The following is a 53,979-nucleotide window of genomic DNA, read 5'->3' as shown; positions in this document are numbered from 1 at the left end:
CGTCGCCGGAACCGGGTCCGAGATACTGACGGCGACGGCGTCCGGGCCGTGCGTCTCGACGGCGAGCGAGACGAACCGTCGCCCGCCGTCGACGTCGGCCACCGTCTTGGTCACTGAAACGTCGTCTAGCTGTGTGTGTGCCGAGTCGTGTTCCACCGTGAATCCTCCGGTCCACCACTCCCCAGTAGTGTACTATCCAGATATACGCCGATTGCCTACATATAGATGCCGACAGTTACGGCCCGTCGGAGACGCGCACCCAGACGTGCACCTGTCTGACCGGTGACTGGGCGTCGGAGCGGTACAGGCGGTAGGTCAGTCGAAGGGCGTCCCCCGCCGTCGTCGGCCGAATCGTGTGTCTGGTGACCGCCGACTCGCCGGCGGCGACCGACACCGGGAACCGAACCAGTTCCTCGGAGTCGGTGACGGTGACGGTGTCGTTCTCGACCGTAACGCGTTCGAGTCGACCGACGACGGTGCCGTCGAACCCGTCGGGGCCGCGGGCACCGACGCCGACACCGACGGTCGTCGGGTCGCCGACGGTGAGTTCGGTCGGGTGGTCGCCAGCCCTGAGTTCGCCGGCGTCGTTCTCACCGAGGAGGTAGAACTCGGTGACGCCCGCGGCGTCGGTAGCCTCCTGTGCGACGACGCCGACAGCACCGACCCCGGCGACGAGGACGAGGACGGTCAGCGCGATGCCGAGAGTACCCTCGTCGGTGACGACAGCGACGGTCCGGTCGCGGACGCTCCCGAAGTCGGTCCCCGCCCGCACGTCGGCCGGCACGCGCCTGCGGCGACTCCACGCCACGGCCGTCGCCAGAAGCGTCAAAAGACACAGACCGCCGACGACGGCCGTCCGTTGAAACCCCCAGATAGTGAAGTCGAGGACACCGCCGACGACGGCGACGGCGACGACGCTCCCGCCGACGCTCAGGCCGAGGCGGGCCAGCCACGAGGTCCGCGTCGTCGCCCCCGGTGCCGCCTCGCCGGCCCGCGGGAACACCGCCGAAACGAGGGCGTAGCCGGGTACGAGCACGACGAAGGGGATCCCGACGACGATGGCGAGTGGCGTCCACGCACCGGCGGGGGAGAACGCGACGACGGCCGCGAATACCACGCTCGCGACGACGAGTAGCAGGTCGGCCGGGACGCTGTGGTCCGACCCCGAACGAGACATACCGGTGTATCCGCGTGACGGGACTAAAAGGGCGCGGGCTTCGGTACGGTCGTCCTACTGGCCCGCTCTCGGGCCGCTCCGGTCACCGTCCGCTCGCTGCTTCGCTCCGAGACACCACTCCGTTCGGGCTCTCGCTATGCACTCGCGTTCGACCCGCCCGCAGCGCTCGCCTCGACGGGATCGCGGTCGGCCTCGGCTTCGAGGAGTTCGCGGTAGCGGTCCCGAATAGTGACCGTGCTGACGTCGGTGGCGTCGCTGATGGTCTCCTGCGTGAGTTCCTCGTTGACGAGCAGGCCCGCCGCGTAGATGGCTGCGGCCGCGAGTCCGACGGGGCTCTTACCGCTGTGGACGTTCGCGGCTTTGCCGTTCTCGATGAGGTCGTGGGCCCGCATCGCCAGTTCGTCGCTGGCGTCGAGTTCGGAGACGAACTTCGAGAGGTAGTCGGCCGGGTCCGGCGGGCCGATCTCCAGCGAGAGTTCGCGGTTGATGTAGCGGTAGGCGCGGGTGAACTCCTGTTCGTCGACACGGCTGACGACCACCATGTCGTCGATGGTCTGCGGGAGGTTCGTCTGCCGGACGGCGGCGTACAGCGACGCCGTGGCAACGCCCTCGATGGAGCGGCCCGGAAGCAGGCCTTCATCGAGCGCCCGACGGTAGACGACGCCGGCCGTCTCGCGGGCGCTCTTGGGGACGCCAAGTGCGCTCCCCATCCGGTCTATCTCGCCCAGCGCCTGCTTGAGGTTGCGCTCGCTGTGGTCCCGGGTTCGGAACCGTTCGTTCCACGTCCGAAGCCGCTGCATCTTCTCGCGCTGACTGGACGACAGCGAGTTCCCGTTGGCGTCCTTGTTCTGCCAGCCGATGTTCGTCGAGAGGCCCTCGTCGTGCATCAGTTTCGTCGTCGGCGCGCCGACGCGGGACTTCTCGTCGCGCTCGGCGGAGTCGAACGCGCGCCACTCGGGGCCGCGGTCGATGGCGTTCTCGTCGACGACCAGCCCACAGTCCGCACAGACGGTCTCGCCGCGAGACGCGTCGTGGGTGAGATGGCCGCCGCAGTCGGGACAGACGTGGTCCTCACCCGCCGTTGTCTCCTCGTCGGCGGTGCTTTCCCGTTCCTCGGCGTCGTGTGTGCTGAGTGTGGTCATGATAGGTGAAGGGCGAGCGGTGACGCCACCACCCGCGTGCGTACCACAGTAGAAACGTGCTACCAGTATCAGCACTAGTTCGGCGTATGCCAAAGGCTGTTGGTAGTCGTTCACACACCCGAGCGGCCGACCCGCAGACGGGTCCCCTCCGCGACCGATTCGTCGGCGTCGACCGGTCCCATCGACCGCGTGACGAACGAGCGGACGATCCACGCCTCGGCCCGCTGGAGGCGGTACTGCAGGGTCGACCGGGAGACGTCGAGTTTCTCGGCGAGGTCGGTCAGCGAGACGTCCCTCGGGGTGCGGTAGTAGCCGTATTCGACCGCCGCTTCGACGGCGGCCTGCTGTTCCGGCGGGAGTTCGGCCAGCGTCACCGACTCGTCGGTCCAGTAGGACGGCTCGCCCAACTGCCGGAACTCGACGGTCAGACCGGGGCGAAGTTCCGTCTCCAGCGCGCCGAACAGGTCGTCGACGCCCTCGTCGCTACACAGCAGCAGGCGCCACTCACAGCGGCTGCCGCGGCGTTCCGTCTCACAGAGGACGCCGTTGCCGACGTGTTCGATAGCCAGTCGCGGGATAGAGTGACAGTCGCCGGCCTCCGAGCGATAGCTGTAGACGGTGCGGCGCCCCTTCTCCGAGGCGATGACCTTGTAGTGCCACTCGGTATCACAGTCCCGGGTGCCGATGCACTCCGTGCACTGGACGGGGCCGTCGAAGACCTCGTCGAGTCTGTCGAGCGCCGCCTCCGTGCCGGCGACCCGTTCCAGCCGCCACATCCCGTCGTTCGTGACGTTACAGGCGATCGTCCGGGAGTGGGTCTCCGGGTAGTCGATGAACACGTCCATCAGGGGGTCGACCCCGCGTTCGTAGTCGATGGTGAAGATGAACTCGCGCATTGGCGCTCCTACTCCGCGGAGCGGCTTATATCCACGGACGATTTCGGCGTGTGCCGAACGGGCAGTCATACCGATGGATCCCGTCCGATAGCGTATGTCGTGCGAACCATCGAAACCGCCCCGACGGGAGCGCGAATCGACGGCGAGTGACGCGTCCCGGGGCCGGTTGCCGGCCCACAATTGGCGCCCCACCGTCGTCCACGGCGCCATCCTGTGGGCGCTCCTTCTCGGGGCGGCGCTGGTCGTTCCCGCAGGGCATCCGTTAGCACTCGGCGTCGCCGTCGCCGGCGTGTTCGTCCTCCCTACCCTGCCCGTCGCGCTGTGCTGTGACTACCGACAGGCCAGACGCGCCGGAACCTGCGACCCCGGCGTCGAGGCCTACCTCCGTAACCTCGCATACGACGTCCGGACGACGCTCACCCGCGGCGACTCGCTGGGGAGCGAGCGCCGGGCGTTCGACTCGTGCTGACCGAGGCTCAGAGCCAGTCGGTGTCCGGGTCGATGTAGTCCGGCGGCGTCTCGCCGGCCAGTGCCGCCCGGACGTTGGCGGCGACGGTGGCGTTCAGTTCCTCGCGGGCCTCCTCGGAGTACCACGCCGCGTGCGGCGTGACGATACAGTTGTCCAGTCCGGTCAGTGGGTGGTCGGGTTCCGGCGGTTCCTGACAGAGGACGTCCAGTCCGGCGGCCGCGATGGCCTCGTTCCGAAGGGCGTCGAGCAGGGCTTCCTCGTCGATCAGGCCGCCACGGCCGGTGTTGACGAGGACGGCGTGGTCCTGCATCGCCTCGAGCGCCCCGGCGTCGACCATCCCGCGGGTGTCGTCGGTCAGCGGTGCGTGCAGGGAGACGTAGTCCGCGCGCTCGTATAGGTCGTCAAGCGTGACCTTCTCGACGCCGGCCTCGGCCATGTCAGTCTCGTCGACGTAGGGGTCGTAGGCGACCACGTCGAGGTCGAATCCACGGACCTGCTCGCGGACGCGGCGGGCGATGGGGCCGAAAGAGACCAGTCCGAGCGTCCGGCCGCGCACCCGGTGGACGGGACGGGTGCGTTCCCAACCCCAGTTGCCGTTCCGGACGTCCCGGTCGTAGGCGGCGACGGTGCGGATACAGTCGAGCAGGAGCGTCACCGTGTGGGTCGCCACCTCGTCGGTGCAGTACTCGGGGACGTTGGTGACCTGCACGCCGTTCTCGGCTGCCGCGCCCACGTCGACGTTGTCGATGCCGACCCCCGCGCGGGCGACGATTCGCAGGTCGTCGAGTTCGTCGAGAACCGCCGCCGTCACGGGCGTGTTCACGTCGACGACGAGCGCGTCGGCCCCTTCGGCCGCCGCGGCCAGTGCGGCCTCGTCGTCCGTCTCGGCGGCGACTACCTCGGCGTCCAGTTTCTCGCGGAGCAACGCGGTGTCTATCATCGGATCGTCGCTGGCGACCACTCGTGGCATATCTGGACGGACGAACGCCCCATATATAACGGGCCGGCGACGTTCCCAGCGGACAGGAATCCGACGACAGCGATGCGGCCTGTCCGGTCGACGGATCGTTCCGACAGAGACTCGCCCGCGGAGTCGCAGACGTCGGTTCGGGAGCGACTGACAGCAGCCGACGGGCGAAACGTCGCCACACGCCATCCGAGCACCATCGCAGATATCCCGGAAGCGCCTCGGCCGTCACGGGCACAGATCGAGGCGATACGTCACGAGAGGTCCGCGAATTTTTGCCCACGTATGACAACAAACTCCGGAGTTGTGGACCCATAATTCGAGTCATTCGACTTCTGTAGGCCCTCTTCCCATGATTCTGGTTCTGAAAATGTCTTTTTGTGATTGCTTGCCCCCTTTATGCGTCTATCTCGGCGCTTTCAGGACTCGAACGTGATCATGCCCTTGACGACGGCTGGCTCCATCGCCCGTTGGAAGGCGTCGTCGATGGCGTCGAGCGAGGACTCGAAGTCGATGATGCCCGCCACGTCGACGACGCCGTCGGCGAGCAAATCCACGGCCGCGTCGTAGGTGTTCTTATAACGAAACGACCCGTGGACGTCTATCTCGTTGTCGATGACTTCGAGCACGTCGAACGGAACGGTGGCCTCGTCTGCCAGTCCGACGAGGACGACGGTGCCGCCCCGCCGGACGGCGTCGAGCGTCGACCTGATGGAGGGTTCGGCCCCCGACGCTTCGACGACGACGTCCGCACCGACGCCGTCGGTGTACTCCTCGACGGCCGATTCGAGGTCCGTCTCGGTGACGTCGACGGTTACGTCCGCCCCGCGCTCGGCTGCGAGCGACAGTTTCTCGGCGACCACGTCGGTGACGATGACGTCCGTCGCGCCCGCGGCGCGTGCGGCCTCCATCACTAGTAAGCCGATGGGGCCGGCACCGGTGACCAGCACAGTATCGCCCGTCCCGACGTCCCCGCGGCGGCAGGCGTGGATACCGACCGAGAGAGGCTCACAGAGCGCTCCCTCGGCGGTGGAGACGGAATCGGGCAGTTCGTAGGCGAAGTCCGCCGGCCACGAGACGTACTCGGCGAACGCGCCGTCGTGTGGCGGTGTCGCCATGAACGTAACGTCTTCACAGAGGTGATAGTCGCCGCGCTTGCAGTGGGCACAGCGGCGACAGGGGACGCCCGGTTCGAGGGCGACCCGGTCGCCCGCTTCCAGTCCGGTGACGTTCTCGCCGACCGCGACCACTTCGCCGGCACTCTCGTGGCCGAGAACGAGTGGATCCTCGACGACGTAGTCGCCGATGCGGCCGTGTTCGTAGTAGTGGACGTCCGACCCGCAGATGCCGACGTCTCTGATGGCGACGAGGACGTCGTCGGGGCCGGGGGACGGTTCGGAACGGTCTTGGAGTTCGAACTCGGTAGGTTCGACTAACACTGCGGTTCGCATGACCGACAACACGCCGCATAGATACTAAAAGACAGGGGGTGCGCAGTCACCACTCGGCGATGCTTCCGTCCTCGTGGTGCCACACCGGATTGTACCAGTTGACTTCTGTCTGTGCCTTTTGCCGGACGTACGCCTCGTCGACTTCGATGCCGAGTCCCGGTCCGGTCGGTCGCTCGACGTAGCCGTCCTCGAACTGGAACGTCTCGGGGTCTTCGAGCAGGGCGAGACGCTGACTCGATTCCGGGTCGTGGAGTTCGAGGTCCTGTTCCTGTACGACGACGTTCTGGGACGCAAAGCCCACCTGCAGGCTGGCGGCGAATGCGACGGGGCCGAGCGGACAGTGCGGGACGACGGCCACGTCGAAGGCCTCCGCCATGGACGCCACCTTGCGCATCTCGCTGATGCCGCCGACGTGCGTGACGTCCGGTTGGATGACCGAGACGGCGTCGTCGACCAGCAGGGGCTTGAAGTCGTATCGGGAGTAGAGGCGTTCGCCAGTCGAGACGGGGACGCTCGTCCGGTCGTTGAGGGCGGCGAAGGCCTCGCCGTGTTCGGGTGTCAGCGGTTGGTCGGCGAACATCAGGTTGTACGGTTCCAGCCGACGGAGGAGTTCGAGGGCCATCGGCTTCGAGACGCGGCCGTGGAAGTCCACGCCGACGAGCGCGTCGTCCCCGACGGTGTCTCTGAGTGCCGCCACCCGTTCGACGGCGCGGTCGATGGCCGCGGTCGTCTCTAACGGGCGGAACTCTCGCGGATTGTTGAGTTTGAACGCGCGGTAGCCGCGAGCGTAGTCCTGCGCTGCGGACTTGGCGATGTCCTCGGGACCGGCCCCGCCGATCCACTGGTGGACGAGCAGCCGGTCCCGGACGTGCCCCCCTAGCAACTCGTGGACCGGAGCGCCGTAGTGGCGACCCTTGACGTCCCACAGCGCCTGATCGATGCCGGCGAGGGCGCTCATCAGCACCGGCCCACCGCGGAAGTAGCCGCTCTGGTAGAGCTTTCGCCAGTGGTACTCCGTCCGAAGCGGGTCCGTCCCGAGGAGGTACCCCTCGATGAGTTCGCCGACGGCCGCCCGCACCGTCTCCAGTCGCCCCTGAATGATCGGCTCGCCCCAGCCGATCAGCCCCTCGTCGGTCTCAAGCTTGAGCAGTAACCACCGGGGCGGAACGGCGAACAGTTCGTAATCGGTGATTTGCATACGTAGGACATGGCGAGGTGCCCACTTCAAACGACAGGTCGCCACGGCGACGGCGTTCGACCGGGCCGAGTACGTCAGTGAATGTATAGTTTTATCACCGTGGAAATCACTAGCACGACCGTTCGCATGAGTGTAGTCGACAGTTTCTCCCTCGACGGAGAGACGGCTATCGTCACCGGCGCAGCACAGGGACTCGGAAAGCAAATGGCGAGCGGCCTCGCGGAGATGGGCGCCGACGTCGCCATCGCCGACGTGAACCGCGAGAAGGCCGACGCGACGGCGGCCGAACTCGACGGCGAGACCGAGGTCGTCGCCACGGAAGTCGACGTCACAGACGAGGCGTCGGTCGAGGCGATGGTCGAGGACGTGACGGACCGACTCGGACCGATAGACGTCCTCGTCAACAACGCGGGCATCGTCGAGAACTCACCGGCCGAGGAGACGGGCATCGACTCGTGGCGGCGCGTGGTCGCCGTCAACTTAGACGGCGTCTTCCTCTGTGCCAAACACGTCGGCCGGCAGATGCTCGAACGCGGCGAGGGACGCATCGTCAACATCTCCTCGATGTCCGGGTTCGACGTCAACGTCCCCCAGAAGCAGGCCAGCTACAACACCACGAAAGCCGGGGTGCGGATGCTGACACAGTCGCTGGCCGTCGAGTGGGGTGACCGCGGCGTCCGGGTCAACGCTATCGCGCCGGGGTACATGCGCACGGACCTCGTCGACGAGGTGCTGGCCGAGAACCCGGAGATGGAGGAGACGTGGCTGGAGAACACGCCGATGGGACGGCTCGGCCGCCCGGAGGAACTCAAAGAACTCGTCGTCTACCTCGCGTCGGACGCCTCCTCGTACGTGACCGGGTCCACGGTGGTCATCGACGGCGGGTACACGTCCCGGTAACGAACCGTCCTTCTACAAAGACAGCGAGACCGCGTCGGCGTCAGTCCGCCGCGAGGTCGGCCATCCGTTCTTTCGCTCGACCCCACCCCTCGGTGTGAGTGGGGGCGTATCTCGTCGTCTGGAACGTCGACTCGACGAGTCGGCGGCCGGCCGCGAGGTCCGGCAGGGTGTCGACGGCGAGCGCTTGCGTCAGGAGGTTCCCGACCGCGGTCGCCTCGACCGGCCCGGCGACGACGGGCATGTCGGTCGCGTCCGCGAGCAACTGACAGAACAACTCGTTGCGGACGCCGCCGCCGCCGAGGTTGATGCTAGACGGGGGGTCCTCGACGACCGACGCGAGGGCGTCCAGTTCCAGCGCCGTCTTCGTCACGAGACTGTCGAGCAGACAGCGGACGACGCCGCCCTGTCCGGTCGGTACCGGCTGGTCGGTCCGCCGGCAGTACGCGCGGATCTGTTCGGGCATCGGTGCGTCGATGCCGAACGCTTCCGCGTCCGGGTCGACGAGCGCGGCCCGCGCCGCGGCCTTCCGGGCGGCCGACAGCAGGTGGTCGTAGTCGACCGGGTCGCCGGTCTCGCGCCACGCCTCGCGGCACTCTTCGAGCAGGAAGAAGCCGTTGACGTTCTTCAAGAGGCGGACGGTCCCGTCGACGCCGAGTTCGTTCGAGACGGCCTGCTCGAAGGCCGGGTCGGTGCGGACCGGGTCCTCGCGCTCGACGCCGAGGATGAACCACGACCCGGTGTTGAGGAAGGCGGCGTCCTCGGCAAGCGGGAGGCCGGCGACGGCCGCCGCCGTGTCGTGGCTCGCCGGCGTGACGAGGTCGGGCGTCGAGGGGAGTGATTCGGCCACGTCGTCGGCGACGGGCCCCAGTCGCTGGCCGGGTTCGTCGAGCGGCGGCAGGAAGTCGGTCGGCAGGGACACCTCCTCCAGCAGGTCGGTGGCCCACGCGCGCTCGCTCGGGTCGACCATCTGCGTGGTCGAAGCGACGGTCACCTCGCCACAGGGTCGGCCGCCCAGCAGTGTCGTCAGCAACTGGGGCATCATGAGCAGGCTGTCGGCCCGTTCGAGGAGGGTCGGTTCGTCGCGGGCGAGCGTGTGGAGTTGCCAGAGCGTGTTCGGCGTGTTCCAGTTGGTGATGCCGGTGGCCTCGAACACCCGGCGTCTGTCGACCGTCTCGAACAGCGACTCGCGCGAGGCCGTCGCGTCCGGGTCCCGGTAGGAGACCGGGTCCCGCAGTACCTCGCCGTCGGCGAGCAGGCCGAAGTCGAGACCCCACGTGTCGATGCCGACCGTGTCGACGTCGTCGGCCCGTTCGCCCGCGGCTTCGAGGCCGTCGACCATCCGCTCGCGGAGCGCCGAGAGGTCCCAGACGTAGCGGCCGTCCCGCTCGACCGGCCGGTTCTCGAACCGGTGGACCTCGCGAACGTCGAAGTCGGTGGGCGTCACGGTGCCGAGATACACCGTGCCGCCGCTCGCGCCGATGTCGATGGCGACGTGGTTCATCGGCGGGGAGTCACTGCCCGTAGCTGTCGAGTTTGCCCTGCAGGCGGTCGATTTCGTCGTCTGGGAGGATCTCGGGGTCGCCGATAGCGCGGGCCTGATAGTGGATGCGGGCGCAGTACTCGACCATCAGCGCCACCGTGTAGGCCTCCGCCAGCGACCCGTCGGCGGTCAGGACGCCGTGGTTCCGCAGGAGCGTCGCGTTGTAGTCCTCGCCGAGGGCCTCGACGGCCGCGTCCCCGAGGGCTTGGGTCGCGTGGGTCTCGTACTCGGCGACTGGCACCTCGGACCCGGTGAACGCCAGCAGGTAGTGCGAGGCCGGAATCGCCTCGCCGAGCGAGGCGAACGTGGTCGCATAGGGCGAGTGCGTGTGGACGACGCCGCCGACGTCGGGGCGCTGTTCGTACACTTCGAGGTGCATCGGGAGTTCCGTGGAGGGAGTGACGTCGCCCTCGACTACGGTCCCGTCCGTGCGAACGACCGGTACGTCCGACGGTTCGATATCCTCGTACGGTATCCCCGAGGGACTGATGGCGACGTGGTCCTCGTCGAGGCGGGCACTGAGGTTCCCGCCGGTACCGGTCGTCAGGTCGTCTGCGAGCAGGCTTCGGCCGTGTTCGCAGATAGCGCTACGCGTCTCGTGATACGAAAGGTTCTGTGATGACATGTGGTGGATGGTGGATCGGACAATCGGTGAGCGGTACGTCCGGAGCGGCCAGTCCGGCGTTACTTCGCGGAGCTACTGGCGGTCTGGACCCCCTCTTCGAGAGCGATTTCGGCGTCAGCGTCGAGTCTCCGCTGGTGGATGGTCTCGCCGGTGGCGGCGTCGAAGAGGTGGACGTCCTCGTCGGGAATCTCGACGTAGACCTCCGCCCCTTCGCTGATGAGGCGCTGACCGTCCGTCTCGACGATAAACGTCTTGTCGTCGTCCTGCTGGGCCGCGCGCAGGTAGACGTAGGAGATGCTCCCCATCGGTTCGACGACGTCGACGACGGCTTCGAACTCGTGGCCGCTGGTGGGTTCGTCGTGGAGCGTGATGTCCTCGGGCCGTGCGCCCAGCACGAGGTTGCTCCGGCCCTCGACCGAGGACTGCATCCGCTCGGTCAGGTCGAAGTCGAAGCCGTCGGCCCGGAGGGTGCCGCCCTCGACGTGCCCCTCGAAGAAGTTCATCGAGGGCGACCCGAGGAAGCCGGCGACGAACTGGTTGGCCGGCCGGTAGAAACACTCCAAGGGCGTGCCGACCTGCTGGAGTTCGCCGTAGTTGAGGACGACCAGTCGGTCGCCCATCGTCATCGCCTCCGTCTGGTCGTGGGTGACGTACAGCGTGGTGACGTCGAGGTCGTTCTGGAGGCGGTTGATTTCGGTCCGCATCTCCGCCCGAAGCTTCGCGTCGAGGTTGCTGAGCGGTTCGTCCATCAGGAAGACGTTCGGGTCGCGGACGATAGCGCGGCCCAGCGCCACGCGCTGTTGCTGGCCGCCGGAGAGTTCGCCGGGCGTGTTGTCAAGCAGTTCCCCGATGTCCATCATCTCGGCGGTGGACGTGACGGTCTGCTCGATGGCGTCGGCCGACATGTCCGTCGACATCTTCAGCCCGAAGGACATGTTCTCCTCGACGGTCATGTTCGGATACAGCGCGTAGTTCTGGAACACCATCGCGATGTCTCGCGCACGCGGCCCGAGTTGGTTGACGATGGCGTCGCCGATTTCGACGTCGCCCTCGCTCTGCGTTTCGAGCCCCGCGACGATTCGCATGAGCGTCGATTTCCCGCTGCCCGAGGGGCCGACGAAGACGACGAACTCGCCGTCTTCGATGTCCAGAGACACGTCGTCGACCGCGACGACCGACTCGTCTCCGTCGCCGAACCGTTTCGTTACGTCGTCTATCGTGATACTAGCCATTATGTAGCCTCCGTTGTGCGACTCCGTCTCGCCGCCGCACGGGCGTCGTTCGCGAGCAGTACGTCTCGTCGGGGGGAAGTCGTGCTCATTCCTTGATCACCACACCGAAGCTCAGTCCGGCCGCGAGATACTTGTTGACCGCGACGAGGAAGACGACGACGGGGATTATCATCGCCGTCGAGGCGGCCGCGAGCATCGACCATTCGATGGACCGGGAGCCGATGAACGAGTAGACGAACAGCGTCACCGGCACCGCTTCGAAGCTCGTCAGCACGAGTCCGAACAGCAGCTCTATCCACGCGAAGATGAAGCTGATGATGGCGACCGAGAAGATGCCGGGTTTGGCCGCCGGGAGGACGACCTTGCGGAACCCCTGAAACTGGGTCGCGCCGTCGACGCGTGCCGCTTCCTCTAGCGTCTCCGGGATGCCGTCGAAGAACGCCTTCATCACCCAGACGACAAGCGAGAGGTTGATGCTGACGTACATCAGCACCATCCCGATGCGGGTATCGAACAGGTTGAGCGCCCGGAAGATGACGAAAAACGGGATGACGACGGCGATAGGCGGGAGCATCCGCGAGGAGAGGATCCACACGAGCACGTCCCGTTGCATCGGGATGTCGTACCGCGAGAGGACGTACGCGGCGGGGACGCCGATGAGCAGGACGAGCACGACCGACGCGGCAACCATCACGACGCTGTTGGCGAACGCCGCGAGGAAGTCCGACTGCTGGGCGAGCTGGATGTAGTTGTACACCGTCGGCAGGAATATCCAGTCGGGCGGCAGCGAGTTCGCCTGTCCCGGCGGCTTCAGCGACATCGAGACGAGCCAGTACAGCGGGAACAGCACGACGAACGACCATCCCAGCAGGACGGTGTGTCGAACCACCGTGACGAGTTTCTCCCGCGTCTCCTTGTCGAGGCGCTGCGACGAGGTCGCGGACTGGGCGTCCTGGGTCGCCATCAGTCCCACACCCCCTCGAAGCCGACCTTCGCGATGATGACGTTACACAGCGCGACGACGAGGACGAGGTAGACGATGGCGATGGCGGCGGCCACGCCCAGCTGGTTGTTGATGAACATCTGCTCGTAGATGTTGATGCTCACGAGCTGGGTGGCCGTCCCCGGCCCGCCGTTCGTCAGCCCGTAGACGACGCCGAACGTCCGGAACAGGTCGATGAGCCGGATGAGGACGGCGACGAACACGACCGTCTTCATGTACGGGATGATGACGTGGACGTAGCGACGCCACAGCGGCGCGCCGTCGACCCGTGAGGCCTCGACGAGCGTGTCGGGCACCGACGAGAGGCCGGCGTAGAAGATGATGAACATGAACGGCGTCCAGTTCCACGTATCGAGGAGAATCACCGTCAGCAGCGGGACCTCCGAGAGGAAGTTCGGGGCCGCAAACGGCGTCCCCGTCTCTATCACGTACGGGATGATGCCGATTTCGCTGTTCAGCATGATTCGACCGATGGTCGCCAGCGAGACGGGCGCGACGGCCATCGGGACGATGAACAACACCCGGTAGAACGACTTCGCTCGCCCCGATTCGACGCCGGCGACGAGTGCGGCGAGGACGAACCCCAGAGCACTCTCTAGGAGCAACGCGCTGACGACGACGGTGATCGTGATGACGAACGAGTGGAACGCACCACCTCGGGTGAACGCCGTCTCGAAGTTGCTCAGCCCGACGAACTCGGCTTCGAAGACGTTGAACGTGGGTTCGGCTATCAGGCTGAGGTAGAGGTCGTAGGCGCCGGGGAAGAAGGTGATCATCACCATCACCAGCACCATCGGTGCCATGAACCAGTACGGGAGGTAGTCGTTCCACAGATCCCGGACTCTGGTGAGGGGCGTCTTGCTTGCCGTTTCTGTTTGGGTTGGTGTGCTCATGGGTCGAGGGGTGGTCTCGTGATGCTGGTGTGAGGTCGCATGTTACCCGCTGTAGATGTCCTCGGCGATTTTCGCTGCCTGCGTCATCGCCGCCTCGGCGGACTTCTGGCCGGCGATGGCGCGCTGCAGTTCCTCGGAGTAGCGCTGGCCCCATTCGGGGTACTTCCGGTCGAACGGGTCTGGCGCCGCTTCCTGCAGGGAGTCGAGCGTGACCTGTGCGAAGTTGTCACCCACGCGCGAGCGGAACTCGTCGTTCTCCCAGACGGACTGGCGCACCGAGAACGCAGCGCTGCTGTTCAGGTGCAGCCAGGTGTTGGTCGGTTCCGAGGACGCCCACAGCATGAACAGGAACGCCTGCTCGGAGTTCGAGGCGTTCTTCGACGTGGATATCTGCCAGTTGAACGCGTTCGGTGAGAACGTCCCGTCGGCCGGTTTCGGCGCCTTCGCGATGCCGATGTTCTCGGCAACCTTCGAGTCTTCGCCGGTCAGACCGGGCCAGAACAGGTTGGCGTCGGCGACGATGTGGCCCGCGCGGCCCTCCTGCATCGTGGTGAGCACGTCGGACCACGTCTGGGTCGACGCGCCTTCGGGACCGTAGTCCTGCAGCAGTTTGGTGTACCACTCCGCCGCGTCGATGACTCCCTGCGAGTCGAGACCGGAGTCGTCCGGGAAACTGTCCCACAGTTTGGCGCCGTGCTCACGGAGGAACGTGTTCAGGATGTAGATGTTCATCCCGTAGCCCTTCTGGCCGCGACCCACCGTGCCGACGACGTCGGACTCGTTTTCGTGGATCGTCTTCGCGTTCTGACGGAACTGCTCTAACGTCTCTGCGACTTCGAGGCCGTGCTTCTCGTAGAGGTCTTTGCGGTAGAACTGGGTCTGGACCTCGACGGTGATGGGGATGCCGGTCCACGTGTCGCTGTAGCCGCCACCGTGGGCCTGCCACTTCGACGCTTCGAAGAGGTCGTCCGGCTGGTACCACGCCTCGTCGTACAGACTGCTGTCCTCGAAGTACGGGTCGAGGGGCTGTATCCACCCTTCCTCGCGGAACTGGTTGACGACCTGATCCATGTAGAAGACGTCGAACTGCCCGGCACCGGTACTGACGTCGGTCTGTCGTTTGGTCCGGAACTGCTGTTCCGGGAGGATGTTCCAGACGACGTCGATGCCGGTCAGCTCCTCGAAGACCGGCACTGCGGGCTTGATTGCCGAAACCCACGGGTGCTGGACCGCACCGATGTTTATCTTCGTCCCCTCGAACTGTTTCCAGTCGATGTCGGCCCCGGTGTACTTATCGAGGGAGATGGCGAGTTCCCCGTCCGAACCGGTTCCGGTGCCGGTCGAGCCGTCACCGCTCGAACCGTCGCCACCCTCACTACCCGAGCCACCTCGCGTACAGCCAGCGAGGCCGCCGAGTAGTCCGACACCTGTCGCTTTCAGGAAGTTCCGTCTGTTGCGTTCGCTTGGCATATGTGCTTGCCTCGGACTAGCAACATAGTTCATGGATAATAAAACTATCTCCTCCCGGAAGGATAGCCACCGTCGGTCACGGGAATCGCCACACAGCGGGCGTTTCCCAGTGGCTCTCGGCCGAACCGTGGAAAGGTTTTAATAGGGCGTCCATCAACGTTCGTCCCGAGGCCGCGCGACGACGACAGTAGTCAGCCACACGTTCCGTGGCGCTCGCCCGGTCGGCCGGAGCACACGCTCACCGACGGGCGACTCGCAGACGACCGCCAACGACGGCCTGACCGGCCAGCACTCACCATGACCAGAGACAACCGCACGACAGAGCAGCACCGAACCGCCACAGCCACCGACGTCACCGCGGAGGACCACTGATGCGAGCGACCACACTCACGGGCGTCGGCGAAATCGAGGTACAGGAGCGGGAACGTCCGGAGCCGAAAGACGACGAGGTACTCGTCGAAGTCGGCGCGTGCAGCGTCTGTATGACCGACTACCACATGTACCACGGGACGTTCACCGCGCCGACCCCGCTGGTGCTCGGCCACGAGAGTTCGGGGACCGTCGCCGAAGTCGGCGCCGACGTCGACACCGTCGCAGTCGGTGACCGCGTCGCGATCAACCCGACCGTCCCCTGTAACGCCTGTTCGTACTGCAAGCGCGGGGAGACGCACCTCTGTGAGAACAACACGAGTATCGGCGGTGCCGGCGAGACGATTCTCGACGGCGCCTTCGCCGAGTACGTCCGCGTGCCGGCCATCAACGTCGAGGACATCGGCGAAATGTCCTTCGAGCGGGCCGCGCTCGCCGAACCGCTTGCCTGCTGTATCCACGGCGTCGAGCAGGTCGACCTCACGCCGGGCGACAGCGTCGCCATCGTCGGGGCCGGCCCCATCGGTCTCTTGCTCTTGCAGTCGTTCCGGAACGCCGGCGCCAGCCCCATCGTCGTCTCCGAACTCGACGATGAGCGGCGTGAACTCGCGAGCGAACTCGGTGCCGACGTCGTCGTCGACCCCGACGAAGTAGACCCCGAAGTCGCCATCCCCGAAGCGGCCGGTGGGAAAGTCGACGTCGGCGCGGAGGCCATCGGCCTCGTCCCGACGATCAAGCAGGCCAACGCGGTGACCGCCAAAGGCGGCTCGACGCTCGTCTTCGGCGTCCCCGATCAGGAGGCGACGATGGAGGTCAGTCCCTTCGACATCTTCTTCGACGAGGTCGGCTACCGCGGGTCGTTCTCGCTGACCACCGAGGACTTCGAGCGAGCGGTGACGATGCTCCGGTACGGCCGCATCGACGCCGACGCACTCATCACGGAGCGAATCGGTCTCGACGACCTCCCGACGGCGTTCGAGCGCATGGAGAACGCCGAGGGACTGAAGAAAGTCGTCGTCCCCGACACCGACGGCTGAGTGAGACGGTTTTCGCGCTAGGAAGTCGTGGTGAGAACGCTCACGAGCGACAGGCTGACAGCCTGTGGTGTCGTCGACGAGATACCAGGGGCACGGCCACTACGGCCGGGATTTCTCGACCACCGACCGCTCTGGCAGCCCGTTCTTGTCTACAGAACGCACAGATTCCGCACAGCATCGCTCGTACTAATCGATAGTGTCTGGTCTTTCGTGATGGATATATGTATGTCAATAGTTCACACCCGGCCAGCCGTTCTTCTGTAACGAACAGAGTTTTACGTGTGGCAGCAGTACACACGGACATCGTGACCGACACACCGAACTACACGATCGACGCGACGGAGACGTCGCTTGACTTACTCGAAACGCTCGTCGAATCGGCAGCCCCGATGGGGGTAACGGCGCTCGCCGACCGGCTAGACGTCTCGAAGAGCGTGGTCCACAACCACCTCTCGACGCTCCGTGCGCGCGGGTACGTCGTAAAACGCGACAGCCGGTACGAACCCTCACTGCGGCCGCTTGACATCGGCTCTCGCACCCGGGCGACGTTGCCGGTGTATCAGGCCGCACGCCACCACCTGGACAACCTCGCCGCGGCCGCCGACGAGACGACGGTCCTGTTCGTACTCGAAGCGCAGTCGGGGGTGCCGGTGTACATCGCGGAAGCCAGCGAAGGGTGGTCGCCCCAGTTCCACGAAGGCGAGCGACTCCCGCTTCACGTGAACGCGCCGGGGAAGGCGATTCTGGCCTCGCTCTCCGAGGACCGCGTCGACGACGTCTTGGACGAGACGGACCTCGTCGCTCCGACCAGCGCCACGATAACGGAACCGGACGAACTCAAGACCGCGCTGCGGGGCGTGCGCGACGACGCCGTCGCATTCTGCAGAGGAGAACAGTACGAGGGCATCGTCGGCGTCGCCACACCGGTGACGAACGACGACGCCGACACCGTCGCCGCACTCGGCGTCTGTGGCCCGGTAGACCGTCTGAGTGGCCGGTATCTGGAGGAGGACATCACGGGACAGGTCCTCAGCACTGCGAAGTCGATACAGGTCGACCTCACGGGCCAGTGACAAATATCCGACACAGAATAACGCGTGTATATGTGTTATTGCACGGGCCGCGTGACGGCGGCGTCGGGCCGTCGAGTCGCCCATCGTACCGCGACCTAGTTTCGGGATAACGGGCGTGCAGGTGGCAGTGACTCACACCCGATAGCGCGACAAATCGCATCGGTATCACAACTCCACAGCTATAGACAGCCATTATGGGATATTTGGAGGTATTCTCCACCTATTGATTCTCAATATCGCCATTATAATCTCGTTCTAGCGCTTTTTGGAGTGAGAGAGGGGAGTTATCGCCGGATTGCGGTGTATTTCGATAGGTTTGGAGAACTTTCCCACAGATATGGCATCTATCGGCCAACGTTACTCCCGAAGTTACTACTCCACCCCCACACTGTCGCAGTCAGTCGCGAGCGTCGGTATCAGAGTGATCGATAGCGACCGACGGCGACACAGTGCACGTCGCCACCTCGCGTACCGACAGCAGACCGTCGGTGTGACCGACCCACAGGCACGAGGACGGTCCGAATCGCTTAAGGGCGCTAACCGAAAACTCCGTGGTAACTCGCTGGACGACGGGCGCCAGCGGGCACCTGCGTGTGCAGGTCGGGATGTGAGTCGCCGACGCGACTTGAACCACGAAACGCCCGTGGTGAACACAATGGCACGAAGTGCATACTCGTACATCCGAGACGCGTGGCAGAGCCCCAAGGAAGGCAAACTCGCAGAACTGCAGTGGCAGCGCCAGCAGGAGTGGCGTGACGAAGGCGCCGTCGAGCGCATCGAGCGCCCGACCCGCCTCGACAAAGCCCGCTCGCAGGGCTACAAGGCCAAGCAGGGCGTCGTCGTCGCTCGCGTGTCCGTCCGGAAAGGCAGCGCGCGCAAGCGACGTCACAAAGCCGGTCGGCGCTCGAAGCGACAGGGCGTCACCCGCATCACCCGCCGAAAGGACATCCAGCGCGTCTCCGAAGAGCGCGCCGCCCGGGTGTTCCCGAACCTGCGCGTCCTCAACAGTTACTCCGTCGGGCAGGACGGCCGACAGAAGTGGCACGAGGTCATCCTCGTCGACCCCGAGCACCCGGCCATCCAGAACGACGACGACCTCTCGTGGATCTGTGAGGACGACCAGACCGACCGCGTCTTCCGCGGGCTGACCGGTGCCGGCCGCCGCAACCGCGGTCTGAGCGGCAAGGGCACCGGCTCCGAGAAGACCCGCCCGTCGCTGCGCAGCAACCGCGGCAAGGGCAAGTAACGCGGTATTTCTCTCCGTTTCCATCCTCACCAGCCACCGGTGTGACGCTACATCCAGACGCGTTGCTCCTGTGCGGCCTGTCCTGACTACGCCCAGACGCGTTGCTCCTGTGCGGCCTGTCCTAATACGCCCAGACGCGTTGCGTCCGGTCCATCACTGTCACCACCACCACGTGTGGGAGCGTGACGACGGCGATGAACACGAGGTAGAGCGCGACCCACTCGGGCACCGTCGCGGGCGGGTTCGGGACGAGGACGTACAGGCCCGCGAGCAAGCCCAGCGACGCGACGGTCAGCGGGAGGGCGTCGCGGGCGAACTGCGTGAACGCCGCCGTCGGGTCCCGCCCGCGGAGCGCCGCGACTGCGTCGTCGTCGACCAGTAGCAGGCGGGCGACGTGGCGCAGCGAGTGCCACAGGCAGAAGTAGACGCCGATGGCGAGTACCGGCGGGACGACAGCGAAGTACGCAGTGAGGCCCAGCGTCTCGGCGGCGTCGAGACGCCACGGGGCCGGATTCTCGGCGCGAGCGTAGCCGACGGCGAGCGTGCCGACCACGAGCGCCCCGTAGGCGACCGCCAGCGCCGCCCGGACGTCCGCGCGGAACGCCCACTCGATGGCGGCGACGGCGCCCGGCGCGAACAGGGCGACGAGGTCCACGGCGACCCGACGGTACCACCCCGGGAACGCGAGCAGGGGGACGAGCATCGGGAGGCCCCCGCGAACGATGACGGTGGCCGCCCGCTGGGGGACCGAACGGAGGTGGTCGGCGTCGGCGAGCGCCCGCAACGCGTAGAGGTCACCCTGCCCCCAGTGGAACCACGTGACGGCGATGAAGAGAACGAAGGCCGCCGCCGGTGTGAGGAACCAGCCGACGGCGTAGGCCCCGCCGACGAGTCCGTAGAGCGCGAACACCCGGGCGATGGCCCGCCAGTCCGGGCGCTCGCCCCGGGAGCGAGCGACGGCGAGGTGGTCGACCGCGCCGTGGGGCAGGCCGAGGACGAGGACGCTGGCGACCAACGGGACGTACTGGAGTGTCGGGGGGACCGACAGGCCGGCGAGAAACGGGACGGCGAGGGCGGCGCTAGCGACCCACGAAGGTAGGAAGACGGTCCGGCGAATCGTCTCGCGGGCCGGGGCCGCGAGGCGGTCGGTCACCCCCATCTGTCACAGAGCCACGCGAAGAGGACCAGTCCCTGTACGACGAACAGCGACGTCAGCAGGAAGAAGACGGCCTCCTCGACGGGGAGGCCGAGGAGGGGTATCGCCAGTCCGGTCGTGTACTGGTCCGACAGCGTCCACACGCCCAGTGCCAGCGCGATGCGGTCGGCGACCCAGAGGTACAGCGTCGGGACCAGCGTCCCGAGGGCGACGGTGCGCCACTCCGCGACGAGAAACGGCCACCCGAAGGCCCACTGGATAGCGAGGATGGGGACGCTCCAGACCAGCAACGATCCGAGATAGAGGCCGTCGGGACTGTCGAGTAACGCGACGCCGACGGCCGCGACCAGGCCGGCAGCCAGTAGTCCGAGCGCCCGCGTCGGCACCGGTATGGCGAGCGGTCGCGTCGTATCGACGCCGTAGCGAGCGACCCACAGGCCGACGCCGACTGGCTGGAAGACGAAGAAGAGATACTCGCCCAGCGGCGCGGCCCACAGCCGGGTCAGAACGGTTCCCGCTCCGTACCACCAGACGCCGCGGGCGACGAGGTAGTTGTCCCACGGCGTCGTGTAGACGAGCGCCAGCGCCGCCAACAGGGCCGTCCCCGAGAGGACGACCCGACGGCTGGCCAGCCGATAGCGCGCAGTGAGTGCTAGTCCGGCCAGCACGGGCAGGACCAGCACCGCGTGGAACTGCAGGTAGGTGAGACTCGGGGTCATCGGTGTGACGAGGGGGCGAGCGGGAACGGCCGGCTCATCCACGCCAGGTCGGTCGGCCGTGACTGTGGACGTCGGTCGGAACGGTGTCCGGGCCGCGCTCGGAGACGGCACTGACGGCGTAGAAGGTGGCTTCGGGGTCGCCGTTGCGCCGCCAGTGCCACCACGTCCGGGCGAGCAGCCAGAGCCGGCGGCGGCGGGTGAGTTCCGGCGTCTCCGTCAGCACGTCGTAGCCGCGGTTCCGGATGAGCCGGTGGTGTTCGGCATACAGCACCGCCGACAGCAGGACGCCGAACTGACAGTCCTCGGGGAGATAGCTGATTCCTTTGACCCCCTCGCGGTACAGTTCGTCGGTGCGGGCCAGTTCCTCCTGCATCACGGCGCGGAAGGCGTCGTCGACCTCCGCGTTCGCGAGTTGCTCCTCGGTGACGCCGTGCCGTTCGAGCGTCTCTTGCGGGAGGTACACGCGCCCGTAGTCGTGGATGTCCTCGCGGACGTCCCGGAGGAAGTTCGACAACTGGAACGCCTCCGCGAGCGCTTCGGCGTGGGGGAGTGCCACCTCTTTCTGTGGCGGGTCCATCACCATCGTCATCATGTTCCCGACGGCGACGGCCGACCCGCGCATGTACCCTCGCAGGTCCTCGAACGTCTCGTAGCGAGCCTGTGCGATGTCCATCTCCATGGCGTCGATGAAGACGTTTATCTCCTCGTCGGGGATGTCGTGTTCCTCGCGGAGGTCCTGAAACGCCGCCAGCACGGCCCCGTCGTCGGTGTCCTCGGGGTCGCGGTTGCCCAGTGCCGCCTCTCGTATCGTCTCCAACCGTTCGTGTTGGACGTTCGGTGGCGGGCCCTCCGGCTGGTCGACCACCTCGTCGGCGACGCGGAAGAAGGCGTACATCACGTAGGTCGGGTAGCGAATCCGCTCCGGGAGAACCCGGGTCGCGAGGTGGAACGTCCGGCCGGTCTGCTGTTGGATCGATTTGCTCGTTCGGATGTTGTCAGATTGCATTGAGTGCTGGCGACAGGTCGGTCATCGAATGATACGTCGGTGCCGCGACAGGCACCGACACCGGGTCCGCTGTCGAGCCGTTTCACCCGTCTGAGGCGTCGGCTCGGCCGCGACCGTTCGCGTAGGTTGCGTGATACGACCCGGGTCGGAGTGACACATCGTCTACAAACAAATAGGCGGAGAACAACTTTAAACTGTGTACCCAACTGCTTTGGACCACCCGGGACGCCGGTCGCTTCCCTCGGTTTGTCCGGCAGTCTCACCACGTCTCGAATATCTCTTCCAGTAGCTTCCGCTCGCCCGCTCGGAGGTGCTGATGGAACGTCGACGGGCAGATGTCCATCGAATCGGCCAGTTCCTCGCCGGAGACGTCCCGCGGCCAGTCGAAGAAGCCGCCGAGATACCCCTTCCTGAGGGCCGTCAACTGTCGGTTCGTCAGACGATCCTCCAGCGTGGCGAGGAACGCCTGCCGGGAGACCGGTGGCTCGTCGCGTTCGCGGACGGCCACGAGGTCCGTGCCGGGGTAGCGGTCGCGGACGTGTTCGACGACGCTTCGCGTCTCGGTGGTCGCCGGGAGCGTCACCGAAAACACGGCGTGGTCAGGCGTCACAGTGATGTCGCGGGTCTCCGCGCCGCGGTCGGCAAGCAGCGAGACGACCGGCGGGTCGCCGACCGAAAACTCGAACAGCGACGCCGACTCCGACGTCGAGACGTGCGTCACGGCGGTGACCTGTGGGTGGTCGGCGGCGGCCGCACACACCGCCGAGGGGTCCTCGGTCTCCACGAGGAAGAACATCACCGTCTCCTCGTCGTCGGCGACGCTCCCGCCGTACTCCATCCGACAGCCCAGTTCCCGGGCCAGCGCGACGAAGAAGATGTCGTCGTCGCGTATCTGCAGTTCCAGTTCCGTGACGTTGTCCGTCGTCAGTAGCTTGCTGGTCTCGGTGGCGTCGATGGCCGTCGAGATGGCCTGTCCGACCGCTCCGAGTACCGCCCGCTCGCGCGGGTCGAATACGCTGGCCTCGTCGGCGTACACCGTGAGCACGCCGTACAGCGACTCACCGGCGACGAGCGGCACGGCCGCGACGGACGCGACGTTGCCGCCGGCCAGTTCGCGGTGGTGCTCGCCGATATCGTCGGTCGCGACCTGAATCTCCTCGGTTCGGGCCGCGAGAGCGACGGGGTCGTCATCGGACAGCGAGACGGCGAGGTCGGCGTCCCGGTCCGTCGACAGCGCCGCCGGCCGGAGCGCCTCGTCGCGCAAATCGAACGCCGCTATCCACGCGAACTGGTAGGAGTCGACGGCCGCTAGCCGGTCGACTACGACCTGCTGGATGTCAGACCGCGACCCGGCGGTCATCACGTCGTTCATCACCCCCGTGACGAGGCCGTCCAGTCTGTCGACGAGGTGTTCGAGGTTCGAGCGTTCGGCGCGCAACTGCTCGCTGCGGCGTTCGGCCGCCAGTTCCGCGAGTTTCCGCTGGGTGATGTCGATGTGGGCCACGACGGCACTGCCGGCCTCGTCCTCGGGGAGCGGCGCGACCCGCATCAGGAACCACTGCTTCTCGTCCGGCGAGTGGCAGGGGTACTCCAGCGTGAACAGGTCCCGGTCGCCCGAGATAACGGACTCGATGCCGTCGACGGCTTCCGCGGCGTACTCGTCGGCGTCGACGTCGGTCGTCCCGAAGTAGTTCACCCCTTGCATCTCGCCGTCGTCGGCGCTGGCGAACTCCTGCCAGGCGCGGTTGGTAAAGAGGATGGTCCCCTCGTCGTCGAGGACAGCGATGTTGATGGGGAGCGTATCGAGCGTCGAGTGCGCGAGTGTCTGTGGTGGCTTCATTCGCAAGTGCCTCGGCTACGACGTGCCGTTACCACTCGTAGAGGTGGCTCGTGGATAAACGTGTGGCCGGAATCCCTAACTGAATGGGTATCGGTGTGCCCACACTGGGGCTTGCCCGTGCGGAAAACACTATAGTATGCCAGCCGCTACCGGTGAGTATGTTCGGGTCCCGGAGCGACCGGGAGACGGTGACCTGTATCGCCTGCGGTGACCGCCTCGCCCGGTCTGATGCCCGCGAGTACGACAAGCACGGGGACCGATGGGAGCGCCGGGACAAGGCGTTCGAGTACCTCTGTAAGGGGTGTTTCGCGGATACGTCCCACCAGCCACGGGGCGATCTCGAAGCGACGCTCGACGACGCCGGGGCCGGCGAGACCGACCGAGAGACGTTCCTCCGTCGGTACCGAGAACTCGCCGAGGAGAACAGCGTCGAACGCGAGTGAGCGACGAGACGGTCGGTTGCGAGTGCTGATTCTGACCCCGACAGTCCTAACTACACCGTGGGCGTAGCCGGGGGCATGACCACCGAAGACGCCCAGTCGGCGGCCGGCACCGCCGAGGGGCAGGGCCCCGTCGAAATCGACGAGGAGATGGCCCGCCACATGGAGAACAAGCGCGAGGAGTTGTTCGAGAAGTTCGGTATCCGCGACGAGTTCCCGCCGGAAGTGCTCGAAGAGGCGAAAGAGCGCACGCAGGACGTCCAGCAGGAGATCGCCGACGAGGTCGACGAGCGCCGTGACCTCCGCGAGATGACGACGTGGACGACCGACCCCATCGACGCCCAGGACTTCGACGACGCCATCTCGGTCGAAGAGCGAGACGACGAGTACGTGCTGTGGGTCCACATCGCCGACGTGACCCACTACGTCAACCCCGACACCGCGATGTGGGCCGAAGCCGTCGAACGAGGCAACACCGTCTACCTCCCGGGTTACACCATCCACATGCTCCCGCCCGTCCTCGCCGAGACGGTGTGTTCGCTCGTCCCCAACGAGGACCGACTGGCCCACACCGTCGAGATGCATCTGGACAAGGAGAACCTCTCCTACGAGACCATCGAGATATACAAGTCCGTCATCGAGAGCGACGCCCGCCTCACCTACACGGAGGCCGAGAACCTGCTCGACGACCCCGAGACGGCCGACGACCTGCTCGAAGACACGAGCGTCGACCTCGCAGAGAAGACCGAACTCATCTGGGAACTGGCCGACCGGATGCACGAACAGCGCAAGGAGGACGGCTCGCTCGTCCTCAACCCCGCGAGAGACCGCGCCCACACCATCATCGAGGAGTGCATGCTGAAGGCCAACAAGGCCGTCACGCACGAACTGATGTGGGACCGCGGCGTCGAGGCGATGTACCGCGTCCACCCGCAACCGAGCCCCGAGGAGTGGGACGAAGCGCTCGTCGAGATCCAAGATCTCGACGGCGTCTCCATCCCCGGGTCGACGTGGGACGACCCCCGGAAGGCCGTCAACGCTACCCTCGAACAGGCCCCCGGCCGCCAACTCGATAAGATTCAGTGGGCCGTGATGAAGGTGATGCCGCGCGCGAAGTACATGAACGACCCCTTCGGCGGTCACCACGCCCTGAACTTCGAGATTTACGGCCACTTCACCTCGCCGATCCGCCGCCTCTCGGACCTCATCAACCACTGGATCGTCTACACCAACGACGTACCCGAGGACCTCGTAGCACTGTGTGACCGCGCCAGCGACCGGCAGAAAGACGCCGAGCAGTGCGAACGCGAGTACAAGAAGTTCCTCGAAGAGATCGGTCTGGACGCGGCGGCCGTGAACAACCGCGGTCTGGAAGTCATCGAGTCCGAGGACTGAGCTACGTCGGGGGCTGTCCCTCGGTGAGGTGATCGCGACTCCAGGACTGGAGCGCGTCGATAATCGGGCCGAGGTCCGCTCCGGCCGTCGTCAGCGAGTACTCGACGCGGACCGGTTTGTCGTCGATGACGTCACGGGCGACCAGTCCCGACTCCTGCAGGTCGTCGAGCGCTTCCGAGAGCACCTTATCGGAGATGCCGTCGACGCGGGCCTTCATGTCGTTGAACCCGAGCGGGCCGTCTACGATGAGCGTGTGCAACAATACCGGATGCCACTTCCTGCCGAGAATCGCCGTGGCGCGGCGGAGTTGCCGACTGTCACTGGTCTGCCCGCAGGACGCATCCCCATCGGTCATACTGCCTCCGCGTTCAGACGGGTGGATAATATAGATACTGGCAACCGTCCGGTGGACAAAACCTATTGAACCCCAGGGTGGCAGTGAAACTATGTGCCCTCCAGCACCGGCGATAGTCGCCGACGGACTGACGAAACGCTACGGCGACGCCGTCGCGATAGCCGACCTCGACCTCACTGTCGACCCCGGGAACGTCTTCGGGTTCCTCGGGCCAAACGGCGCCGGGAAGACCTCGACTATCCGCATCCTGACGACGCTGACCGAACCGACGGCCGGAACCGCCCGCGTGGCCGGCCACCCGGTGAGCGACCGGGCGAGCGTCGTCGAACACATCGGCGTCCTCCCGGAGACGCCAGCGCTGTACGACGAACTCACCGGCCGCGAGCAACTGGAGTACGTCGCCGGCCTGCGCGGTCACGACGACTGGGACCGGGTCGAATCGCTCCTCGAACGGTTCGACCTCGCAGACGACGCGAACCGCCGGGTCGCTACGTACTCGAAGGGGATGAAGCAGAAGCTCGGTCTCGTACAGGCGTTGTTACACGAGCCAAGCGTCCTCTTTCTGGACGAACCGACCAGCGGACTGGACCCGCGCGCGGCCCGGACGGTGTGTGACACCATCAGCGAGGTGGCGGCCGCCGAGACGACCGTCTTCCTCTCGACGCACATCCTGCCGGTCGTCGAGGAACTCGCCGACACCGTCGGCGTCCTGTACGACGGCGACCTCGTGGCCGAGGGTGCGCCGAGCGAGTTGACCGACGACGTCGAGGCCGGGAGTACGCTCGAAGACGTGTTCCTCGACGTGACGAGCGAGCAAGCGACACAGCGATGATCGGCCCGAACTGGCGGCGGGCCCACCTCGTGACCCGCATCGAACTCCGGCGGACGTTGCGAAGTCTTCTCGACAGCGCTCGCGGTATCCTCGTCCTCGCCGGCGTCGGCCTCTTCGTCCCGGCGTACAGCCTCGGCATCGGTGCGATTGCGTTCTTCGGCGGCGGGGCGTTGACGGAGTTACCCACAGCGGACGTGCGAACGGCCGTCGTGGCCGTCCTTCTGGGGCTGCTTACGCTCGTGACGTTCGTCGAGGTGCAGCGGTCGGCCAAACAGATCGGCGAACCGGACGGCCTCGACGGGTTGCTGACGACACTCCCGTACACCGACGTCCTCGCCGGCGTCGTCGGTGCCGAACTCGCCCGGGCCCTCGCCGTCCTCGGGGCACCAGTGCTCGCACTCGCCGTCGGTCTGTCGGCCGGAACCGGGTTCGTCCTCGTCGGCCCGGTAGTGCTGGTGACGACGCTCCTCGTCGTCACGCTCGGATTGCTACTGGGCTACGCGGGTGGGCTGACGGTGAAACTCGTCGCCGCCCGGTCCGCGTTCGTCGCCCGTCACCGTGCCAGCATCGGGTCCGCCGCGTCGCTCCTCCTGACGGTCGGGTGGCTCGCGGTGTGGTCTGCTCAGTCCGGTCAACTGGCGATACTCCGCGCGCTCACGGACTCGCCGCTCCTGTGGCTCGCCGACGTGGTCCTCGTTGCGGTTCCCGGGACGACGGCGGACCCGCTGGCGGTCGTCGTCGGCGGTGTGGCACTGGTCGGCAGCCTCCCCGTCACCGCCGTCGGCTGTCGGTGGCTGGCCGAACGCGTCTGGTACGTCGACCCGGTCCAACCGGACCACGAGTTCGACCCGGACGAGCGGACGCTCTCGGACCGCCTGCTTGCCGGGCGCGTCCCGAGCGCCACACGGGTCGTCGCCCAGAAGTCGTGGCTCCGGGCGAGACGCGCGCCGTTCACTGTCCAGTTCGCCGTCGTCCCGGTGTTCTTGCTCCTCGTCTCGCAAGGGCAGTTCCTCCTGCGAGGACGTGGTGCGCCGACGACGCTACCACTGACCGTCGGCGTAGCCACCGCAGCGGCGTTTGGCGCGGCGTTCACGCTCAACCCCCTCGGCGGCGAGGAGGGCGTCCTGCCGCTGACGCTGACGACTGCCGTCTCCGGTCGAGCGTTCGTCGCCGGCCTCGTGCTGGCCGGCGTCCTCCCCGGTCTCGTCGTCGCGCCCCTCGTCGTCGTCGGTCTCGGTGCCGCGGTCGAGACGCCATCGCTCCCGCTGCTTGCGGCACTCGCGACCGCTCTCGTCGCGACGGTGGCCGCACCCGCTATCGCCGCTGGTTGTGGCGTCGTCTTCCCGAAGTTCGAGCCGTCGTCCGTCCACGGCCGAGACGTGACCGTCCCGAGTAGCTTCGCCTTCGGGGGCTACTTCCTCGTCTTCGGAGCGGTCGTAGCGCCGGCGAGCGCCGCCGTCCTGCTCTCCATCGGCCTGCCGTTTCCCGTCCCCGTCGAGACGCCGGCGCTCCTCGCTGGGGGGCTGGCCGCGACGGCCGTCCTCGGCGGCCTCGCCACCGTAGCGGGGTTCCTGTACGCGGCCAACCGCGTCGCCACCTACCGGCTCCCCTGAATCAACAGATAGGCTTTGGGTCCAGTCCCATCCCCTCCAACGTCTCGGCGTAGTCCGCGTACGCGGCCTCGATAGCTCCAACCGCGGCGTCACGGGCCACGTCGCGCCCCTCGTCGTCGAGCGTCGATAGTGCGTCACGCGCGGGGTCGAGGTCGCTCGCGTCGGCCCGCAGGTCGCGGAACGTGTCGGCCCCGGCCTCGTCGGCCTCGTTGACGAAGAAGTTCACCACCTGCAGGTAGAACCGGTCGGCTATCAGCGGGACGGCGACGAGCCCCGCTCCGACGCGAGCGTCCGTCGACGCCACCGTCTGGAGATGGTCGGCGAGTGCGTCGGGGTCGCCGGGGTCGGCGTCGATACGGTCGGCGCGGTCACGGGCGGCCCCGGCGGCAGTCGCGAACGCCTCACTGGCGGCCCCGGCATCGTCGGCCCAGCCTGAGAGTCCGTCCGCGACGCCGACTTCGCGAGTTACCGCTGCCTCGCGGACGGCCGCCGGCGTCAGGTCGGCACCGGTGGCCGCGATGAGCAGTTTGTCCGAGCCGAGTCGGTCCAGTTCAGTTCCCGCCTCCTCGCGGACGGCATCGAGTGTCTCGGCGGCGTCCATACCACCGTGGAGGGACGCTCGACGCTTAGAACCCCCGCCCGATTTATCGGCTGTCGGAACCTAGCTGATGCATGGCCGAAGAGTACCCCGACCCGCCGGCCGCGCATCCCTCGCTGTCGGCGGCCGACCTGAAACGACGCCTCGACACCGGCGAGTCGGTCCGCCTGCTCGACGTCCGCGACCGGAACGAGTTCGAGCAGTGGCACATCGACGGCCCGTCGGTCACGGCGACACAACTCCCGTTCGCGAAGTTCCTGCAGGCGAAGGTGACCGACGGCGTCGACGACCTCGTGGCCGACGTAGACGGCGACGGCCCGATTACCGTCGTCTGTGGCCGCGGCGAATCCAGCGGTTTCGTCGCCGGCCTCCTGATCGACCACGGCGTCGACGCGCGCAACCTCGCCGACGGGATGCGCGGGTGGGCACGCCTCTACGAGAGCCACGAGGTCCCTTGCGACGCGGCGACCGTCGTGCAGTACCAGCGTCCGTCGTCCGGCTGTCTCTCCTACCTCGTGGTCAGTGACGGCGAGGCGGCCGTCGTAGACCCGCTTCGGGCGTTCGCCGACCGCTACGCCGACGACGCGGCCGACCACAATTCGACACTCCGGTACGCCCTCGATACGCACGTCCACGCCGACCACGTCAGCGGCCTGCGACGACTCGTCGACGACCACGGCGTCGAACCGGTGCTGCCCGCCCGCGCGGCCGACCGCGGCGTCACCTTCGACGTGACCGAACTCGGCGACGACGAGACGCTCGCTGTGGGGTCGACGACGCTCGACCCGATTCCGCTCCCCGGCCACACCACCGGCATGACCGGGTTCCGTGTCGGCGGCGTCCTCCTCGCCGGTGACAGCCTCTTCCTCGAGAGCGTCGCTCGGCCTGATCTAGAGGAGGGCGACGCCGGCGCCCCGGACCTCGCCCGCTCACTCCACGAGACGCTGACCGAGCGCCTCGCACCGCTTCCTGACGAGACCCTCGTCGCGCCGGGCCACTACTCCGAATCGGTAGACCGTGCCGACGACGGCACCTACACCGCGCCGCTCGGGACGCTCCGCGAGCGACTCTCCGCGTTCGATATGGACCGGGAGACGTTCGTCGAGCGCATCTGTGCGGACGTTCCCCCACGACCCGCCAACGTCGAACGCATCATCGCCGTCAACCTCGGCACCGACGACGCCGACGACGACACCGCCTTCGAACTCGAACTCGGCCCGAACAACTGCGCCGCGGCGCCGATGGACGCCGCCTAGAACGGGAGCCGGCGCCGAAGTTGTTCGAACAGCGACGGCTCGTCGTCTGTCGCGTCCGGGCCGACGACGTCCTCGTCAGGGAGGATGACGGTCCGCTCGCCGTCGTCGTCGACCTCGATGAGGTCGTCCTCTTTCAGCGCCGCCAGTGCGCCCTCTATCTGGTCGATGTTCACGTCCGCCTGGGAGCGAATCTCGAACACAGTCATCCCCTCGTTGTGGCGGTCCGCGAGCGCGTCGAGTACCGCAACCTCCGTCTCGTCCCGGTCGCGATACTCCGGCTTCGCTCTCATACTGGCCTCTATACCCGCCCGGCTCTTGGCTTTGTCCCTCGTTCTGATGCTGTGGCTCCGAAATGCGTTCGATCGATACTCGACCCCGCTATCGGAAACACGGGAATCATAGCTGCTACGGATGGCAGGTCCGCGGAAACCGTCGTACCAATCGCGGCCGTCGTCGCCGACGCTCGGACACGGCGGTCAACCTTTATCAGCCATTCGTGAGTTTTACGGTATCCTTCTAGACATATAAAGGACAATCGAAGTCGCACGCCTCGGCCGCTATCGAACGCAGAGAGAGATTCACAACGAGAACAGCCGATGCTCGAAAACAAAGCCGTCCACAAAACAACAGCAACGCGAAGAAAAGAAATCGAGAGAACAGTACCGGCAGACAGGACGTGTCTACCGAATCTTGAACTCCTCGCTCTTGTCCCGGTTGCCTATCTCGCCCGTAGAGGTAGCGTTGTCTGCCCCTTCGACGTACTTGAAGTGTGCTGGGCCGTAGTGTCGCGTTCTCCAGATATTGGCGTAGTATCGGTCGAAGTTCTGAGTCTCACGGTACGTCTGCGCCTGTTCCGACGTGAGGTAGGAGATACGGTACAGTTCCCCATCTGGCGTCACCGTTCGGAAGTAGATTCGCTCGGGTGCCCAGCTAGGATTGACTACACCGTCCGCATTCTGGTAACTTTTATCTACACCAGTGTACCCGTATAGCATAACCCCATCCAATTCAGCCATCTTCTCAAAAGTCCGGTTTTCTGGCTCGATGACGTACGTCACGGCGATATATTCTTCGTCGGCGTTCACCGAGTAGCCGGTGATGTTCGTCCAAGTGTGTTCGTTGAATACGGTGGTGTAGTCATAGGCAAATTCACCGAGTTGTTCGGTACGGTTCCACGACGACATATTCCCAGCGAACAGTACATCTCGCTGTTCGGGTGGGATGAACTGCTCGACGGTGAGGTAGTACGTGAACGCGGTGTTTGGCTCGCTTGACGTGGCGATGATGGTGTACTGCCCCGTCTCGGGGAGCGTCACCATCGTCAGGTCGGCGGCATCGCCCATCCCGCCATCATCGTCGAGGTCGATGACCGTCCCGTTCGGGCCGCGTAGCTTCACCAGCGGGTCGCCAGTAGGCGACCGCATCGAGATGTTGACTACCGTGCCGGCTTCCGCGGCAAACTGAACCGGCTCGTAGTATTTGCCGTCGCGCTTGGGGTCGCCCCCATCGAGGTCGCTATTGATAATGTGGCCTGCGTCCTGTTCGAGCGAGATGCTACGCAGGTCCGTCCCGTTCTGGGGGACAGTCGGCGTCGGCGTCGGCGTCGGGGTCGCCGTCGACTCCGGCGTGCTGGTTGTCCCATCGGGGCCAGTGTCGGTTTCGCCGACGCCGAGGCCGTTACAGCCCGCCGTAATCAGGAGAGCCGCAACTAAAACCGTAAGCAGAGCATTTCGAGACGTAGAGAGTGTGATTCGTAGCATTTCTGTAGTCCTCTGTCTTGTTGTAACTAATGTTTCTGCTTTAGAGTATATAAATATGGAGAAAAATCAAGCCATCAGAAGCTCGCCGAGAGAGTCAGAAAGGCGACCGTCCAAACGAGGGGGTGACAAAAACGGCCAGACGGAAATTGATTGTGGGCTGAGTGGTTACGCACCGATGCAGACGCCGCCGATTTTGACCGTACTGCAACCGCCGCCACCGCCGGAGTCGTCATTGCTGGACCCACCGGAGTCGTCGTTGCTGGACCCACCGGAGTCGTCAGAGCCGCCAGAGTCGCCGCCACCGCCACTCGACCCGTAGTGGTCGCTGGGCGACCCGCCGCTGAAGCTACCGGAGCTACTGGAGCTACCGGAGTCGTCTATCGGTTCGTGGCCAGACCCGCCCCCGGTGCCGCCAGCGAACAGGCCGCTACCCGTGCCACCACTACCAAAGTCGCTGGAGTCGTCGTTGCCGCCTATCGACCCGTAGTGGTCGCTGGGCGACCCTCCATTGAAGGTACTATCGGAGTCGTCGTTACCGCCACTCGATCCGGTGTCGTCGTTGCCGCCTATCGACCCGTAGTAGGGGTCACCAGACGAGCCGGATGTGACGCTTCCAGCCCCGCTAGACCCACCGGAGTTACTGGACCCGCCGGAGTTACTGGACCCGTCGGAACTGCCGTCCTGAGGGTCCATCTCCAAATCTCGGAGGGCCTTCTCCGTATGGACTTTCTGCTCCAGCGCCTTGTAGTCGTAGCCTCCTGTCACATCATTTACCTTGAACTCGTCCACATCCACGTAGTCTGAAGCGGTGACTCTATCGCCATCAACCCGCATCTGGATACCGTCGTCGCCGTTGCCCTCAACGATTGTTTGTTCGCCGGTCATAGGATTGGTAAGGACAACATCATTCAGGCAATCGTTGTTCCAGAAGTGACAGTCATCAGACGACGAGCCACCATCGGAGAGCGTCCCGCCGACGGACCCGTCTGTGACCACCACGACGCGCTTAGTAGCGGTCCCGCGCCGACCGACCGCGTCGTAGACGACGGCGCGAACCGATCGCGTACCAGCGTCGCCGAACGCGTGCGTGGTACTCACGCTCGCGTTCTCGCCGGAGAGGGACGTTCGGTCGGTGACGTTCCCGTCGACGACCCACGCGAGGGTCGAGAGGGTCCTGTCGGTGCCCTCGGCGTCGGCAGTGAACGTGACAGCGTCGTCACGTGTGACTGTCCCCGGTCCGGTGAGAGACACCGACGGTCCCGACGACGGTGAGACAGCGACGTGAAGGGTATCGGACCGCGTCGCGCCGTCGTCGTCGGTCACGGTCACGGTGACGTTGTACTGGCCGACCGCAGTCGGACGGAAGTGGGTCTGCCGACACGCTCGGCAGTCGGGCGAAGTAGTAGCGCCCGACGGCGTCTCGATTGACCACTCGACACGTGCGATAGTGCCGTCGGGGTCGCGTGTGCCGTTGGCATCGAGATACACCGTCGCATTGGCTGGAACGGTCTGGTCGAGACCGGCGTCGGCGAGCGGCGGCGCGTTTCCTGTGGCGGCCGCGGTGCCCGAGAGGAGCGTCGCTGTGAGGAGGGCGGCCACGACCAGACTGAGCAGGCGCATCGCTCGACGTTGGGCTCGCCAAATGGTATAAAATTACTTATCTATACTATACAAATAATGAAGGCATTGCCCGAAACGTATCACTGGGAGTTCGTCGCGAGCCTGACGGGTAGGGTTTAAGTAGGACACGGCGGCAAGAACTGACAATGGGTCTCAAATGTTCCGTCCTCGGGCACACGTACGGTGAGGCCACCGTCGAGCGCGAGCGCGAAGAACAAGGGAGCGAAGTCGTCATCACCATCCAGGAACGGGAGACCTGCGAACGGTGTGGGAAGACGCGCATCGTCTCCGAGAACAAAGAGGTAACAGCCATCGAGACGCCGTCGGACATCGCTGGCGACATGGTCGACGACGAAGACGAGACGTCGACGGCGGATGCCGACGGTGTCGAGGAAGGGACAGTCGGGGTACCGGACGACGGAGCGACCGACGGGACGGCAGACGAATCGACGGACGAGGTGGACGGCGGACCGGCCAACGAGCCGGCAGAGCCGATGAACGTGGGCGATTCGGCCACCGACATCGTCGACTCCGACGCCGACGACGCGGAGATTCTGGACGACAGCGACGAAGAGGCGGACCGAGGCGGCGACAGTGAACTGGAGAATCCGACGACGGACGTCCACGTCCCCGACGCAGAGGCCGAGGACCCAGTCACCGACGCCGGGGCGGAGGATCCCGAAACGGACGACGCCCTCATCATCGACGGCGAGGACGAGGAATCTCGGTCCGACGACCGCGAACCCGGCCAGTGGCCCGACGAACCGGGCGACGACGGCGACGACTGGACGCCGGAGACGGTACTGGGTGGGGACGACGACACTCACGACTCGGCAGCCGTCGAGTCGGCCGATAGCACCGCTGTGACCGTCCCCGAGGGACAGTTCCAGTGTCCCGAGTGTGGGTTCACCACGGACGTAGAGGCGAGTTCTCTGCGCGCGGGCGACTTCTGTCCGGAGTGCCACAAGGGGTCGCTGGTCACCGACACCGAGTGAACGCAAAGAGTAAGACGGCGCCTCGCAAAACGACGGCCATGCGAGAGTACAAGATGCGACGGGGCGAGCATCTCGAAGACCGCGTCCCGGACATGGAAGCGTTCGTCGAGGAGTACTTCGGTCCGGTCACGGACACCGAAGAACACAACGGCAGTGACCTCCTCGTCGTCGACGACCCCGACAACCCCGTGTTCGAACGGGTCGTCGCCGGCACCGTCGACTACGGGAGCAAGAAGGACAAACTGGCCCTGCACATCGACGAGAAGCCAGCCGAGCAGGTCATCTCCGAGGGCCACGTCGACGCCGCCGAGGACGCCGTCTCGGTCAAGAACGATTTCCTCGAAGAGGCGACGGGTCGAGACGCAAAGGCCCGCCGTGACTCCCTGAAGCGGTCCGTCGAGGACGACGCCGACGCGCCGGACAACGTCTGAGCGAGCAGTGCTGTTTTTCCGGAAACATCAGATCGCCGTCACCCCTAAATACTCTCGTGTCATATGTTCACATACGCCCCACCGGAGGCGCACAAAATATCCGGGCCGCGGCACCGCCGCGTGGTCCGGCACGAAGCCGGGCACCCTGTCATAGTTTGTCCGCCCCGCCGGAGGCGGACCCAATCCGGCATGCCGGGCACGTCCGTCTCGTCTTCAGTCGACCAGTCCGTAGCCACGCTTGACCAGTTCGATGTCGACGAAGATGACGGCGACGGTGAGGCCCGTCAGCACGAACAGGGAGCGGTTCGGCGGGACGGCCACTGCCTCGGGGATGACGCCGTAGCGGACGCCGTTGACCATGTACACCATCGGGTTCAGCAGCGTGACCTGTCGCCAGATGCCCGAGAGCGCAGAGAGGGGGTAGAACACCGCGCCGAAGAACACCAGCGGGCGGATGATGAACTGGTTCATCACCGTCAGGTAGTCGAAGTCACGCGCCCAGAGGCCGCCGATGACGCCGAACGCGGCGAACAGCGTCGGGATGACGAGCGTGAACGCCGCGAGGTAGAACGGGTTCGCGACGGTCACCGGCGTGAAGACGAGGCCGACGCCCCAGATGATGGCGCCGACGACGATACCGCGGAGCGATGAGGCGGCGACGTAGGCAAGCACCATCTCGGTGTGAGACAACGGCGAGGTCAGCACTTCGTGGATGTACTCGTTCCAGCGGCCGTGGAAGATGGAGAACGACGCGTTCTCGAAGGCGTTGGAGATCATCCCCAGCACCACCAGTCCGGGCAGGATGAAGAGAATGTAGCCGGCGCCGCCGAAGGCGTTCGGGTCGTTGCCGCTGATTCGCTCGCCGAGGACGACGCCGAAGACGGTGAAGTACAGTACGTTCGTAATCATCGGCGGGAGGAACGTGTTGCGCGGGCGTCGAACGTAGCGAAGAATCTCGCGGTGCAGAAGCGTCCAGAGGCCGACGAGTCGCGCACGCAGTCCCGTCGGTGCACCGTCGCGGGCGTCGTCGGTCGCCGGGCCCGCACCGTTCGTCCCCACGTCGGTGTCGTGGCTCATGCGGACACCTCCGCGTACTCGCGGTCGTCGCGCGTCAGGTCGACGAACACCTCTTCGAGCGAGGCTCGCCGGATGTCGAGCGACGTGACGTGGTACCCCTGCCGTTCGAGTACTCGAACCAGTTCGGGCGCAGTCTGGCTCCCACCCGCCGCCGTGACGCTGAGGCCGTCGTCAGTCACCGCAACGTCGGTGACGCCGTCGACGGCGAGTCTCGGTGCGGACCGTGGTGGGTCGGCCAGACCGAGGTCGATGGTGTCGGTGCCTCTCGACATCAGCTCGTCGGGCGAGGCCACCTCTACCTTGCTCCCCGAGTCCACGATAGCGACCCGGTCACAGAGGCGTTCGGCCTCCTCGATGTAGTGCGTCGTCAGCAGGATGGTCGTGCCGGCGTCGTTCATCCGGTTGATGATGTCCCAGAGGTCGTGGCGCAACTGGACGTCGACGCCGGCCGTGGGTTCGTCCAGAATCAGCAGGTCCGGGTTCGAGACGAGGGCGCGGGCGAGGACGAACCGCCGTTTCATCCCGCCGGAGAGCCAGTCGAATCGGGTGTCCCGCTTGTCCCAGATGCCGACGGTCTTCAGCGCCTCTTCGGCGCGTCGGTGGGCCTCTTTGCTTCCGATGCCGTGGTAGCCGGCCTTGTGTTCGAGAACTTCGATAATGGGGAAAAAGCGGTCGACGTTGAACTCCTGTGGTGCCAGTCCGATTCGGTCGCGGGCCGCTCGGTAGTCGTCCTCGACGTCGAAACCGAACACTTCGGCGTCCCCGCCGTCTTTGTGGACGAGGCCGACCAGCGTGTTGATGAACGTCGTCTTGCCCGCGCCGTTGGGCCCGAGGAGACCGAAGAACTCGCCGCGGTCGACGGTCAGGTCCAATCCGTCGAGGGCCTGTACGTCACCGTAGTTTTTTCGTAAGTTTCGGGCGCGTATCGCCGGTTCTGTCATTACTGACCCTACCCGGCGGACACCGAAAAGGACGTTGAACGCGGCGGGTCAGAAGAGAGACGGCACCTACCGACCGAGGCGTTCGCGGGCGATACCGACGCCGGCGGGGGTGATGATGAGTTGGTCGTCGTCCTTCTGGACGATGTCGCCGCCGACCTCGTTGGCGACCTGTTTGAGTTCGTCGCTGATGTGTTCCATCGTCCGGTCCTGCGTCGAGTGGCGCGTGATGTCGGCGATGACCACGTCGCCATCGTAGACGGCGTCTTTGATCTCGATGACGTCCTGCTTGTCGCTGATGCGGGCGATGCGGACCTGTCGCTCGGTCTCGGCACCCGACGCATCGAAGTCGTCCGCGTTCAGTTCGACGTAATCCTCGGTCTTCCGGGAGTTGCCCGACTCGCCGAGAATCTTGCTCATGAGTCCCATGTGCCCCACGGCGGGCGCTACCCGTTTCAACTTTTCGTCAGACGGGATTTCGTCGCGGATCTCACACCGAGAACTCGAACAGGTCGTCGCCGACGTGGTGGATAGACTCGACGACCTTGCCCGAGTCGCCGACCATGTCGTCGCCGTCGGTCTTCGCACGCCCGATAGCGAGGAACTTCCCGTGGGACTCCTCGTTGATGGCGACGAGGTCGCCCGAACTGATGTCGTCGTCGGCCTCGGTGATGCCGGGCCGCATGATGTCTGCGCCGTCCGAGACGAAGGAGATGGCGCCGGTGTCGACGGTGACGACGTGTTTCTGGGGTGGGTGAGCGTTCGCGCCCTCGACGGTGAGGAACGGTTCGCTGTCGATATACAGCACGAGGGGGTCGCCGTCGACGAGGACGACGTCCCAGTCGCTGTCCTCGAACTCGACCTTCTCGAAGGTGTCGGCGTCGAGTTCGACGCCGAGGTTGTCAGAAAGCGCCGTCGCGATGGCATCGACCTCGTCCGAGCGGAGGTGGTGCCGCGATTTGACGTTCATACGAGCGTCTGCGGGGTCACGGACGGTAAGCGTAACGAAGGATTAGTGTGACCGGGACGGCCGCGAGGGGAGCCTTTAGACCCGGCGGGCCGTAGCGGGCGTATGCGCGTCGTCACGCTACTGCCGTCCGCGACGGAGATCGTCTACGCCCTCGGCGTCGAACCGGTCGGCGTCTCACACGAGTGTGACTACCCGCCGGCGGCCCGCGAGCGACCGTCGGTCAACCGCTCCCGTGTCGACCCGGAGGCCTCCAGCAGCGAGATTAACGAACAGGTCGCAGACGCCGAGTCCGGCGACGGCGTCTACGCCATCGACCGCGAGACGCTGGCCGCCGTCGACCCCGACGTAATCGTCACGCAGGGCGTCTGTGACGTCTGTGCCGTCGACCACGTGCTGGTGGCGGAGGCGGTCGAGGACCTCGGACTCGACGCCGAGGTGCTGACGCTGGACGTCCACAGCCTCGACGACCTCTTCGGCTCCATCCACCGCGTCGGCGCGGCCATCGGTCGTGACGAGGCGGCGACCGACCTCGTGGCGACCCTCCGCCAGCGAGTCGCCGCCGTCGAGACGACGGCCGCACGAGCGAGCGAGACGCCCAGCGTGGCCGTCCTCGACTGGCTGGATCCGGTGATGGTGGCCGGCCACTGGGTTCCCGAGATGGTCGAGAAAGCGGGCGGCGTCTACGGGATGGCCGAGCGCGGTGCCCACTCCCGGCCGCGCGAGTGGGAGGAAGTGCGAGAGTACGACCCCGACGTACTGGTGGCGGCGCCGTGTGGCTTCGACGTCAATCAGACCCGGGAGAACCTCGCGGACCTGACCGAACGGCCGGGGTTCGACGAACTCACAGCCGTTCGGGAGGGTCGGGCCTACGTCGTGGACGGCCACCACTACGTCAACCGCTCGGGGCCGCGACTGGTGGACACGCTGGAGTTCCTCGCGGCGCTCTGTCACCCGGACCTGTTCGACGCGCCGCCGCGAGACGCGGTGCAGGAACTGCCGTCGCTCCGTGCCTGAGAGGGTCGCGACGGAACCAGTCTACTCCGCTGGCAGCGAACAGCGACCCTCGTAGGTTGCCTCGTCGATACTCCCGATAGCCGGGTCGTCGCCACACACCGGGCAGTCCGGGTTCGGGGCGACGGGCACCTCGTCGACGGTCATCTCGGCGGCGTCGTAGGCCAGTAGCCGCCCGTCGAGCGGTTCGCCGTAGTCCATCGCGAGTTTGACGACTTCCGTCGCCTGGATACAGCCGATGGTGCCGGGGAGGACGCCGAGGACGCCCGCCGTCGCGCAGTCGGGGACGGTGCCCGCTGGCGGTGCCTCTGGGAACAGACAGCGGTAACACGGCCCCTCGCCGTCGCCCGTGAACGTCGTCACTTGCCCCTCGAACCGGAAGATAGCGCCGTGGGAGAAGGGGATGCCCGAGAGGGTGCAGGCGTCGTTGACGAGAAAGCGCGTCTCGAAGTTGTCCGAGGCGTCGACGACGATGTCGTAGTCGGTCACGAGGTCCCTGACGTTCTCTTTCGAGAGGCGAACCTCGTGGGTGTCGACGGTCACGTCGGGGTTCAGACCGGTGACGAACTCGCGGGCGCTGTCGACTTTCGGCCGGCCGATGTCGTCGTCGCGATGAATGACCTGTCGCTGGAGGTTCGAGCGCTCGACGACGTCGTCGTCGACGACGCCCAGTCGTCCGATGCCGGCCGCCGCGAGGTACTGCAGGACCGGCGAACCGAGGCCGCCAGCACCGACGACGAGCACCGACGAGTCAAGCAGTGCCGCCTGCCCCTCCGGCCCCACGTCGTCCATGATGATGTGACGGGAGTAGCGGTCGAGTTGCTCGGGGTCTAAGTCCGGTCGCATAGTGGAGGGTTGACCCCGAGGGAGGATAAACGACGGGATGGGAACGCCGTGTAACGAGGGCGATCAGTTGTTCCGCTGGAGGTCGGCGACGAGGTCGTCCATCTTCCCGTTGATGCTGGCAATCTGGTCGGTCTGCTCCGCTGCCTCATCGGCTATGTCCGCCGTCGAGTTCGCTATCTCCTCGGCGGCGTCGGTCGCCTGATCGATCATGCTGGCGACCTCTTCGGTCGACGCCGCTTGCTCGTCAGTCGCCGTCGCCACCTCCTCGATACCGTGGTTGACCTCGCGGACGGCGTCGTCGATGTCCGAGAGAATCTCCGTCGACTCCTCGACCGTCTCGATGCCGTCGTCTATCTCCTCGTTGCTCGCTTCGAGACTCTCGACGGCGTTCTCCGTGTCGTCTTGAATCCCGTCGATCATCTCCTCGATGGTGGTCGCCTGGTCCTGGGACTCCTCGGCGAGGCTCTTGACCTCGTCGGCGACGACGGCGAACCCCTCCCCGGCCTCACCGGCACGTGCGGCCTCGATAGAGGCGTTCAGCGCCAGCATGTTCGTCTGGTCGGCGATGTCGTTGATGACTTCGACGATCTCGTCTATCTCCTGAACGCCCTGCTGGATGGTCCGGACGTCCTCGGCGACGCTGTCGGCGGCCCGCTGGATCCGTTCCATCGCCTCGTGGACGTCTTCTGCGTTGCCCTGTCCACGTTCGGCGAGTTCCGTGGCCTCACGAGTCGCCGCCGACACCTCCTCGGAGGAGGACGCGATCTCCTCGACAGAGGCCGAGAGGTTCGACACCTCGTTGGCGATTTCGGACATCCCCTCGTACTGCTCGGCCGTCCGCTCTCGGATGTCGGCCGACTCGGTCGCGATTTCGACCGAGGAGTCCTCCAGTTCGGCGATGAGTGTCTGTATCTCGCTCGCGGTGTCGTGGTCGTAACCGGCCCGTCTGTCGATGTTCTCGGCGATATCGGCGTCGATGTCGTCGTCGATGTCCCCGTCGACGCCCGTCTCCGTTGCAACTCCCGTGTCTCCGTGGCTACTGTCGCCCATCTGTGAATTGTAATTCGAATACGCACTGAAAAAGACGATACCCAATAGAATCAAAAACGAAAACGCGAGCGTTCGAGGAGCGGGGTGCTCAGCAGTCGTAGAGGTCGCGGTACTTCGCGTCGGCGTAGTCGAGGAAGTAGTCGGCGGTGAACGACTCGCCCGTCGCTTCCTGCACGAGGTCGTCCGTCTCGTAGCGGGCACCGTGGCGGTGGACGTTCTCGGTCAACCAGTCGTGAATCGGATCGAAGTCCCCCTCGCGGACGAGCGAGTCCACGTCGCCCACGTCTTCTCGGAGGTGGTGGTCCAACTGGGCAGCCAGCACCGACCCGAGCGTGTAGGTGGGGAAGTACCCCAGCGCGCCGTTGGTCCAGTGGATGTCCTGCAGACAGCCCTCGGCGTCGGTGTCCGGGCGGACCCCGAGGTACTCCTCCATCTTGTCGTTCCAGACTTCGGGGACGTCCTCGACGGCGAGGTCACCGCGGATCAGGTCGCGCTCTATCTCGAACCGGAGGACGATGTGCATGTGGTAGGTCAACTCGTCTGCCTCGACCCGGATGAGGTTGTCCTCGTACACTTCGTTGGCGGCCTCGTAGAACTCCCGCGGCGTCGCGTCGATACCCAGATGCTCGTTGGCAGTGTCGGTAAAGAGGTCCCAGAACGGCTGTGAGCGGCCGATATGGTTCTCCCAGAAGCGCGACTGGGACTCGTGGACAGAGAGGTCGCGGTTGTCGCCCAGCGGCGTCCCGTAGGCCTCTTGGGGCAGCCCGAGCGTGTAGGTGGCGTGGCCGAACTCGTGGATGGTCGAGCCGATGGCGTCCATCGGGTCGTCGGGCTTGAACCGCGTCGTCACGCGGGCGTCGAACTGCGTCCCCGTCGAGAACGGGTGCGGGGCGGTGTCGAGGCGGCCGTGGTCCCAGTCGTACCCGAGCGTGTCCAGCGCTTCCTCGACGAGGGCGTGCTGGTCGTCCTCGTCGTAAGTCCCCTCGAAGGGGTCTGCGAGCGTCACGTCGCTGTCGGCGACGTCGTCGACGAGCGGGACCAGTTCGTCGCGCAACTGGGTCAGCACGTCTTCGGCCGTGTCGATGCCGAGATACGGTTCGTACTCCTCGAAGAGGACTTCGTAGGGGTCCCGGTCGGGGTCGATTGCCTCGGCGTACTCCCGCCGGAGTTCGACCATCTCTTCGAGCGTATCGGCGTACATCTCGAAGTCGTCCTCGGCCTTGGCCTCCTCCCAGACGGGGAGGGCGTTCGAAGAGGCCTCCGAGATGCGCTCGACGAGGTCGGCGGGGACCTTCACCGCTCGCTCGTGGTCCCGGCGGACCTCGCGAACGACGGCTTCCTGTTCGGGGTCCAGATCGGCGTCCTCCAGTTCGTCCAGCCACTCCCCCAACTGGTCGTCGGTCAGCAGGTCGTGGTGGAGCGTCGAGAGGGCAGAAGACTGCTTGGCGCGGGCGGGTGTGCCGCCGCTGGGCATCATCACCTGCTGGTCCCACTGGAGGACCCCGCCGGCGTCGGAGACGTAGTGGAGGCGCTTGACGTGGTCGAGGAACTGCTCGTAGGTCGACTCTGTCTCGCTAGCTGTTGCCATATCCCCCCGTTGGGTCGGCGCTCCTAAAGGGACAGCGTAGGCGGAAATCTGTCGCCGGCTACGCCAGCCACGACTCGACGACGCTCTCGTAGATGCGCTGGCACCGCTCTAGCACGTCGACCGAGACGCTCTCGTCGGCGGTGTGGGCCTCGCCGGGTTCGGCCGCGCCGACGACGACGCAGTCCGTTCCGACGTCGGCCAGCCACCCCGCATCGGTCGCGTGGGGTTTGACGACCTGTTCGGGGGCGCCGTCCTGGGCGTCGGCGGCGGCGTCGCAGACGGCGTCGGCGAAGTCGGCGTCGCCGCAGGCCATCGGTGGCAGGTCCTGGTCCACGCGCCATGAGACGCCCTCGATGTCCTCGACGCGGTCCAGCGGCGCGCGCTCGCCCGGGACGGTCCGCTCGTCGACCGTCGCCTCGCAGCGCTCGGGAACGACGTTCCACGCCGACCCACCGTCGATTTCGGTGACGGCGACGCTTCCGGACAGTTCGTGGCCAAGCACCTCGGTCGACGGGAAGTCGAGGCCTCGTACCACGTCGACGGCGTCCGTCGCGCGGTAGATGGCGTTCTCGCCGGCGTCGGGTTCGCTGGCGTGGGCCGCAGTTCCCTCGGCGACGATGGTCGACCCGCGACGGCCTTTGTGGGCGACGGCCACGTCGGTGACCCCCGGCGCGGAGTAGCCCGTCGACCCCTCGCCGACGACGGCGTAGTCCACCCGAAAGCCGTCCTCGATGGCGGCCCGACAGCCGACGCCGCCCTGTTCCTCGCCGGCGAAGGAGGCGAAGACGAGTTCGTCCTCGGCGGGCGCGTCGGCCGCCGCGAACGCCAGCATCGCCGCCGCGACGCTCCCCTTCATGTCGGCACTGCCCCGACCGTGGATGCGGCCCTCGCGTCTTTCGACGACGTACGACCCGTCGGCGTCCACCTGTGACTCGTCCGGCGGGACGACGTCGTGGTGGCCGACGAGGGCGAGCGATTCGCCGCTCCCCGGTCCCTTCTGAGCGATAACGTTGCCGTGGTCGTCGTGTTCGACGGCGGCGTCGGTGTGGTCCCGGAGCCACGAGGCGACGAACTCGCCGGCGGCCGACTCGTCCTCGTGGCTCGGGATGGCGACCAGTTCCTCCGTGAGGTCGGCGACGTGCATACGCAGTCGTCACCCGCTAGAGGTTTGGGTCTTGCTGGAAACGGAGAACGGCGTCGCAGAATCGTCCTGCCGACAGCCACCGGTTGTCTCAGCGAAGCACCGCGTAGGCCACGCCCAACACGCCGCCGTAGACGGCGTGCCACAGCAGACTCGGCACCGCGAAGTTCGGGAACGGCGGCGCCATCGGGAACCCGACGGCGCTCAGCCAGACGGGCATCACGAGGGCGGCGAGTGCGACCCACGTGACGACGCCCCAGAGGACGCCCAGTCCGACCGTCGCGCCCGTCGACCGGCCGACCAGATCAGATTCGACGAGCGCCGCGAAGACGACGCCGAGGACGGCGCCGTGGGCGAGATGAACCGTCCACCCCGCGACACCTCCCGAGAGACCGTAGAGGCCGGGAATCGCACCTTTCAGGACCGCCGCGTTCATCACGGAGATGAGTACCGCCATCACTGTCGCACCGCCGATACCACCGGCGACACCGGCCTGCCAGTCGTCTAGCACGAGTCCGGTGTCGGTCGCAGTCTGTGTTGCCATTGCGTCTCCGGGTGCTCGCGGATATCGCAAATAGTCGACTTGAGAGCGTGCCCGACGTACACAGCCCCGGAAAGTTGACAAGGGAGACCGGCGGGCAGTCGGCCGTTTCTGTGTGGTGACGATAGGCACACGCGCGCCCCATCAGAGATATCAATTTCGGATACTGAGACCGTTCAGCTCGCGAACAGCCGCCGCTCGGCCCGTTCGTGGTCGGCGGCGAGGACGTCGACCAGCGGCGCGAAGGGCGTCATGTCGTCTATCGAGCGTCCCGCGCTGTCGTCGGCGGCCTCGGCCATCACCGGTCGCAGGTCGTCCAGAATCCGCTGGGCGTCGGTGTGGCCCAGCGAGAGGAGGCGCTGGGCCGCGCCGAGTAATCCGGTGACGAAGCCGTGACAGCACAGCAGGCAGGCCTGCCGAACGTCGATGCCGGCCAGTCCGGTAGCGACGCCGAGGACGACGGCGTAGTTGCCCGGCGCGTCGTCGGCGGCGACGCTCTCGGCGTACCGCTCCAGCAGGTCGTCGTCACGCAACTCCCGTTGGAGCGACAGCAGGCGGTCGCCGGACTGCTGGGCACTCTCGCGGAACTCCGCGGCCAGCGTCACCGCGGCGAGGCGCCGGTCGGCCGCGCAGATGGCGTCGATATCGTCCTCGCTGGCGGCGGCGTGGGCCGCACGGAGCGCCACCAGTTCGGCCGGGCCGACTTGCCGCCGGAGGTACGTTTCGAGGAGCGCTTCGAGGTCGTCGGCGTCGGTCACTCGGTCGTCGGCGACGAACTGTTCGAGTCCGTAGGAGACGGTGTAGGTGCCGACCGGGAGGAAGGAGTCGGCCAGTCGGAACGCCTCGAGAGTCGCGTCGTCGCTCATCGGTCCGCTCCGTCGATAGTCCGGACGCCGTGGTCGTGGGTGTGCGAGTGCGCGCCCTCGTCGTGGCTGTGGGAGTCGTCACCGTGGCTGTGCGAGTGGCCGTCGCTCCCGTGACTGTGGTCGGGGTCGGCGTCGTCGAACGTCGTCGGCGGCACGGACTCGAAGCGCGTCTCGACACCCTCGGGCAGGTCGTCACCGACGGCGGCCAGCATCCGCTCGCGGGTGTCCGGCACCGGGAACAGCGCCTCGCCGTCGCGCATCGCGAGGTCCCAGTGGCGGTTGCCCAGCGCGTGGCCCAGTTCCAGCGCCGCCGTCGGCGAGACGTCGCCGTCGGCGAACGAGAGCACCAGCGCCTCGATAGCGGCGAGTTCGACCACGAGGAGGGTGCCGTCGTCGGTTTCGAGGACGTCGCCGTCGGCGAGGTCACGGGCGACGACGATGCCGACGTCCTCGCCCTCGGTCGACTCGGTGCGAACCCGAGAGCGCTGTCGCTCGGTGTCCGAGAGGACCACGCGGACGGGGTCGGCGTCGGCCAGTCGGGCCGCGAGGTCGGCGTCCTCGCCGTGGCCCAGATACGTCTCCGCGACCAGCATCAGTACTTCCTCCCCGAGGGCGCGGGTGCGTCGAGCAGGTCCCGACGAGCGTCGTCCCACGCGGCGTGGAGCGTCGACTGGACCGTCTCGGCCCGGTCGGCCAGTGCGCGCACGGCGACGCCGGCCCCGTTCGGGAGTGCGGTCGCGCCGGCCCGTGCGTCCGCGTCGGTGACCGTCTCGTGCAGGGCGTCCGAGAGCGCCGCGGCGTCGCTGTCGGGCGCGACGACGAACAAGGTCCCGTAGACGGTGAACTCACCGAGGACGCCCGGTGCCGTCGGATCTCCGTCGGCGGGCGTGAGATGGGTCGCGTCCTCGAAGAGGAGGCCATCCGGTCCCTCGGCGCGGACCCGTGAGAGGTACCGCTCGAACTCGAATCGCTCGCCGCGGGCGAGGCGTCCGGGCACGACGACGTCGGCGAGGACTGCCGTCGCTCCGGCGTCGAGGTCCAGCGTCAGGTCCTGATAGTACCGCGAGTCGGCGTGCAGGATGGTCGGTTCCGGCACGTAGTCGAGGTGGCCGCCGGGACCGACCGAGAGCGTCGTGTCGGCGGCGGCGTAGTTGGCGTTCATCGACTGCACCTTCGTGGAACTCTGGGTGGAGACGTGGGCGACGGCGTCGTCCTCGACGGCGATGGTCACGTCGTGGCGGTCCCCCTGTGCGATACCCCCCGTGGGCGACTGGAGGAACACCGTCTCGGCCGCGGGATGGGGGTCGTGGCCCAGCGTCCCCGAGACGTGGAACGGCACCGTCGCGTAGTCGTGGACGAGTTTCGTCCCGTCGCTGGTCGGCGCGAAGCGGAGTTCGAGGACGCCGTCCTTGCCCGGCGCGCCGACGGCGGCCTGCGGCGGCGACTCGGCGGCGTAGGCCTCGAAAGACGGGTGTGGAGCATCGGTGTCGGTCGCGTCGTCTGCCGGGTCCTCGGCGTCTCGCTCCGCCCGTGCCTGTGGTTCGTCCTCGCCGTCTCGCTCCGCTCGCGCCTCCGGCGCGTCCGTCGCCATCAGGCGAACAACACCCCCTCGCGGACGTGTTCGAGCACCTCGTCGACGCCCTCCTCGGCCTTGCAGTTGGTGAAGACGAACGGCCCCTCCCGGACCTCGCGGGCGTCCCGTTCCATCAGGTCGAGGTCGGCGCCGACGTGGGGTGCGAGGTCGGTCTTGTTCACCACCAGCAAGTCGCAGTCGACGACGCCGGGACCGCGCTTTCGGGGGATGTCGTCGCCCTCCGCGACCGAGATGACGTACAGCGAGTAGTCCGCGAGTTCGGGGTTGAACGTCGCAGCGAGGTTGTCCCCGCCACTCTCGACGAGGACCAAGTCGAGGTCCGGGTGGTCGGCGAGGAACGCGTCTATCTGCTGGAGGTTCATCGACGGGTCCTCGCGGATGCCGGTGTGCGGGCAGGCGCCCGTCTCGACGCCAGCGACAAGGTCCTCGGGGACGACGCCGGCAAAGCGCTCGCGCAGGCGGTCGGCGTCCTCCTGTGTGAGGATGTCGTTGGCGATGACGCCCACGTCCAGTCCCTCCTCGCGGAGGCGCGGGACGAGTTCCGTGAGCAGCGAGGTCTTTCCGGACCCGACCGGGCCGCCGATACCGACCGTCGCGACGTCGCGGTGGGTCAGACTCATGATTGGTCACCCTCGCCGCCGTCCGCGGCCGTCTCCTCGCTCTCGGCCTCGGCCGTTCCCACGCTATCCGAGCGGATGGGGTCGTGGACCGTGACGAGTTTCGTCCCGTCGGGGAACACCGGTTCGACCTGAATCATGTCGATCATCTCCGGGACGCCCTCCATCACGTCCTCGCGGCCCAGCAGTTGAGAGGCGCCGGAGCGAATCTCGGCGACCGACTGGCCGTCACGGCCCCGTTCGATACACCAGTCGCTGATGTAGGCGACGGCCTCGGGGTGATTCAGCGGGACGCCGCGCTCCTTGCGGCGTCGCGCGATCTCTGCGGCGGTGAAGACGGTGAGTCGTTCCTGCTCTTTAGCTGTGAGTTTCATAGCATGTACCGCTGTGCGAGTGGCAGTTCGGAGGACGGTTCGCAGGTGACGTGTTCGCCGTCGACCTGTACCTCGAACGTCTCGGGGTCGACCTCGATGTCGTCGGGACAGTAGTCGTTGTACACCATGTCGTCCTTGCCGGGCGTGCGGGTGCCCTCCACGGGGACGACGGGGGTGTCGAGGCCGTACTCTTCGCCAACGCCGCGTTCGGCGGCGGCCGGCGAGACGAACGAGAGCGAGAGCGCGTGTTTGGCCTTGCCGACGGCCCCGGCGCGTTCTCGCTGGACGATGGGTTCACAGGTCATCAGCGACCCGTTGGCCTCGCCCATCTCCGAGTGGACGGGGAACCCACCTTTGAACGTCATCGCGGGCTTGATACCGAAGAACGCGGGGTCCCACAGCACCACGTCGGCCATCTTGCCGGGTTCGAGCGTCCCGACGTACGGTTCGATGCCGGCCGAGATGGCGGGGTTGACGGTGTACTTCGCGATATAGCGTTTGATGCGGAAGTTGTCGGCGCCGGTCCCCTCGTCCTCGGGGAGGGGGCCGCGCTGGGACTTCATCTTCGAGGCCGTCTGCCACGTCCGCGGGACGAGTTCGGCCATCCGGCCCATCGCCTGTGAGTCGGTGGTCATCATCGAGATGGCGCCCATGTCGTGGAGGACGTCCTCGGCGGCGATGGTCTCCGCGCGCACGCGGGACTCGGCGAAGGCCACGTCTTCGGGCACGTCGGGGTTCAGATGGTGACACACCATCACCATGTCCAGGTGTTCGTCGAACGTGTTGTCGGTGTACGGCATCGAGGGGTTCGTCGACGAGGGTAGCATGTTCGGTTGGCCGACCATCTCCATGATGTCGGGGGCGTGGCCCCCGCCGGCGCCCTCGATGTGGAACAGGTGCATCGTCCGGCCGTCGACGGCGTCGAAGGTGTTCTCGACGAACCCGGCCTCGTTCAGCGTGTCCGTGTGCATGCAGACCTGCACGTCCTCCTCCTCGGCGACGTCCAGACACGTGTCGATGGCCTCTGGCATCGACCCCCAGTCCTCGTGGAGTTTCAGGGTGCAGGCCCCGGCCTCGATCTGCTCGCGTAGCGGTTCCGGGTCCGAGGCGTTGCCCTTGCCGTAGAACCCGACGTTGACCGGCCACGCCTCGGCGGCTTGCAGGTGTCGTTTGACGTTCTCGGGACCGGTCGTACAGGTGGTCGCGCCGCCGCCGTAGCCGCCGCCGAGCATCGTCGTGATGCCGCCCGAGAGGGCGTGTTCGTGGAGTTGCGCGGAGTTCCAGTGGACGTGGATGTCCAGCGCCCCGGCGGTCGCAATCTTCCCCTCGCAGGGGTAGACGTCCGTCGACGGGCCGACGACCATGTCGACGCCGTCCATCGTGTCCGGGTTGCCGGCCTTCCCGATGCCCGCTATCTCGCCGTTTCTGATGCCGATGTCGGCGGCGATAATCCCGAGGACGGGGTCGATGATCGTCGCGTTGGTCAGCACCCAGTCCATGGCGCCCTCCTCCTGTGTGACGCCGGGGGCCTGTCCGAGTCCGTCCCGTAGGGTCTTCCCGCCGCCGAAGACGGCCTCGTCGCCGTGTGTGCGCAGGTCCTCCTCGACTTCGGCGAACAGTTCGGTGTCACCGAGTCGTACCTTATCGCCCTCCGTCGGACCGTACAGTTCGGCGTAGGCCTCGCGGTCGATGTCGCGGGTCATTCCTCGGCCTCCGCGTCGTCGTCTTCGGCCCCCGTGTCACGGAACCCGGCCGCGCGCAATCGCTCCAGCGCCTCGCTCAGCCTCGTCTCGCGGGTCGCGTTCGCTTCCCGCTCGCTGTCCCGAGGCTCGCTCTCCGAGCGCGCCTCGCTCACACTCCCGTTGACCATCCCGTTCATCCCGTGGGCGACGCGCTTGCCGCCGATGGCGACGAGTTCGACGGTCTGCTCGTCGCCGGGTTCGAACCGGACGGCCGTGCCCGCGGGGATGTTCAGTCGCATCCCGAAGGCCGCGCGGCGGTCGAACGCCAGCGCGGCGTTGGCCTCGAAGAAGTGGAAGTGCGACCCGACCTGAACCGGGCGGTCGCCGGTGTTACCGACGGTCACCTCGACCGTCTCGCGACCCTCGTTCAGCGTCACGGTCCCCTCGCCGGCGACGACTTCGCCGGGAACGAGGCCCTCGGTCACGACGACCCCCGTCCCGTGGTCATTTCCGACTGTTTGTCCAACATATGCGTCCTCGTTTGGACAGCCGTGATAAGCAACTTCCTCTCGGCGCAAATAGCGCCACTCAGTTCTTTACTTTCACCAGCTTGTCGTTCTCACCCGTACTCGTCTGGACGTTCGTCCACAATCAGTCGCCGAGTCGGGCCCGCGCCTCGGCAACCGTCAACGGCACGTCCTCGCGGCCGTCGAAGAGGCGAACGACCTGCGGCGGGCGGAGGTCACAATCGGTCAACAGGTCGGTGTCGGTCAGTATCTCGCGGGTCGGTCCCGTCGCGGCCACCTCGCCAGCGGCGTCGAGCAGCACCACGCGGTCTGCGACGTGCGGGACCAGTTCCGTATCGGGCGTGGACGTGACGAGGGTGACGCCGTCCGCCGAGAGGGCCGACAGCAGGGACAGTATCTCGGCGCGGTTGGCCGCGTCGACGTTGCTCACCGGTTCGTCCAGCAACAGGACGGCGGGTTCGACGGTCAGCGCACTCGCCAGTGCGGCCCGTCGCTGTTCGCCGCCGCTGAGGCGGAACGGCGGCTTCGACAGGAGGTCCCCGAGGTCTAACTGGTCGGCCACGCGCTCGACGCGCCGGTCGACCTCCACGGCCGAGAGGTCCTGCTGGCTCGGGCCGTAGGCGAGGTCCTCCCTGACGGTGGGGTTGAACAGGTAGTCCGCGGGGTTCTGCGTGAGGACGCTCAGACGGTCCCGGACCGCGTCGGCGTCGGTCGTCTCGCCGAAGTACCGGACCGTCCCGGCGTCGGGGTCGACGAGGCCGCCGAGCAACTGGAGGAGCGTGCTCTTACCGGCGCCGTTGGGCCCGAGGAGGGCGACCCGTTCGCCCGCCTCGACGGTCACGTCGACGCCGTCGACGGCGAGGGTTCCGTCCGGGTAGGCGTAGCGCAGGCCGGTCGCCTCGATAGCGGTCACGCGAACCCCACCCCGGCCACGGTGGCGAGGACGACCAGACCGAAGGCGGCGTCGGCGGCACCCAGCGAGTCACGCGACCGGGCCGGCGTCGTTCCCGTGCCACCGCGGGCGCGGGCGGCCCGCTGGACGCGCTCGCCGCGTTCGAGGCTCCGGAGGAGGAAGGTTCCGACGAAGTTGCCCGAGTCGCGCCACGTCCGTCGCAGGTTCGGGTCTGCGAGCGTGCGACCGCGACGGGCGCGGACCATCCGCTCCAGTTCCGCGAAGAACAGCAGGAGGTACCGGTAGGTGATGGCCAGCAGCGAGACGGCGACGGTCGGCGCGCGGAGACGACGGAGCGCGGCCAGCAGGTCGGCAAAGCGCGTCGTCAACAGGAGCACGGAGAGGAAGCCGACGCAGGCGGCCACGCGCACCGTGAACGTCGCGACGTAGTCGACCCCGGCGACCGACAGCGGTACCCAGTCGAGCGTCGGCCCGCCCATCAGGACCGCCTGTGGCGCGACGACGACCAGCGCGAACGTCGGCGGGCCGGTCACCCGCCCGAAGAAGGTCCGGGCCGGCACCCGGGAGAGGACGGCGAGCGCGACAGCCACGCCCGCCAGCGCGGCGACAGTCGAGAGGTCGCGCTGGACGACCGTGACCGTGACGAGGGCGAGGACGCCCAGTAGCTTGACGCTCGGCGCGACGGCTTGCAGGAACCCGCGTCGGTCGGGGACGTCCTCGGCCAGCAGGAACCACCGCGCTCGGGTCGCGATACCCGCGACGGTGCGGTCCAGCAGGTCAGTCCGCATCCGCGTCGGCCCCCAGCAGTCGGCCGAGTACAAGCGCGGCCAGCAGCGTCAGCGCCGTCCCGACGACGGCCGAGACGAACGTCCCCATCGCACTGCCGAGGCCCGGCACGGCGTAGTCCGGGAGCGGTGCGCTCACGGTGGACTCGGCGTCGTCCGTCGCACCCGTGGCCTCGGCGGCGTTCTCCAGCGGTTCGGCGTAGCCGACCTGTCCGGCCGCCCACCCGAACACCGGTGCGAGCAGCGTCAGGGCGAGCAAGAGCGCGAGCGCCTTCGGCAGCCACTCACGCATCGGCAGCCACCTCCGAGACGGCGTCCGGTCGGAGGTCCGGGCGGGCGCGGGCGAGGTAGCGGTAGACGACGGCGGTGATAGCACCCTCGACGAGGCCGAGGACGAGGTGGCCGACGCCCATGATAGCCACCGTCGTCAGCAGTTGGTACTCGAACGCCGAGGAGAGGCCCAGTTGGACGGCGGCGGTGAGCGCCCCGGCGGTGATACCCAGCCATCCGGCGGCGAAGGCCGCGCGGAACTCGCCGTAGGGGGCGAGGAGACGATAGACGGCGTAGCCGACGTACACCTCCACGATAGCCATGTTGAACACGTTCGCGCCGAGGACGACGAGGCCGCCGTCGCCGAAGACGAGCGCCTGAATCGTGACGACGGTGGCGAGACAGAGCGCGCCCAGATGTGGGCCGAGCAGGATTGCGGCGAACGCGCCGCCGACGAAGTGCGCGCTCGTCCCGCCCGGGATGGGCCAGTTGAGCATCTGTGCGGCGAAGACGCCAGCGGCCACGACGCCGAGCAGCGGCGCGCGTGCGTCGGACACCTCGCCACCGACGCGTCGGGCGGCGACAGAGAGGACCGCGACGGAGAGTACGGCACAGAACACGGCGATAGACAGGTCCACGTATCCGTCGGGGATGTGCATATCGTTGGGTCCTCAGCGCGACAAATAATACTTCTGTATCGCGCAGTATTACTGTCGGCGGCGGGGTGGCCAGCCATATTAGCCCCACCGTCGTACGCCGGAGTATGACCGACGACATCGACCGCATCAGCCTCACGCTCCCGGCGTCGATGGTCGACCGACTCGACGGCATCGTCGACGACTGGGAGTACGCCAGTCGGTCCGAGGCGATTCGGGACTCGCTACGGGACTTCTTCGCAGACTACGAGTGGGAGACCAGCGGCGGCGAGCGCCACCACGGGACCATCGTGGTCGTCCACGACCACCACGTCTCCGGTATCGCCGACGACCTCCAGACCATCCAACACGAGATGGCCGAAGCCATCACCTCCGTCCAGCACATCCACCTCTCACACGACACCTGCATGGAGACGCTCGTCGTCGAGGGGGCGGCCAGCGAGATCACGGAACTCGCCAACCGACTCCGCGCACTCAGCGGCGTCCAGCAGGTGAAAGTCGTCGTCGTCGACGAGTAGGACAGTTCGCGGCACCATTTTCCGCCTCCGCGCCCGCCATCCGGAAAGTTTGTAGATTTGCAAGATTATCGCCCCGAATCGTTCGTACATCTCGTTTTCTTCCCTGTCCTAACACATCCTTATACTCCCCACACGATATGAAGGAGAGTATAAGATTGGATGAGTAAACCTTATTTACGTACTGCTGAAGGGGAAGGACGTGAACGAAATCATGGACGAACGTCCGAGTATCAGCGAGAAACGTGTTGGTACGTACACTAAAGCCGTCATTAAGGTGAACGATTCTGCCCCATCTTCGGAGGCAAACGTATGACCGACGGCCTCACGAATCGGCGTGGCTTCCTCGCCTCGTCGGCGGCGCTGGCCGGCACCGCACTGGCCGGGTGTTCCGGCGGGTCGGCCTCGGGTGACGACACGCTCACGCTCGGTGTACTCGAAGACCGGTCGGGCAACTTCGCGCTGGTCGGCGACCCGAAACACAAGGCGTCGATGCTGGCCATCGAGGAGATAAACAACGACGGCGGCATCGACGGCAAGCAGATAGAGGTGTTCGACCCGGACCCCCAATCCGACAACCAGCGGTATCAGGAACTCACCCGCCGGGCCATCAACCAGAAAAACGTCGACGCGCTGTGGGCCGGCTACTCCTCTGCGACCCGTGAGGCCATCCGCCCCATCATCGACCGCGAGGACCAGTTGTACTTCTACACGACCCAGTACGAGGGCGGCGTCTGTGACAAGAACGTCTTCGCCGTCGGGCCGACGGCCCGCCAGCAGTTGGGGAGCGTCCTCCCGTACCTCGTCGAGGAGTACGGGCCCAAAATCTACACTATCGCCGCGGACTACAACTTCGGTCAGCTATCGGCCGACTGGGTCAAGGTACTGGCCGACGAGAACGACGCCGAGGTCATCGGCGAGGAGTTCATCCCGCTGTCGAACTCCCAGTTCGGGTCGACAATCAACCGCATCCAGTCGGCCGAACCCGACTTCGTGATGTCGATGCTCGTCGGCGCGAACCACACCTCCTTCTACGAGCAGAAGGCCTCCGCCGGCCTCGACGTCCCCATCGGCACCTCGACGGCGATGGCACAGGGGTACGAACACCGCCGGCTGGACCCGCCCGCGATGGCCAACATCTACGCCGGGGTCAACTACATGGAGGAGATTCCGACGAACCGCAACACGAGCGACGGCGGCTTCGTCGACCGCTACTACGAGAAGTTCCCGGACGCCCCCTACCTCAACGAGGAGGCGGAGAACAACTACTTCTCCATCTACATGTACAAGAAGGCCGTCGAGCAGGCCGGGACG

57 protein-coding genes (2 of these 57 only partly in view) are annotated in these 53,979 nt (G+C 66.4%); 15 read left to right on the top strand and 42 right to left on the bottom strand.

Features of this window, described 5'->3' with window-relative positions; all coding sequences use genetic code 11:
* The 4 genes from IEY28_RS17520 to IEY28_RS17505 form a co-directional block, all read right to left on the bottom strand.
* Positions 1-156 carry the beginning of a glycosyltransferase family 2 protein gene (locus tag IEY28_RS17520; RefSeq protein ID WP_189000969.1) on the bottom strand. Its footprint begins 1,626 nt before the window's first position, so only the first 156 of its 1,782 coding nucleotides appear in the window; it begins with the start codon at positions 154-156; the stop codon falls past the left edge of the window.
* 79 nt (positions 157-235) lie between these two features.
* Entirely contained in the window at positions 236-1,177 is a 942-nt protein-coding gene (locus IEY28_RS17515; RefSeq protein ID WP_189000966.1) for a DUF1616 domain-containing protein, read from the bottom strand.
* A 134-nt stretch (positions 1,178-1,311) separates the two neighbouring features.
* Positions 1,312-2,319: a transcription initiation factor IIB gene (locus tag IEY28_RS17510; protein ID WP_189000964.1), complete on the bottom strand. Its 1,008-nt coding sequence runs from the start codon at positions 2,317-2,319 to the stop codon at positions 1,312-1,314.
* Between the two features lie 110 nt (positions 2,320-2,429).
* Positions 2,430-3,215, bottom strand: a complete 786-nt coding sequence (locus IEY28_RS17505) for a helix-turn-helix domain-containing protein (RefSeq protein ID WP_189000961.1) — start codon at positions 3,213-3,215, stop codon at positions 2,430-2,432.
* Between the two features lie 94 nt (positions 3,216-3,309).
* Between IEY28_RS17505 and IEY28_RS17500 the strand changes: the two genes are divergently transcribed.
* Complete coding sequence (locus IEY28_RS17500; RefSeq protein WP_189000958.1) at positions 3,310-3,684, top strand: hypothetical protein; 375 nt, start codon at positions 3,310-3,312, stop codon at positions 3,682-3,684.
* Positions 3,685-3,691: 7 nt separating this feature from the next.
* Here IEY28_RS17500 and IEY28_RS17495 read toward each other — a convergent pair whose 3' ends face one another.
* From IEY28_RS17495 to dgoD, 3 genes are all read right to left on the bottom strand, one after another.
* Complete coding sequence (locus IEY28_RS17495) at positions 3,692-4,654, bottom strand: C-terminal binding protein (RefSeq protein ID WP_189000955.1); 963 nt, start codon at positions 4,652-4,654, stop codon at positions 3,692-3,694.
* Between the two features lie 416 nt (positions 4,655-5,070).
* Positions 5,071-6,102, bottom strand: coding sequence for an NAD(P)-dependent alcohol dehydrogenase (locus IEY28_RS17490; RefSeq protein ID WP_189000953.1), 1,032 nt, complete (start codon positions 6,100-6,102; stop codon positions 5,071-5,073).
* A 46-nt stretch (positions 6,103-6,148) separates the two neighbouring features.
* A complete protein-coding gene (gene dgoD, locus IEY28_RS17485; protein WP_189000950.1) occupies positions 6,149-7,300 on the bottom strand; it encodes a galactonate dehydratase in 1,152 nt (383 codons plus the stop codon).
* A gap of 126 nt (positions 7,301-7,426) precedes the next feature.
* On the opposite strand from dgoD, the gene IEY28_RS17480 reads away from it, so the two are divergent.
* A complete protein-coding gene (locus IEY28_RS17480) occupies positions 7,427-8,200 on the top strand; it encodes an SDR family NAD(P)-dependent oxidoreductase (protein WP_189000947.1) in 774 nt (257 codons plus the stop codon).
* Between the two features lie 40 nt (positions 8,201-8,240).
* Here IEY28_RS17480 and IEY28_RS17475 read toward each other — a convergent pair whose 3' ends face one another.
* The 6 genes from IEY28_RS17475 to IEY28_RS17450 all read right to left on the bottom strand — a co-directional run bounded on the left by IEY28_RS17475 (position 8,241) and on the right by IEY28_RS17450 (position 14,963).
* Complete coding sequence (locus IEY28_RS17475) at positions 8,241-9,701, bottom strand: rhamnulokinase (protein WP_189000944.1); 1,461 nt, start codon at positions 9,699-9,701, stop codon at positions 8,241-8,243.
* Positions 9,702-9,711: 10 nt separating this feature from the next.
* Positions 9,712-10,365, bottom strand: a complete 654-nt coding sequence (locus IEY28_RS17470) for a class II aldolase/adducin family protein (RefSeq protein WP_189000940.1) — start codon at positions 10,363-10,365, stop codon at positions 9,712-9,714.
* 59 nt (positions 10,366-10,424) lie between these two features.
* Positions 10,425-11,597 (bottom strand): ABC transporter ATP-binding protein, encoded by a 1,173-nt coding sequence (locus IEY28_RS17465; protein ID WP_189000937.1) that lies wholly within the window; start codon positions 11,595-11,597, stop codon positions 10,425-10,427.
* Positions 11,598-11,682: 85 nt separating this feature from the next.
* On the bottom strand, positions 11,683-12,561 hold the full coding sequence (locus tag IEY28_RS17460; RefSeq protein WP_189000934.1) for a carbohydrate ABC transporter permease: 879 nt from the start codon (positions 12,559-12,561) through the stop codon (positions 11,683-11,685).
* Positions 12,561-13,493 carry a carbohydrate ABC transporter permease gene (locus IEY28_RS17455; RefSeq protein ID WP_189000931.1) on the bottom strand — a complete coding sequence of 311 codons (933 nt, stop codon included), beginning with the start codon at positions 13,491-13,493 and terminating at the stop codon, positions 12,561-12,563. The genes IEY28_RS17460 and IEY28_RS17455 overlap by 1 nt, the downstream gene beginning before the upstream one ends.
* Before the next feature lie 42 nt (positions 13,494-13,535).
* Positions 13,536-14,963, bottom strand: a complete 1,428-nt coding sequence (locus IEY28_RS17450; RefSeq protein ID WP_189000928.1) for an ABC transporter substrate-binding protein — start codon at positions 14,961-14,963, stop codon at positions 13,536-13,538.
* Positions 14,964-15,334: 371 nt separating this feature from the next.
* Here IEY28_RS17450 and IEY28_RS17445 point away from each other — a divergent pair, with 371 nt between their 5' ends.
* From IEY28_RS17445 to IEY28_RS17435, 3 genes are all read left to right on the top strand, one after another.
* Positions 15,335-16,369 (top strand): alcohol dehydrogenase catalytic domain-containing protein, encoded by a 1,035-nt coding sequence (locus tag IEY28_RS17445; RefSeq protein ID WP_189000925.1) that lies wholly within the window; start codon positions 15,335-15,337, stop codon positions 16,367-16,369.
* A gap of 281 nt (positions 16,370-16,650) precedes the next feature.
* Complete coding sequence (locus tag IEY28_RS17440) at positions 16,651-17,442, top strand: IclR family transcriptional regulator (RefSeq protein ID WP_229783175.1); 792 nt, start codon at positions 16,651-16,653, stop codon at positions 17,440-17,442.
* Between the two features lie 655 nt (positions 17,443-18,097).
* A complete protein-coding gene (locus tag IEY28_RS17435; protein ID WP_189000922.1) occupies positions 18,098-18,688 on the top strand; it encodes a 50S ribosomal protein L15e in 591 nt (196 codons plus the stop codon).
* Positions 18,689-18,809: 121 nt separating this feature from the next.
* Here the strand turns inward: IEY28_RS17435 and IEY28_RS17430 are convergent, their stop codons facing one another.
* The 4 genes from IEY28_RS17430 to IEY28_RS17415 all read right to left on the bottom strand — a co-directional run bounded on the left by IEY28_RS17430 (position 18,810) and on the right by IEY28_RS17415 (position 23,409).
* Entirely contained in the window at positions 18,810-19,847 is a 1,038-nt protein-coding gene (locus tag IEY28_RS17430) for a Brp/Blh family beta-carotene 15,15'-dioxygenase (RefSeq protein ID WP_189000921.1), read from the bottom strand.
* On the bottom strand, positions 19,838-20,563 hold the full coding sequence (locus tag IEY28_RS17425; RefSeq protein WP_189000918.1) for a lycopene cyclase domain-containing protein: 726 nt from the start codon (positions 20,561-20,563) through the stop codon (positions 19,838-19,840). The genes IEY28_RS17430 and IEY28_RS17425 overlap by 10 nt, the downstream gene beginning before the upstream one ends.
* Before the next feature lie 34 nt (positions 20,564-20,597).
* A complete protein-coding gene (locus IEY28_RS17420) occupies positions 20,598-21,569 on the bottom strand; it encodes a phytoene/squalene synthase family protein (RefSeq protein WP_189000915.1) in 972 nt (323 codons plus the stop codon).
* Positions 21,570-21,828: 259 nt separating this feature from the next.
* Positions 21,829-23,409: a bacterio-opsin activator domain-containing protein gene (locus IEY28_RS17415; protein ID WP_189000911.1), complete on the bottom strand. Its 1,581-nt coding sequence runs from the start codon at positions 23,407-23,409 to the stop codon at positions 21,829-21,831.
* A 158-nt stretch (positions 23,410-23,567) separates the two neighbouring features.
* On the opposite strand from IEY28_RS17415, the gene IEY28_RS17410 reads away from it, so the two are divergent.
* Positions 23,568-23,852, top strand: coding sequence for a DUF7562 family protein (locus IEY28_RS17410; protein ID WP_189000908.1), 285 nt, complete (start codon positions 23,568-23,570; stop codon positions 23,850-23,852).
* 75 nt (positions 23,853-23,927) lie between these two features.
* Complete coding sequence (locus IEY28_RS17405; RefSeq protein WP_166968335.1) at positions 23,928-25,244, top strand: RNB domain-containing ribonuclease; 1,317 nt, start codon at positions 23,928-23,930, stop codon at positions 25,242-25,244.
* 1 nt (position 25,245) lies between these two features.
* On the opposite strand, the gene IEY28_RS17400 is transcribed toward IEY28_RS17405, so the two are convergent.
* On the bottom strand, positions 25,246-25,599 hold the full coding sequence (locus tag IEY28_RS17400; protein ID WP_166968334.1) for a winged helix-turn-helix transcriptional regulator: 354 nt from the start codon (positions 25,597-25,599) through the stop codon (positions 25,246-25,248).
* A 91-nt stretch (positions 25,600-25,690) separates the two neighbouring features.
* On the opposite strand from IEY28_RS17400, the gene IEY28_RS17395 reads away from it, so the two are divergent.
* Positions 25,691-26,431 (top strand): ABC transporter ATP-binding protein, encoded by a 741-nt coding sequence (locus IEY28_RS17395; protein WP_189000905.1) that lies wholly within the window; start codon positions 25,691-25,693, stop codon positions 26,429-26,431.
* Complete coding sequence (locus IEY28_RS17390; protein WP_189000902.1) at positions 26,428-28,044, top strand: hypothetical protein; 1,617 nt, start codon at positions 26,428-26,430, stop codon at positions 28,042-28,044. Before IEY28_RS17395 ends, IEY28_RS17390 begins: the two co-directional genes overlap by 4 nt.
* Before the next feature lies 1 nt (position 28,045).
* Here IEY28_RS17390 and IEY28_RS17385 read toward each other — a convergent pair whose 3' ends face one another.
* Positions 28,046-28,645: a transcription antitermination protein gene (locus IEY28_RS17385; protein WP_189000899.1), complete on the bottom strand. Its 600-nt coding sequence runs from the start codon at positions 28,643-28,645 to the stop codon at positions 28,046-28,048.
* A gap of 71 nt (positions 28,646-28,716) precedes the next feature.
* Here IEY28_RS17385 and IEY28_RS17380 point away from each other — a divergent pair, with 71 nt between their 5' ends.
* Complete coding sequence (locus IEY28_RS17380; protein WP_189000896.1) at positions 28,717-29,898, top strand: MBL fold metallo-hydrolase; 1,182 nt, start codon at positions 28,717-28,719, stop codon at positions 29,896-29,898.
* Here IEY28_RS17380 and IEY28_RS17375 read toward each other — a convergent pair.
* The 3 genes from IEY28_RS17375 to IEY28_RS17365 all read right to left on the bottom strand — a co-directional run bounded on the left by IEY28_RS17375 (position 29,895) and on the right by IEY28_RS17365 (position 33,278).
* The gene (locus IEY28_RS17375) at positions 29,895-30,188 is read right to left on the bottom strand and encodes a DUF6432 family protein (protein ID WP_189000894.1); all 294 of its coding nucleotides are present in this window, start codon (positions 30,186-30,188) and stop codon (positions 29,895-29,897) included. The genes IEY28_RS17380 and IEY28_RS17375 overlap by 4 nt on opposite strands.
* 390 nt (positions 30,189-30,578) lie before the next feature.
* Positions 30,579-31,658, bottom strand: a complete 1,080-nt coding sequence (locus IEY28_RS17370) for a hypothetical protein (protein WP_189000891.1) — start codon at positions 31,656-31,658, stop codon at positions 30,579-30,581.
* Positions 31,659-31,823: 165 nt separating this feature from the next.
* On the bottom strand, positions 31,824-33,278 hold the full coding sequence (locus IEY28_RS17365) for a PKD domain-containing protein (RefSeq protein ID WP_189000888.1): 1,455 nt from the start codon (positions 33,276-33,278) through the stop codon (positions 31,824-31,826).
* Between the two features lie 146 nt (positions 33,279-33,424).
* Between IEY28_RS17365 and IEY28_RS17360 the strand changes: the two genes are divergently transcribed.
* Together IEY28_RS17360 and IEY28_RS17355 are read left to right on the top strand one after the other, a co-directional pair.
* Complete coding sequence (locus tag IEY28_RS17360) at positions 33,425-34,273, top strand: DUF7093 family protein (protein ID WP_189000885.1); 849 nt, start codon at positions 33,425-33,427, stop codon at positions 34,271-34,273.
* A gap of 38 nt (positions 34,274-34,311) precedes the next feature.
* On the top strand, positions 34,312-34,704 hold the full coding sequence (locus IEY28_RS17355; RefSeq protein ID WP_166968327.1) for a DUF5611 family protein: 393 nt from the start codon (positions 34,312-34,314) through the stop codon (positions 34,702-34,704).
* 213 nt (positions 34,705-34,917) lie between these two features.
* Here the strand turns inward: IEY28_RS17355 and IEY28_RS17350 are convergent, their stop codons facing one another.
* The 4 genes from IEY28_RS17350 to IEY28_RS17335 all read right to left on the bottom strand — a co-directional run bounded on the left by IEY28_RS17350 (position 34,918) and on the right by IEY28_RS17335 (position 37,689).
* A complete protein-coding gene (locus IEY28_RS17350; protein ID WP_396275520.1) occupies positions 34,918-35,703 on the bottom strand; it encodes an ABC transporter permease in 786 nt (261 codons plus the stop codon).
* A 74-nt stretch (positions 35,704-35,777) separates the two neighbouring features.
* A complete protein-coding gene (locus IEY28_RS17345) occupies positions 35,778-36,722 on the bottom strand; it encodes an ABC transporter ATP-binding protein (RefSeq protein ID WP_189000879.1) in 945 nt (314 codons plus the stop codon).
* A 66-nt stretch (positions 36,723-36,788) separates the two neighbouring features.
* Complete coding sequence (locus tag IEY28_RS17340) at positions 36,789-37,148, bottom strand: cell division protein SepF (protein WP_166968324.1); 360 nt, start codon at positions 37,146-37,148, stop codon at positions 36,789-36,791.
* A 61-nt stretch (positions 37,149-37,209) separates the two neighbouring features.
* Positions 37,210-37,689 carry an RNA-binding protein gene (locus tag IEY28_RS17335; protein WP_189000876.1) on the bottom strand — a complete coding sequence of 160 codons (480 nt, stop codon included), beginning with the start codon at positions 37,687-37,689 and terminating at the stop codon, positions 37,210-37,212.
* Between the two features lie 102 nt (positions 37,690-37,791).
* Between IEY28_RS17335 and IEY28_RS17330 the strand changes: the two genes are divergently transcribed.
* Entirely contained in the window at positions 37,792-38,703 is a 912-nt protein-coding gene (locus IEY28_RS17330; protein ID WP_189000873.1) for a cobalamin-binding protein, read from the top strand.
* A 21-nt stretch (positions 38,704-38,724) separates the two neighbouring features.
* Here the strand turns inward: IEY28_RS17330 and ubaA are convergent, their stop codons facing one another.
* The 16 genes from ubaA to IEY28_RS17250 form a co-directional block, all read right to left on the bottom strand.
* Complete coding sequence (gene ubaA, locus IEY28_RS17325) at positions 38,725-39,546, bottom strand: SAMP-activating enzyme E1 (protein ID WP_189000870.1); 822 nt, start codon at positions 39,544-39,546, stop codon at positions 38,725-38,727.
* Between the two features lie 63 nt (positions 39,547-39,609).
* Entirely contained in the window at positions 39,610-40,596 is a 987-nt protein-coding gene (locus tag IEY28_RS17320) for a methyl-accepting chemotaxis protein (protein WP_189000867.1), read from the bottom strand.
* 88 nt (positions 40,597-40,684) lie between these two features.
* A complete protein-coding gene (locus IEY28_RS17315; RefSeq protein ID WP_189000864.1) occupies positions 40,685-42,184 on the bottom strand; it encodes a carboxypeptidase M32 in 1,500 nt (499 codons plus the stop codon).
* A gap of 58 nt (positions 42,185-42,242) precedes the next feature.
* Positions 42,243-43,328 (bottom strand): M20 family metallopeptidase, encoded by a 1,086-nt coding sequence (locus IEY28_RS17310; RefSeq protein WP_189000859.1) that lies wholly within the window; start codon positions 43,326-43,328, stop codon positions 42,243-42,245.
* A gap of 88 nt (positions 43,329-43,416) precedes the next feature.
* The gene (locus IEY28_RS17305) at positions 43,417-43,869 is read right to left on the bottom strand and encodes a histidine kinase (RefSeq protein ID WP_189000857.1); all 453 of its coding nucleotides are present in this window, start codon (positions 43,867-43,869) and stop codon (positions 43,417-43,419) included.
* Between the two features lie 173 nt (positions 43,870-44,042).
* Entirely contained in the window at positions 44,043-44,732 is a 690-nt protein-coding gene (locus tag IEY28_RS17300; protein WP_189000854.1) for an urease accessory protein UreF, read from the bottom strand.
* Positions 44,729-45,325: an urease accessory protein UreE gene (locus IEY28_RS17295; protein WP_189000851.1), complete on the bottom strand. Its 597-nt coding sequence runs from the start codon at positions 45,323-45,325 to the stop codon at positions 44,729-44,731. Before IEY28_RS17295 ends, IEY28_RS17300 begins: the two co-directional genes overlap by 4 nt.
* A complete protein-coding gene (locus IEY28_RS17290; RefSeq protein WP_189000848.1) occupies positions 45,325-46,323 on the bottom strand; it encodes an urease accessory protein UreD in 999 nt (332 codons plus the stop codon). Before IEY28_RS17290 ends, IEY28_RS17295 begins: the two co-directional genes overlap by 1 nt.
* Positions 46,323-46,946: an urease accessory protein UreG gene (gene ureG, locus IEY28_RS17285; protein WP_189000845.1), complete on the bottom strand. Its 624-nt coding sequence runs from the start codon at positions 46,944-46,946 to the stop codon at positions 46,323-46,325. Before ureG ends, IEY28_RS17290 begins: the two co-directional genes overlap by 1 nt.
* On the bottom strand, positions 46,943-47,317 hold the full coding sequence (locus IEY28_RS17280; RefSeq protein ID WP_189000842.1) for an urease subunit gamma: 375 nt from the start codon (positions 47,315-47,317) through the stop codon (positions 46,943-46,945). The genes ureG and IEY28_RS17280 overlap by 4 nt, the downstream gene beginning before the upstream one ends.
* Positions 47,314-49,020, bottom strand: a complete 1,707-nt coding sequence (gene ureC, locus IEY28_RS17275) for an urease subunit alpha (RefSeq protein WP_189000839.1) — start codon at positions 49,018-49,020, stop codon at positions 47,314-47,316. Before ureC ends, IEY28_RS17280 begins: the two co-directional genes overlap by 4 nt.
* A complete protein-coding gene (locus IEY28_RS17270) occupies positions 49,017-49,484 on the bottom strand; it encodes an urease subunit beta (RefSeq protein ID WP_189000836.1) in 468 nt (155 codons plus the stop codon). The genes ureC and IEY28_RS17270 overlap by 4 nt, the downstream gene beginning before the upstream one ends.
* 166 nt (positions 49,485-49,650) lie before the next feature.
* A complete protein-coding gene (locus tag IEY28_RS17265; protein WP_189000820.1) occupies positions 49,651-50,439 on the bottom strand; it encodes an energy-coupling factor ABC transporter ATP-binding protein in 789 nt (262 codons plus the stop codon).
* Positions 50,436-51,227: a cobalt ECF transporter T component CbiQ gene (gene cbiQ / locus IEY28_RS17260; protein ID WP_189000817.1), complete on the bottom strand. Its 792-nt coding sequence runs from the start codon at positions 51,225-51,227 to the stop codon at positions 50,436-50,438. The genes IEY28_RS17265 and cbiQ overlap by 4 nt, the downstream gene beginning before the upstream one ends.
* Positions 51,217-51,516, bottom strand: a complete 300-nt coding sequence (locus tag IEY28_RS17255; RefSeq protein WP_189000814.1) for a PDGLE domain-containing protein — start codon at positions 51,514-51,516, stop codon at positions 51,217-51,219. The genes cbiQ and IEY28_RS17255 overlap by 11 nt, the downstream gene beginning before the upstream one ends.
* A complete protein-coding gene (locus tag IEY28_RS17250) occupies positions 51,509-52,153 on the bottom strand; it encodes an energy-coupling factor ABC transporter permease (protein WP_189000811.1) in 645 nt (214 codons plus the stop codon). Before IEY28_RS17250 ends, IEY28_RS17255 begins: the two co-directional genes overlap by 8 nt.
* Before the next feature lie 104 nt (positions 52,154-52,257).
* On the opposite strand from IEY28_RS17250, the gene nikR reads away from it, so the two are divergent.
* Together nikR and IEY28_RS17240 are read left to right on the top strand one after the other, a co-directional pair.
* Positions 52,258-52,668: a nickel-responsive transcriptional regulator NikR gene (gene nikR / locus IEY28_RS17245; RefSeq protein WP_189000808.1), complete on the top strand. Its 411-nt coding sequence runs from the start codon at positions 52,258-52,260 to the stop codon at positions 52,666-52,668.
* A 309-nt stretch (positions 52,669-52,977) separates the two neighbouring features.
* Positions 52,978-53,979: the 5' portion of an urea ABC transporter substrate-binding protein gene (locus tag IEY28_RS17240; protein WP_189000806.1), read on the top strand. The gene runs 276 nt beyond the window's last position; only the first 1,002 of its 1,278 coding nucleotides appear in the window; the start codon lies at positions 52,978-52,980; the stop codon falls past the right edge of the window.

It is taken from the genome of Haloarcula pellucida (genome assembly GCF_014647235.1).
Classification (GTDB): Archaea; Halobacteriota; Halobacteria; order Halobacteriales; family Haloarculaceae; genus Haloarcula; species Haloarcula pellucida.
The sequence above is the reverse complement of the archived record's forward strand: the minus strand, read 5'-3'. Positions and strand labels throughout refer to the sequence as shown.

What these genes read in the sequence shown, in the direction of transcription:
- IEY28_RS17365 (WP_189000888.1), bottom strand. Translation starts at nt 33,278, where the DNA reads ATGCGCCTGCTCAGTCTGGTCGTGGCCGCCCTCCTCACAGCGACGCTC.
- IEY28_RS17505 (WP_189000961.1), bottom strand. Translation starts at nt 3,215, where the DNA reads ATGCGCGAGTTCATCTTCACCATCGACTACGAACGCGGGGTCGACCCC.
- IEY28_RS17445 (WP_189000925.1), top strand. Translation starts at nt 15,335, where the DNA reads ATGCGAGCGACCACACTCACGGGCGTCGGCGAAATCGAGGTACAGGAG.
- ubaA (WP_189000870.1), bottom strand. Translation starts at nt 39,546, where the DNA reads ATGCGACCGGACTTAGACCCCGAGCAACTCGACCGCTACTCCCGTCAC.
- IEY28_RS17300 (WP_189000854.1), bottom strand. Translation starts at nt 44,732, where the DNA reads ATGAGCGACGACGCGACTCTCGAGGCGTTCCGACTGGCCGACTCCTTC.
- IEY28_RS17345 (WP_189000879.1), bottom strand. Translation starts at nt 36,722, where the DNA reads ATGACAGAACCGGCGATACGCGCCCGAAACTTACGAAAAAACTACGGT.
- IEY28_RS17490 (WP_189000953.1), bottom strand. Translation starts at nt 6,102, where the DNA reads ATGCGAACCGCAGTGTTAGTCGAACCTACCGAGTTCGAACTCCAAGAC.
- IEY28_RS17430 (WP_189000921.1), bottom strand. Translation starts at nt 19,847, where the DNA reads ATGGGGGTGACCGACCGCCTCGCGGCCCCGGCCCGCGAGACGATTCGC.
- IEY28_RS17470 (WP_189000940.1), bottom strand. Translation starts at nt 10,365, where the DNA reads ATGTCATCACAGAACCTTTCGTATCACGAGACGCGTAGCGCTATCTGC.
- IEY28_RS17335 (WP_189000876.1), bottom strand. Translation starts at nt 37,689, where the DNA reads ATGAACGTCAAATCGCGGCACCACCTCCGCTCGGACGAGGTCGATGCC.
- IEY28_RS17280 (WP_189000842.1), bottom strand. Translation starts at nt 47,317, where the DNA reads ATGAAACTCACAGCTAAAGAGCAGGAACGACTCACCGTCTTCACCGCC.
- IEY28_RS17310 (WP_189000859.1), bottom strand. Translation starts at nt 43,328, where the DNA reads ATGCACGTCGCCGACCTCACGGAGGAACTGGTCGCCATCCCGAGCCAC.
- IEY28_RS17500 (WP_189000958.1), top strand. Translation starts at nt 3,310, where the DNA reads ATGTCGTGCGAACCATCGAAACCGCCCCGACGGGAGCGCGAATCGACG.
- IEY28_RS17405 (WP_166968335.1), top strand. Translation starts at nt 23,928, where the DNA reads ATGACCACCGAAGACGCCCAGTCGGCGGCCGGCACCGCCGAGGGGCAG.
- IEY28_RS17420 (WP_189000915.1), bottom strand. Translation starts at nt 21,569, where the DNA reads ATGCAATCTGACAACATCCGAACGAGCAAATCGATCCAACAGCAGACC.
- IEY28_RS17355 (WP_166968327.1), top strand. Translation starts at nt 34,312, where the DNA reads ATGCGAGAGTACAAGATGCGACGGGGCGAGCATCTCGAAGACCGCGTC.
- IEY28_RS17450 (WP_189000928.1), bottom strand. Translation starts at nt 14,963, where the DNA reads ATGCCAAGCGAACGCAACAGACGGAACTTCCTGAAAGCGACAGGTGTC.
- IEY28_RS17250 (WP_189000811.1), bottom strand. Translation starts at nt 52,153, where the DNA reads ATGCACATCCCCGACGGATACGTGGACCTGTCTATCGCCGTGTTCTGT.
- IEY28_RS17295 (WP_189000851.1), bottom strand. Translation starts at nt 45,325, where the DNA reads ATGCTGGTCGCGGAGACGTATCTGGGCCACGGCGAGGACGCCGACCTC.
- IEY28_RS17495 (WP_189000955.1), bottom strand. Translation starts at nt 4,654, where the DNA reads ATGCCACGAGTGGTCGCCAGCGACGATCCGATGATAGACACCGCGTTG.
- IEY28_RS17360 (WP_189000885.1), top strand. Translation starts at nt 33,425, where the DNA reads ATGGGTCTCAAATGTTCCGTCCTCGGGCACACGTACGGTGAGGCCACC.
- IEY28_RS17370 (WP_189000891.1), bottom strand. Translation starts at nt 31,658, where the DNA reads ATGCTACGAATCACACTCTCTACGTCTCGAAATGCTCTGCTTACGGTT.
- IEY28_RS17475 (WP_189000944.1), bottom strand. Translation starts at nt 9,701, where the DNA reads ATGAACCACGTCGCCATCGACATCGGCGCGAGCGGCGGCACGGTGTAT.
- IEY28_RS17435 (WP_189000922.1), top strand. Translation starts at nt 18,098, where the DNA reads ATGGCACGAAGTGCATACTCGTACATCCGAGACGCGTGGCAGAGCCCC.
- nikR (WP_189000808.1), top strand. Translation starts at nt 52,258, where the DNA reads ATGACCGACGACATCGACCGCATCAGCCTCACGCTCCCGGCGTCGATG.
- IEY28_RS17395 (WP_189000905.1), top strand. Translation starts at nt 25,691, where the DNA reads ATGTGCCCTCCAGCACCGGCGATAGTCGCCGACGGACTGACGAAACGC.
- IEY28_RS17425 (WP_189000918.1), bottom strand. Translation starts at nt 20,563, where the DNA reads ATGACCCCGAGTCTCACCTACCTGCAGTTCCACGCGGTGCTGGTCCTG.
- IEY28_RS17340 (WP_166968324.1), bottom strand. Translation starts at nt 37,148, where the DNA reads ATGGGACTCATGAGCAAGATTCTCGGCGAGTCGGGCAACTCCCGGAAG.
- IEY28_RS17410 (WP_189000908.1), top strand. Translation starts at nt 23,568, where the DNA reads ATGTTCGGGTCCCGGAGCGACCGGGAGACGGTGACCTGTATCGCCTGC.
- dgoD (WP_189000950.1), bottom strand. Translation starts at nt 7,300, where the DNA reads ATGCAAATCACCGATTACGAACTGTTCGCCGTTCCGCCCCGGTGGTTA.
- IEY28_RS17390 (WP_189000902.1), top strand. Translation starts at nt 26,428, where the DNA reads ATGATCGGCCCGAACTGGCGGCGGGCCCACCTCGTGACCCGCATCGAA.
- IEY28_RS17255 (WP_189000814.1), bottom strand. Translation starts at nt 51,516, where the DNA reads ATGCGTGAGTGGCTGCCGAAGGCGCTCGCGCTCTTGCTCGCCCTGACG.
- IEY28_RS17480 (WP_189000947.1), top strand. Translation starts at nt 7,427, where the DNA reads ATGAGTGTAGTCGACAGTTTCTCCCTCGACGGAGAGACGGCTATCGTC.
- IEY28_RS17510 (WP_189000964.1), bottom strand. Translation starts at nt 2,319, where the DNA reads ATGACCACACTCAGCACACACGACGCCGAGGAACGGGAAAGCACCGCC.
- IEY28_RS17385 (WP_189000899.1), bottom strand. Translation starts at nt 28,645, where the DNA reads ATGGACGCCGCCGAGACACTCGATGCCGTCCGCGAGGAGGCGGGAACT.
- IEY28_RS17380 (WP_189000896.1), top strand. Translation starts at nt 28,717, where the DNA reads ATGGCCGAAGAGTACCCCGACCCGCCGGCCGCGCATCCCTCGCTGTCG.
- IEY28_RS17375 (WP_189000894.1), bottom strand. Translation starts at nt 30,188, where the DNA reads ATGAGAGCGAAGCCGGAGTATCGCGACCGGGACGAGACGGAGGTTGCG.
- IEY28_RS17320 (WP_189000867.1), bottom strand. Translation starts at nt 40,596, where the DNA reads ATGGGCGACAGTAGCCACGGAGACACGGGAGTTGCAACGGAGACGGGC.
- IEY28_RS17460 (WP_189000934.1), bottom strand. Translation starts at nt 12,561, where the DNA reads ATGGCGACCCAGGACGCCCAGTCCGCGACCTCGTCGCAGCGCCTCGAC.
- cbiQ (WP_189000817.1), bottom strand. Translation starts at nt 51,227, where the DNA reads ATGCGGACTGACCTGCTGGACCGCACCGTCGCGGGTATCGCGACCCGA.
- ureG (WP_189000845.1), bottom strand. Translation starts at nt 46,946, where the DNA reads ATGAGTCTGACCCACCGCGACGTCGCGACGGTCGGTATCGGCGGCCCG.
- IEY28_RS17330 (WP_189000873.1), top strand. Translation starts at nt 37,792, where the DNA reads ATGCGCGTCGTCACGCTACTGCCGTCCGCGACGGAGATCGTCTACGCC.
- IEY28_RS17315 (WP_189000864.1), bottom strand. Translation starts at nt 42,184, where the DNA reads ATGGCAACAGCTAGCGAGACAGAGTCGACCTACGAGCAGTTCCTCGAC.
- IEY28_RS17305 (WP_189000857.1), bottom strand. Translation starts at nt 43,869, where the DNA reads ATGGCAACACAGACTGCGACCGACACCGGACTCGTGCTAGACGACTGG.
- IEY28_RS17415 (WP_189000911.1), bottom strand. Translation starts at nt 23,409, where the DNA reads ATGAAGCCACCACAGACACTCGCGCACTCGACGCTCGATACGCTCCCC.
- IEY28_RS17515 (WP_189000966.1), bottom strand. Translation starts at nt 1,177, where the DNA reads ATGTCTCGTTCGGGGTCGGACCACAGCGTCCCGGCCGACCTGCTACTC.
- IEY28_RS17290 (WP_189000848.1), bottom strand. Translation starts at nt 46,323, where the DNA reads ATGGCGACGGACGCGCCGGAGGCGCGAGCGGAGCGAGACGGCGAGGAC.
- IEY28_RS17455 (WP_189000931.1), bottom strand. Translation starts at nt 13,493, where the DNA reads ATGAGCACACCAACCCAAACAGAAACGGCAAGCAAGACGCCCCTCACC.
- IEY28_RS17465 (WP_189000937.1), bottom strand. Translation starts at nt 11,597, where the DNA reads ATGGCTAGTATCACGATAGACGACGTAACGAAACGGTTCGGCGACGGA.
- IEY28_RS17400 (WP_166968334.1), bottom strand. Translation starts at nt 25,599, where the DNA reads ATGACCGATGGGGATGCGTCCTGCGGGCAGACCAGTGACAGTCGGCAA.
- ureC (WP_189000839.1), bottom strand. Translation starts at nt 49,020, where the DNA reads ATGACCCGCGACATCGACCGCGAGGCCTACGCCGAACTGTACGGTCCG.